Annotated in this window: 51 protein-coding genes and 1 pseudogene (1 of these 52 cut by a window edge); 20 read left to right on the top strand and 32 right to left on the bottom strand. The window is 71.8% G+C overall.

Features of this window, described 5'->3' with window-relative positions; genetic code table 11:
* The 6 genes in view from BKI49_RS11700 to BKI49_RS11725 are tightly spaced (at most 43 nt apart) and all read right to left on the bottom strand, a layout consistent with a single transcriptional unit that may run on beyond the window.
* Window positions 1-351 carry the 5' end (the start) of a DUF6879 family protein gene (locus BKI49_RS11700; protein WP_095934187.1) on the bottom strand. It extends 672 nt beyond the left edge of the window, so 351 of the gene's 1,023 nt are visible here — the first part of the coding sequence; its start codon is at window positions 349-351; its stop codon lies off the left edge, out of view.
* A gap of 43 nt (window positions 352-394) precedes the next feature.
* Window positions 395-1,363, bottom strand: a complete 969-nt coding sequence (locus BKI49_RS11705; protein ID WP_095934188.1) for an SCO2521 family protein — start codon at window positions 1,361-1,363, stop codon at window positions 395-397.
* A gap of 1 nt (window position 1,364) precedes the next feature.
* A complete protein-coding gene (locus BKI49_RS11710) occupies window positions 1,365-2,330 on the bottom strand; it encodes an SCO2522 family protein (protein WP_095934189.1) in 966 nt (321 codons plus the stop codon).
* Entirely contained in the window at window positions 2,327-3,235 is a 909-nt protein-coding gene (locus tag BKI49_RS11715) for an SCO2523 family variant P-loop protein (RefSeq protein WP_095934190.1), read from the bottom strand. Before BKI49_RS11715 ends, BKI49_RS11710 begins: the two co-directional genes overlap by 4 nt.
* Window positions 3,236-3,238: 3 nt before the next feature.
* A complete protein-coding gene (locus BKI49_RS11720) occupies window positions 3,239-5,077 on the bottom strand; it encodes an SCO2524 family protein (RefSeq protein WP_095934191.1) in 1,839 nt (612 codons plus the stop codon).
* A 24-nt stretch (window positions 5,078-5,101) separates the two neighbouring features.
* Complete coding sequence (locus BKI49_RS11725; protein ID WP_095934192.1) at window positions 5,102-5,902, bottom strand: SCO2525 family SAM-dependent methyltransferase; 801 nt, start codon at window positions 5,900-5,902, stop codon at window positions 5,102-5,104.
* Window positions 5,903-6,054: 152 nt separating this feature from the next.
* Between BKI49_RS11725 and BKI49_RS11730 the strand changes: the two genes are divergently transcribed.
* Window positions 6,055-6,546 carry a GNAT family N-acetyltransferase gene (locus BKI49_RS11730; RefSeq protein WP_107469347.1) on the top strand — a complete coding sequence of 164 codons (492 nt, stop codon included), beginning with the start codon at window positions 6,055-6,057 and terminating at the stop codon, window positions 6,544-6,546.
* A gap of 25 nt (window positions 6,547-6,571) precedes the next feature.
* Here the strand turns inward: BKI49_RS11730 and BKI49_RS11735 are convergent, their stop codons facing one another.
* Together BKI49_RS11735 and BKI49_RS11740 are read right to left on the bottom strand one after the other, a co-directional pair.
* Window positions 6,572-7,231 (bottom strand): response regulator, encoded by a 660-nt coding sequence (locus BKI49_RS11735; protein WP_095934193.1) that lies wholly within the window; start codon window positions 7,229-7,231, stop codon window positions 6,572-6,574.
* Entirely contained in the window at window positions 7,231-8,466 is a 1,236-nt protein-coding gene (locus BKI49_RS11740) for a sensor histidine kinase (protein ID WP_095934297.1), read from the bottom strand. The genes BKI49_RS11735 and BKI49_RS11740 overlap by 1 nt, the downstream gene beginning before the upstream one ends.
* Before the next feature lie 133 nt (window positions 8,467-8,599).
* Here BKI49_RS11740 and BKI49_RS11745 point away from each other — a divergent pair, with 133 nt between their 5' ends.
* Together BKI49_RS11745 and BKI49_RS11750 are read left to right on the top strand one after the other, a co-directional pair.
* The gene (locus BKI49_RS11745; protein ID WP_179332409.1) at window positions 8,600-9,514 is read left to right on the top strand and encodes an ATP-binding cassette domain-containing protein; all 915 of its coding nucleotides are present in this window, start codon (window positions 8,600-8,602) and stop codon (window positions 9,512-9,514) included.
* Window positions 9,511-10,341 (top strand): ABC transporter permease, encoded by an 831-nt coding sequence (locus BKI49_RS11750; RefSeq protein ID WP_095934194.1) that lies wholly within the window; start codon window positions 9,511-9,513, stop codon window positions 10,339-10,341. The genes BKI49_RS11745 and BKI49_RS11750 overlap by 4 nt, the downstream gene beginning before the upstream one ends.
* Here the strand turns inward: BKI49_RS11750 and BKI49_RS11755 are convergent.
* On the bottom strand, window positions 10,307-10,804 hold the full coding sequence (locus BKI49_RS11755; protein WP_257004721.1) for a protein-tyrosine phosphatase family protein: 498 nt from the start codon (window positions 10,802-10,804) through the stop codon (window positions 10,307-10,309). The genes BKI49_RS11750 and BKI49_RS11755 overlap by 35 nt on opposite strands.
* A 279-nt stretch (window positions 10,805-11,083) precedes the next feature.
* Window positions 11,084-11,824 carry a FadR/GntR family transcriptional regulator gene (locus BKI49_RS11760; RefSeq protein ID WP_179332418.1) on the bottom strand — a complete coding sequence of 247 codons (741 nt, stop codon included), beginning with the start codon at window positions 11,822-11,824 and terminating at the stop codon, window positions 11,084-11,086.
* Window positions 11,825-12,036: 212 nt separating this feature from the next.
* Between BKI49_RS11760 and BKI49_RS11765 the strand changes: the two genes are divergently transcribed.
* Genes BKI49_RS11765 through BKI49_RS11785 form a run of 5 tightly spaced genes read left to right on the top strand, consistent with a single transcriptional unit; the run spans window position 12,037 to window position 18,643 of the window.
* Window positions 12,037-13,665, top strand: a complete 1,629-nt coding sequence (locus tag BKI49_RS11765) for an ABC transporter substrate-binding protein (RefSeq protein ID WP_095934196.1) — start codon at window positions 12,037-12,039, stop codon at window positions 13,663-13,665.
* 19 nt (window positions 13,666-13,684) lie between these two features.
* The gene (locus BKI49_RS11770; RefSeq protein ID WP_095934197.1) at window positions 13,685-14,644 is read left to right on the top strand and encodes an ABC transporter permease; all 960 of its coding nucleotides are present in this window, start codon (window positions 13,685-13,687) and stop codon (window positions 14,642-14,644) included.
* Complete coding sequence (locus tag BKI49_RS11775; protein ID WP_095934198.1) at window positions 14,644-16,620, top strand: dipeptide/oligopeptide/nickel ABC transporter permease/ATP-binding protein; 1,977 nt, start codon at window positions 14,644-14,646, stop codon at window positions 16,618-16,620. The genes BKI49_RS11770 and BKI49_RS11775 overlap by 1 nt, the downstream gene beginning before the upstream one ends.
* The gene (locus BKI49_RS11780) at window positions 16,617-17,711 is read left to right on the top strand and encodes an oligopeptide/dipeptide ABC transporter ATP-binding protein (protein WP_095934199.1); all 1,095 of its coding nucleotides are present in this window, start codon (window positions 16,617-16,619) and stop codon (window positions 17,709-17,711) included. Before BKI49_RS11775 ends, BKI49_RS11780 begins: the two co-directional genes overlap by 4 nt.
* Window positions 17,708-18,643, top strand: coding sequence for a dihydrodipicolinate synthase family protein (locus BKI49_RS11785; RefSeq protein ID WP_095934200.1), 936 nt, complete (start codon window positions 17,708-17,710; stop codon window positions 18,641-18,643). The genes BKI49_RS11780 and BKI49_RS11785 overlap by 4 nt, the downstream gene beginning before the upstream one ends.
* Window positions 18,644-18,712: 69 nt before the next feature.
* Here BKI49_RS11785 and BKI49_RS11790 read toward each other — a convergent pair whose 3' ends face one another.
* The 6 genes from BKI49_RS11790 to leuA all read right to left on the bottom strand — a co-directional run bounded on the left by BKI49_RS11790 (window position 18,713) and on the right by leuA (window position 27,125).
* A complete protein-coding gene (locus tag BKI49_RS11790; protein WP_095934201.1) occupies window positions 18,713-19,921 on the bottom strand; it encodes a sialidase family protein in 1,209 nt (402 codons plus the stop codon).
* 176 nt (window positions 19,922-20,097) lie between these two features.
* Window positions 20,098-20,775 (bottom strand): response regulator transcription factor, encoded by a 678-nt coding sequence (locus tag BKI49_RS11795; protein WP_095934202.1) that lies wholly within the window; start codon window positions 20,773-20,775, stop codon window positions 20,098-20,100.
* Window positions 20,772-21,998 carry a sensor histidine kinase gene (locus tag BKI49_RS11800; RefSeq protein ID WP_257004738.1) on the bottom strand — a complete coding sequence of 409 codons (1,227 nt, stop codon included), beginning with the start codon at window positions 21,996-21,998 and terminating at the stop codon, window positions 20,772-20,774. The genes BKI49_RS11795 and BKI49_RS11800 overlap by 4 nt, the downstream gene beginning before the upstream one ends.
* A gap of 210 nt (window positions 21,999-22,208) precedes the next feature.
* Entirely contained in the window at window positions 22,209-24,314 is a 2,106-nt protein-coding gene (locus BKI49_RS11805) for an MMPL family transporter (protein ID WP_095934204.1), read from the bottom strand.
* Between the two features lie 176 nt (window positions 24,315-24,490).
* A complete protein-coding gene (locus BKI49_RS11810; protein WP_095934299.1) occupies window positions 24,491-25,186 on the bottom strand; it encodes a tellurite resistance TerB family protein in 696 nt (231 codons plus the stop codon).
* A 217-nt stretch (window positions 25,187-25,403) separates the two neighbouring features.
* Window positions 25,404-27,125 carry a 2-isopropylmalate synthase gene (gene leuA / locus BKI49_RS11815; protein WP_095934205.1) on the bottom strand — a complete coding sequence of 574 codons (1,722 nt, stop codon included), beginning with the start codon at window positions 27,123-27,125 and terminating at the stop codon, window positions 25,404-25,406.
* Window positions 27,126-27,469: 344 nt separating this feature from the next.
* Between leuA and BKI49_RS11825 the strand changes: the two genes are divergently transcribed.
* The 4 genes from BKI49_RS11825 to BKI49_RS11840 all read left to right on the top strand — a co-directional run bounded on the left by BKI49_RS11825 (window position 27,470) and on the right by BKI49_RS11840 (window position 31,584).
* On the top strand, window positions 27,470-28,540 hold the full coding sequence (locus BKI49_RS11825) for a M4 family metallopeptidase (protein ID WP_095934206.1): 1,071 nt from the start codon (window positions 27,470-27,472) through the stop codon (window positions 28,538-28,540).
* Window positions 28,541-28,572: 32 nt separating this feature from the next.
* Window positions 28,573-28,839, top strand: a complete 267-nt coding sequence (locus BKI49_RS11830; protein WP_095934207.1) for a protealysin inhibitor emfourin — start codon at window positions 28,573-28,575, stop codon at window positions 28,837-28,839.
* Between the two features lie 157 nt (window positions 28,840-28,996).
* Window positions 28,997-30,319, top strand: coding sequence for a GH1 family beta-glucosidase (locus BKI49_RS11835; RefSeq protein WP_095934208.1), 1,323 nt, complete (start codon window positions 28,997-28,999; stop codon window positions 30,317-30,319).
* Entirely contained in the window at window positions 30,316-31,584 is a 1,269-nt protein-coding gene (locus BKI49_RS11840) for an MFS transporter (protein WP_095934300.1), read from the top strand. Before BKI49_RS11835 ends, BKI49_RS11840 begins: the two co-directional genes overlap by 4 nt.
* A 110-nt stretch (window positions 31,585-31,694) precedes the next feature.
* Here the strand turns inward: BKI49_RS11840 and BKI49_RS11845 are convergent, their stop codons facing one another.
* Window positions 31,695-32,552 (bottom strand): NAD-dependent epimerase/dehydratase family protein, encoded by an 858-nt coding sequence (locus BKI49_RS11845; RefSeq protein ID WP_095934209.1) that lies wholly within the window; start codon window positions 32,550-32,552, stop codon window positions 31,695-31,697.
* Window positions 32,553-32,679: 127 nt separating this feature from the next.
* Here BKI49_RS11845 and BKI49_RS11850 point away from each other — a divergent pair, with 127 nt between their 5' ends.
* The 4 genes and pseudogenes from BKI49_RS11850 to BKI49_RS11865 form a co-directional block, all read left to right on the top strand.
* On the top strand, window positions 32,680-33,537 hold the full coding sequence (locus BKI49_RS11850) for a helix-turn-helix transcriptional regulator (RefSeq protein WP_095934210.1): 858 nt from the start codon (window positions 32,680-32,682) through the stop codon (window positions 33,535-33,537).
* 286 nt (window positions 33,538-33,823) lie between these two features.
* Window positions 33,824-34,300: a hypothetical protein gene (locus tag BKI49_RS11855; RefSeq protein ID WP_095934211.1), complete on the top strand. Its 477-nt coding sequence runs from the start codon at window positions 33,824-33,826 to the stop codon at window positions 34,298-34,300.
* Between the two features lie 234 nt (window positions 34,301-34,534).
* Window positions 34,535-35,866, top strand: a complete 1,332-nt coding sequence (locus BKI49_RS11860; protein ID WP_095934212.1) for a beta-xylosidase — start codon at window positions 34,535-34,537, stop codon at window positions 35,864-35,866.
* A 71-nt stretch (window positions 35,867-35,937) separates the two neighbouring features.
* A pseudogene (locus BKI49_RS11865) lies at window positions 35,938-36,942 on the top strand (WxL protein peptidoglycan domain-containing protein); the annotation flags it as partial.
* Here BKI49_RS11865 and BKI49_RS11870 read toward each other — a convergent pair.
* On the bottom strand, window positions 36,839-37,177 hold the full coding sequence (locus BKI49_RS11870) for a P-II family nitrogen regulator (RefSeq protein WP_028804604.1): 339 nt from the start codon (window positions 37,175-37,177) through the stop codon (window positions 36,839-36,841). The pseudogene BKI49_RS11865 and the gene BKI49_RS11870 overlap by 104 nt on opposite strands.
* Window positions 37,174-38,520 (bottom strand): ammonium transporter, encoded by a 1,347-nt coding sequence (locus BKI49_RS11875; protein WP_306453549.1) that lies wholly within the window; start codon window positions 38,518-38,520, stop codon window positions 37,174-37,176. The genes BKI49_RS11870 and BKI49_RS11875 overlap by 4 nt, the downstream gene beginning before the upstream one ends.
* A gap of 166 nt (window positions 38,521-38,686) precedes the next feature.
* Between BKI49_RS11875 and era the strand changes: the two genes are divergently transcribed.
* A complete protein-coding gene (gene era / locus BKI49_RS11880) occupies window positions 38,687-39,646 on the top strand; it encodes a GTPase Era (RefSeq protein WP_028804606.1) in 960 nt (319 codons plus the stop codon).
* A gap of 243 nt (window positions 39,647-39,889) precedes the next feature.
* On the opposite strand, the gene BKI49_RS11885 is transcribed toward era, so the two are convergent.
* The gene (locus tag BKI49_RS11885; RefSeq protein ID WP_095934213.1) at window positions 39,890-40,243 is read right to left on the bottom strand and encodes a cytidine deaminase; all 354 of its coding nucleotides are present in this window, start codon (window positions 40,241-40,243) and stop codon (window positions 39,890-39,892) included.
* Between the two features lie 46 nt (window positions 40,244-40,289).
* Entirely contained in the window at window positions 40,290-41,111 is an 822-nt protein-coding gene (locus tag BKI49_RS11890) for a helix-turn-helix transcriptional regulator (protein WP_373557540.1), read from the bottom strand.
* Window positions 41,112-41,256: 145 nt separating this feature from the next.
* On the opposite strand from BKI49_RS11890, the gene BKI49_RS11895 reads away from it, so the two are divergent.
* Window positions 41,257-42,690, top strand: coding sequence for an MFS transporter (locus tag BKI49_RS11895; RefSeq protein WP_095934215.1), 1,434 nt, complete (start codon window positions 41,257-41,259; stop codon window positions 42,688-42,690).
* A 38-nt stretch (window positions 42,691-42,728) separates the two neighbouring features.
* On the opposite strand, the gene BKI49_RS11900 is transcribed toward BKI49_RS11895, so the two are convergent.
* Together BKI49_RS11900 and BKI49_RS11905 are read right to left on the bottom strand one after the other, a co-directional pair.
* Complete coding sequence (locus BKI49_RS11900) at window positions 42,729-42,977, bottom strand: DUF397 domain-containing protein (RefSeq protein WP_306453550.1); 249 nt, start codon at window positions 42,975-42,977, stop codon at window positions 42,729-42,731.
* Window positions 42,978-43,052: 75 nt separating this feature from the next.
* A complete protein-coding gene (locus tag BKI49_RS11905; RefSeq protein ID WP_095934216.1) occupies window positions 43,053-43,973 on the bottom strand; it encodes a helix-turn-helix domain-containing protein in 921 nt (306 codons plus the stop codon).
* A gap of 430 nt (window positions 43,974-44,403) precedes the next feature.
* On the opposite strand from BKI49_RS11905, the gene BKI49_RS35745 reads away from it, so the two are divergent.
* Window positions 44,404-44,526, top strand: coding sequence for a hypothetical protein (locus tag BKI49_RS35745; RefSeq protein ID WP_257004723.1), 123 nt, complete (start codon window positions 44,404-44,406; stop codon window positions 44,524-44,526).
* 187 nt (window positions 44,527-44,713) lie between these two features.
* Here BKI49_RS35745 and BKI49_RS11910 read toward each other — a convergent pair whose 3' ends face one another.
* The 5 genes from BKI49_RS11910 to BKI49_RS11930 all read right to left on the bottom strand — a co-directional run bounded on the left by BKI49_RS11910 (window position 44,714) and on the right by BKI49_RS11930 (window position 49,261).
* Window positions 44,714-45,073: an MmcQ/YjbR family DNA-binding protein gene (locus BKI49_RS11910; RefSeq protein ID WP_095934217.1), complete on the bottom strand. Its 360-nt coding sequence runs from the start codon at window positions 45,071-45,073 to the stop codon at window positions 44,714-44,716.
* On the bottom strand, window positions 45,070-46,374 hold the full coding sequence (locus BKI49_RS11915) for a hemolysin family protein (protein WP_095934218.1): 1,305 nt from the start codon (window positions 46,372-46,374) through the stop codon (window positions 45,070-45,072). The genes BKI49_RS11910 and BKI49_RS11915 overlap by 4 nt, the downstream gene beginning before the upstream one ends.
* A complete protein-coding gene (ybeY, locus tag BKI49_RS11920; RefSeq protein WP_028804613.1) occupies window positions 46,371-46,868 on the bottom strand; it encodes an rRNA maturation RNase YbeY in 498 nt (165 codons plus the stop codon). The genes BKI49_RS11915 and ybeY overlap by 4 nt, the downstream gene beginning before the upstream one ends.
* Window positions 46,869-46,880: 12 nt before the next feature.
* Window positions 46,881-47,948, bottom strand: a complete 1,068-nt coding sequence (locus BKI49_RS11925) for a PhoH family protein (RefSeq protein WP_095934219.1) — start codon at window positions 47,946-47,948, stop codon at window positions 46,881-46,883.
* A gap of 203 nt (window positions 47,949-48,151) precedes the next feature.
* Window positions 48,152-49,261, bottom strand: a complete 1,110-nt coding sequence (locus BKI49_RS11930; RefSeq protein WP_095934220.1) for a carbohydrate kinase family protein — start codon at window positions 49,259-49,261, stop codon at window positions 48,152-48,154.
* Window positions 49,262-49,695: 434 nt separating this feature from the next.
* Between BKI49_RS11930 and BKI49_RS11935 the strand changes: the two genes are divergently transcribed.
* Window positions 49,696-50,940: an MFS transporter gene (locus BKI49_RS11935; RefSeq protein ID WP_095934221.1), complete on the top strand. Its 1,245-nt coding sequence runs from the start codon at window positions 49,696-49,698 to the stop codon at window positions 50,938-50,940.
* A 3-nt stretch (window positions 50,941-50,943) separates the two neighbouring features.
* Here BKI49_RS11935 and BKI49_RS11940 read toward each other — a convergent pair whose 3' ends face one another.
* From BKI49_RS11940 to BKI49_RS11955, 4 genes are all read right to left on the bottom strand, one after another.
* Window positions 50,944-51,939, bottom strand: coding sequence for an adenosine deaminase (locus tag BKI49_RS11940; RefSeq protein ID WP_095934222.1), 996 nt, complete (start codon window positions 51,937-51,939; stop codon window positions 50,944-50,946).
* Between the two features lie 187 nt (window positions 51,940-52,126).
* Entirely contained in the window at window positions 52,127-53,032 is a 906-nt protein-coding gene (locus tag BKI49_RS11945) for a ribonuclease Z (RefSeq protein ID WP_095934223.1), read from the bottom strand.
* 6 nt (window positions 53,033-53,038) lie between these two features.
* The gene (locus tag BKI49_RS11950) at window positions 53,039-53,392 is read right to left on the bottom strand and encodes a histidine triad nucleotide-binding protein (RefSeq protein WP_095934224.1); all 354 of its coding nucleotides are present in this window, start codon (window positions 53,390-53,392) and stop codon (window positions 53,039-53,041) included.
* Between the two features lie 124 nt (window positions 53,393-53,516).
* Entirely contained in the window at window positions 53,517-56,726 is a 3,210-nt protein-coding gene (locus BKI49_RS11955; RefSeq protein WP_095934225.1) for a S41 family peptidase, read from the bottom strand.
* Window positions 56,727-56,750 lie beyond the last annotated feature (24 nt).

Here is a 56,750-nt window from a genome sequence, read left to right on the forward strand (position 1 = left end):
CTCACTGATGTCGGCGAATTTCTGGTCGACCAGGGTCTGCATCTCGCCGTGATGGGCGGTCAGACGGTCCACGACGTCATCCGCGTGGGTGCGTTGACCGCCCACCACCTGGGTCAGCCGACGCTCGAACTCGATCATGTACTGAATGATCAGGGTCGCCCCGCCGATCACGACGGACACGGCGATCTGCCACAGCTTGTCCTGGTCCTGGTCGATCAGATTGGTGATCACATAGGCGATCGTGGCCACGATGGCGGTGACCAGTGTCTTCAGCAGGACCGGCGGTATGCGCAGGCCCTCCGCGGACGCCGAACCCGGTGCCGGTGTCGACGCCCCTGACGATCCGTCCATTCCTGTCTCTCCCCCGCCGGGATCGATACTGGGATAGCTCCGGTCAGCGCGAAGCCAGTGCCTCGCGCAGCAACGGTATTGCCTGGAGGGCCAGTTGGTCCCTGATGCGCTGGACCGAGGTCTGCCACTGGCGGCTGAATCCGGGCTCCCGTTCCAGCACCTCCCACAAGGGGCTCAGGGTCCGGTCCACTCGTGCCGTCGGCATCCACAGGTGCAGCAGGTGGTCGACGGCCGGCCGAAGCGCCAGAACCGCCGCGGCCCCGCCCACCGCTCCGAGGCGGCTGGTGTCCAGCATCCGCACGACCGTCGTCAGGAGCCAGTCGTGCAGCGCCAGATCCTCGCACAGACCCGCGACCGCCGAGGCCTCCTGCGCCGCGGGGATGCGCAGTTCGACGGTGCGCAGCTGGTCCTCGGCGAGAGTGAAGCGGGTGATCGAGGGGCCTTCACCGTCCGGGGCGCGCCGCGCCACCCAGCGAAGGCGGGTGCCCGCGGATTTGAAGGGGGCGTTCTGGTCGAGCAGCGGGTGTCTGCGGAGTTGGCCGAGCAGGCCCTCGGCTATCAGGCCGAGATCCAGATCCCCCTTCTGCGGTCCCCTCAGCACCCCCTTCGCCACGGCCTGCTCCGGCAGTTTCCCGAAGGGCTCGAGAAGGCCGGGGCGCACCAGGTAGTGGCCCCACGGCTGTCGTCGGTCGGGGCCTGAGGCCGGCGCTCCGAAGTACGCGGTGGCCTGGAGGACACGCCCTTCGGTCAGCACGGCGCGAGCGGCCACGGTGCCGACCACGCGCACCTTCGCTCCGTCGACGGCGGGCAGCCGGCAGTCCACGCCCGTCAGCGTGTCCGGCGAGAGCGCGTACAGCTGGGGGCGCTCGGAGACGCGCACCCGCTCGTCGGCGCGCAGTTGCAGGAGATGGGCCGCGGCCCGGGAGTCCAGCGGCTGGAAGGAGGGCAGCAGACCCGTGCGTACTTCGCCGCACGCCAGCACGACGTCCGCCGCGTCCGTCGGGGGCCGCATGTCACAGCCCCCGGTAGAAGACGTACGCGACGCGGTCCGCGACAGCGTCCGGGACGGACGCGCCCTCGCGCCGTGAACGCTCCGTGATCTGCCGCAGGGCCCCGCTGTCCACGTCCGTCTGATCGAGGACGACGCGTACCGCGTGCTCGACGGGCAGGAACCGGGCGGGCAGCACGGAACAGGTGCGGTAGGCGCTGAACGGCGCCGCGGCGGTGTTGAGCTGGAGCAGCGGGGGCATGTCGTCCCATTCACGGGGGAAGGTGCCGGAGTTCCACGGGCGCGGGCTGAGCACGGGCTCGCCCTCGTTGCGGAGCAGGCCGAGCCTGGCCAGTTGCCAGACCGACGCGAGGAAGGGGCAGGACCAGGTGCGGCGCCCGTCCTTGTCGTGGTCCCACAGTTCGACGTCCAGGTAGATCGAGTGGCGTCTGGCGGCCGTCTCGCGAGGCGGCCGCCATTCCGCGGCGGTCGTCATCGCCCGGGAGGCCCTGGAACTCTGGACGCGTTCGCCGTTGGCGAGCCAGCCGGTCTCTCTGACGGGCGGTCGCAGACCGTAGCTGCCGGGCGGCGGCGATTCCACGAGGCGCTGGGCGATGGACTCGGCCAGCGGAACCTTGTCCGCGACGGCGCAGCCGGACTCCCTGGCCAGATAGTCGACGACCAGTCCGGCTCGCGCGGCCTCGCCGAGCACCAGCGGGACGAGTTCGGCGGGCGACGAGAAGCGGGTGAAGTAGTCGTCGATCAGGAAGCAGGTGCTGATCCGGGGCGACCTGCCCCGGATGCCGACGGCCGCGTCCGCGCGGGCCGCGTCCACCCAGGGCTGTACCCGCTCGAAGTGCTGTCGCAGCCGTTCGGAGCCGCCTTCGATGTCCTCCATGTAGAGGTGGCCCAGCTCCAGGGAGAGGTGCGAGAGCGGCACGGACCGGGTGCTGGGCTCCGCGGTGGTCTCCCGGAAGACGTGCTCTGTCACAACTGCCCCCAGTACGTGTCGTCGGTCAGCCGTCGGGCCAGCTCCGTGAAGGCCTCCAGGGTCTCCTTGTTGGCGATCTGGGTGGAGAGGACGTCCGCGTCGGTGATGAGCTGCTCCCTCCACTGCAGGACGGGTTCCAGCGGGACCGTGCCGAGCACCCTGCTGTCGCCGATGCCCTGTTCGGCGGCCAGCCGCCGCAACGTCTCGTCGCACGCGTGCATCCAGGCGGACTGTGCGGGAGAAACGTGGGACCACAACGGCGACTCGGGATCGGGCACGGCGGCCCGGACGAAGCGGATGGCGTCGCGCAGCACGGCCTTGTCGTGCCCCCTGTCCGCCCCTGCCTCCAGGATGCCGAACTCCTTGAAGACCAGTCCGGACACGGCGATCACATGCTGTCGGGTCCAGCGGTGGAAGACCAGCCACCGGGTCTCGACACCACGCATCTCCGGACGCGCGGTCACTTCGAGAGCCATGTCCACCGCATAGCTGCGGCCGGCGCTCAGGTCCACGATGATCAGGTCGAACTCGCTGTTCAGCCGGAGCAGGAGATCCGTGCAGCGCTGGATGACGTCCTGGTCCGTCGCGAACTCGCCGCCACTGCCGTCCCCGGGGAACAGGACGAGACGGCCCGCCCCGTTGGGCTTGTCCCGCAGGACCGCGTGCTCCGTCAGCCTCCAGATGTCCAGACGGAGCGGTTCACCGATGTGCCCCTCCAGATAGGCGTGCAGACCGTCGCCCCGCGGCGCCGCGGGTACGTCGAAGACGGCGACGGCGGTGGGCGAGCCGAAGTCGAAATCCAGATAGCACACGTCGTCCCCGGCCAGGGCCCGCTGATAGGCGAGGTTCGCGCTGGTGACGGAGCGGCCGGTGCCTCCCTTGTCGGAGGCGGCGAAGACGATCACCGTTCAGGCCCCCTGAGCGTCGTGCCTGGCCTGGGCCAGGGCGTCGAGGTCGTTGAGTACCGGCAGGGTCAACGCGTATGCGGTGGCAGGCTGTTCGTCGAGGATCTGTCCCGCGCGGCGCAGCGCGACCTCGGCACGCTTCAGTGCTCTGCCCCGCTCGCCACCCGCAGCCGGCTCCGCCTGCAACTGTTCGCGGCCCAGCAGATGGGTCGCCTCACTGAGCGCCGCGCCGGCCAGCGTGGTGAGTTCGGCGCTACGGATCGGATTCCGCCGGTACAGGTGATGTGCGGCCACCATGCACTCCGTGACGCGCTCCGTGACCGCCCACGACGGATGGTCCTCCCCGTGCGGTGCCTCCGGGTAGACGGCCTGGACGTCGTCCCACAGTCCCGAGCCCTCGCCCCCCGCCGTACGGCGCTGCCACAGGTGCTCGAAGACGTGCTCCGCGAGCCGCACCAGCCGGTCGTACGCGGGCAGGTTCTGGGACAGGGTGCAGAGCTGAACCGTCCGTTTGAGCAGCTGGGCCGAGAAGTCGGTCATCGTCCATCGCATCGACGGCCCCAGGGCCTCGCTGCCGTCCAGGGGCAGTGCGACTCCGGGACGATGCAGTGCGAGGGCCGTGTCCCCACGGGTCATTCGCGTGGTGATGCGGCCGCGATCCGCGAGGCGCTCCATCACGGCGACCGTGCGGGTGAGGTCCTCGTCCGTGGCCCGACGGCGCTCCAGGTCCTGGACGAGGATGGCGGCGACGGAGAGCGAGAAGTAGGCGGACTCCCGCTGCTGGCCCGTGGTCCGCCAGGGGATGTCCTCCAGGGGCCAGCGCTCGTCGGTGAAGCGGGCGATGCCCGACCAGTACTGCTGGGTGATCTCCCAGCGCAGTCGGAGGGCTTCGGCCAGCTTCTGCTGTTCCCCGTCGAGCAGGCCGAGGGTGAGGGTGCGGTCCGAGAACAGGTCCTGGATGCCGTCCAGGGCCACGACGGTGAAGTAGAGATGCGGTACGGGGGCCGCGATGCCCTGCGGTTGCTTGCCGATGTCCGCGTGCACCTCCACCGAAGGCGCGTCCTGGACCAGGCTCCAGGCCCAGCCGCACTCGAAGAGCCGGCCCTCGTCACACAGAGCTTCCTGCACGTCGATGCCCAGGAAGAGGCTCTCCCGGAGGGTGGTGCGAAGCGCTCCGAATCGGCGCTGGAACGTCTGCGGGACCAGGCGCGGAGGCAGCTCACCCTGGCCGAGGAGTTCGCAGAGAGTGCGTCCCTGGGGCGACCCCTCGTCGAAGACCTCGACGGTGAAGGAGCGCAGCAGGCCGACCATGGCGGCGGTGAGCCGCTTGCTGCACGCGCTCTTGAGCTCTGCGATCAGGTGCAGCACGTCTCTGCGGCCGGTTTTCGTCTCGTACGCCTTGAGGAAGCCGAGGGTGGCCAGGCAGAGGGTGACGGACATCGAGTAGGAGTCCACCACCTCGACCTCCCGCTGTTCGGCGGTGAGTTCTCGGCCGAGGTCCTCAGGCGCGAAGTAGTGGCCGCCCGCGAAGGTGGGCCTCCCGTCGGCGCCGGTGTGCGCGCTCATGAAGTCCGCGACGGCCCGGATCAGGATCGCCGGGATCTCCGTCCGTCCGCCGGCTCCGCCCAGGGCCCGCTCCACGTCGTCCTGGGTGAGATCCGGGGTGTCCAGGCGGAATCCCGGGATCTCGGTGGCCGGATACATGAGGCAGAGCAATCGCTCCGCATCGGCCACGCTACTGAGACCGCCCCATGTGCCCCAGGACCATTCACCTCCGTCGAAAGAATTCCGGGCTGTCGCCCGCCAGATGTCCAACAGGTGCTGACGCGGCTTGATCCGCACCCCTATCCCCCCTCAGAGATGGCGTCATCCCGCCGGATCCTCCGCGGTGGCGTCGGGATCACGCAGGCCCCAGGCCACGATCATTCCCGAATATCCTTCGCGTACCACATTCGGTTGCCCGATATGACGTGTCTCCAGTTTCCCCGCGTATCCCTCGATGCTCTCCCGCACGTCCGATTCACTGATGTCACACGCGGGGAAGTGGTTCTCTCCCACGCTGTATCCCATGGAATGCTCCATGAACGCGGCGGCGAAGGGCGCTCCGGGAACCAGGGCACGCATGAAACTCTCCACCGCTCCCTGGAACTCCGTGTGGGAAGTGGACAGTGACTCGGCCACGAAGAACATGGTGCCCATGGACCAGTGCCCACGGCGACCGGCCAGGTCGAAGAGGTCGCCCTTTTCTACCCGTACGGCCTGTCGGAACCGCACCCGCGGGTCGTCGCCGAGCGCGGTGTACGACTCGTCTTCGCACAGGACGTCCCAGAACTGATCCCAGTTCGCGTCGTATCCTTCCACCTGGCTTTTCAGGTAGCCCACGTTCGCGGCCGAACGGTCCAGCAACGTGATCTCTTCGCACCAAGGAAGCATGGACAGGGCGGGATAGAGATTCGCCCCGGCACCCACGTCGATTCCCGCGATCCGTCGGCCCGGATTTCTACGGAAGTGATCGGAGAAATGGCGCCGGACGACGGAAACGATCTCCTGGTCCTCGGCAAGCAGGTGACGGTAGTTGTGATCAATGTACGCCGCGGGGTCGAACGTGTCCCAGGCGACGTCCGCATTCAGTTGATCAATACCGTCCCCCGGCGATCTCGAATCCATGCCACAAGGTATCAACCACGTGGAGGGACCGGACGTTCTTTAGGCGTGATCCGAATCGACACACGATGCATGGGGGGCGCACTGGGGCAGTCAGGAATGCAACTGCCGGCCACCCCTTGAAGTGCCATATCGCGCCACGCGATGCTGTCCGGATGCCCGCCCTTCCCTGGGAGCCGCTCCCTTCGCCGCCCCCCTCTCGGCGCCTGCGGATACGACCGGCCTCCGAGGCCGACCTGTCCGCCCTCCACGACCTCGACGCGGAGTTGTTCCCGGATTTCACCTACCCCTACTTCGTCCTGCGCCAGTTCTTCGACGTGTACGCCGAGGACCTTCTCCTGCTCGACGACGGCTCGTCCCTCTGCGGATACGTGCTGAGCGCGACGACACCGGACGGTCGACGGAGTTGGGTCCTGGGCTTGGGCGTCACCAAGGATCTGCGGGGGCAGGGCCAGGGCAGGCGGCTCATGCGCGAAGCACTCCACGAGCTGCGCAACCGTGACGTGCGCGAGGTGTGGCTCAGCGTCGAACCCGCCAACGACGCCGCGATCGCGTTGTACGGATCGCTGGGCTTCGTGCACCAGGGTTCACGGAAGGACTACTTCGGGCCGGACGAGCACCGGCTCCTGATGATGCTGCGTCTGTGACACGGAGGAGGAGAAGGAGGAGCGCTCACCGGTCCACGGACACCAGCCCCGCCTCGTACGCGATGATCACCAACTGGACCCGGTCCCGGGCGTCCAGCTTGGACAGCAGGCGGGTGAGGTACGTCTTCGCCGTGGCCACGCTGATGAAGAGCCGCTCGGCTATCTCGGTGTTGGACAGGCCCGTGCCGACCAGGGTGAGGACCTCGCGCTCCCGGTCGGTGATGCCCTTCAACTCGCGGCGTGCCCGGGTCTGTTCGGGGCGTACCGCGGTGAAGTCGCGGATGAGACGGCGGGTGACGCCGGGCGCGATCAGGGCGTCGCCGGCCGCCACGACGCGGACGGCACCGATGATGTCGTCCAGCGCCATGTCCTTGACGAGGAAGCCGGACGCGCCCGCGCGCAGCGCCCCGTACACGTAGTCGTCGTCGTCGAACGTGGTGAGGACCACGATCCTGGACTCCCCGCCGCCCCCGGTGATCCGGCGCGTCGCCTCGATGCCGTCCACGCCCGGCATGCGGATGTCCATGACGACGACGTCGGGGCTCAGTTCGGCCGCCAGGGTCACCGCCTCCTCGCCGTTCGCGGCCTCGCCCACCACCTCGAGGTCCTCGATGTCGGCGATGACCATGCGCAGGGCCGTGCGGATGAGCTGCTGGTCGTCGGCCAGGACCACGCGGACCGGCATCAGGGGGCCACCGCCGTCGCGGGGAGCGGAAGGCGGGCCGTCACCCGGAAGCCGCCCTCGGGCCTGGGTCCGGCGCTGAACTCGCCGTGCAGCAGGGCGACCCGCTCCCGCATGCCGAGGAGCCCGAAGCCCGTGTCGGTGGTGCTGCCCCGGCCCTGGCCGTCGTCCGTGACGTCGACGACGACCTCGTCGTCGCGGTGGTCGACGGTCACCCGGCAGGCCGCCGTGCCCGCGTGCCGTACGACGTTCGTCACCGACTCCTGGACGATGCGGAACGCGGACAGGTCGATGTCCGCGGGGAGCGGGCGCGGCTCGCCCCGCCGGCTGACCTCCACGCGCACGCCCGCGGCCGTCGTGACGGCGGCCAGCCGGTCGAGGTCGGCGAGCCCCTCCGCGGGGCGCAGCCGCGACGCCTCCTCGTCCGGGGACGGACCGGTGCCGGGGCTCCGGGACCGGTCGGCCTCGCGCAGCGCGACCAGCATGCGCCGCAGCCCCGCCAGGGTCTCGCGGCCCGCCGTCTCCACCGCCGTCATCGCCTCACGCGCAGCGTCCGGCCGGGTGTGGACGACCCGGGCCGCCGCCCCCGCCTGGAGGGCCACGATGCCGATGCTGTGCGCGACCATGTCGTGCATCTCGCGGGCGATGCGCAGACGTTCGTCGGTGACGGCCTGGGTTGCGGCACGCACGCGCAGCGTCTCCGCGTACTCGCGGGTGCGGCGCGAGGCGTCCCCGAGCAGCCAGGAGACCACGGCGGTGAGCGCCACGGTCAGCCCCGCCAGCGTGCCCACGCCCCATCCGCACGCCAGCCGCACCGCGAGCCAGGCCACCAGTACGCCGAGGGACATGCCGAGCGCGACGACACCGGTCCGGCGCGGGCGGCCGGCCGCGATGAAGTAGAGCGTGAGGTCGACGGCGAGGAACTGCGCCAACTGGATCGCCCCGACAGCCAGGTTGGTCGTCACGAAGGCCGCCGCCGTCAGCAGCAGGGCGAGGGCGGTCAGCGGCCGGCGCGACAGGTGACGGCCGGCCACCAGGGCCAGCACGCAGGCGATCGCCAGGAACGACAGGCCGTCCCAGCGGAAGAACTGGGCCGCGACCTGCTCGCTGGGGGCCTCCTCGCCGGGCAGCCGCAGGCGTGCGAGGAAGGTGAACACGGCGCTCGCGCACCAGGCCACGGCCACCCAGGCACCGGGCGGCACACGCTTGAGCAGGGGAAGGGGCGGCGTCACGTGCATGCGGTGATCGTAGGTGTGTGCCGTGCGCGCGGGCATCGTCCCGGGGACGTACGACCAGGGTCGGCATCCGTGCCCGGGCAATGTCCGCGCGGGGCCGATGCCCCCGGCCCCGCCGCGGCGGGACGGTGGTCTCGTGATCGAAGTCGATGAACTGACCAAGCGCTACAAAGACACCACGGCCGTACGGCAGTTGTCGTTCCGGGTGCGCCCGGGGCACGTCACCGGGTTCCTCGGCCCGAACGGCGCGGGCAAGACGACGACCCTGCGCATGCTTCTCGGCCTGGTCGCCCCGACCAGCGGCACCGCCACCGTCGACGGACGTGCTTTTCGGGAGCGGCCTCGCGGACTGCGGCACGTCGGCGCGCTGCTCGACGCGGGCGACGTGCACGGCGGACGCAGCGCACGCGCCCATCTGTCGGCGCTGGCACGCGGCAACCGCATCCCTTCCGCACGGGTCGACGAGGTGCTGGAGGAGGTGGGGCTGTCGGGCCCCGCGGCCGGGCGCCGCGTCGACGGATACTCCCTCGGCATGAAGCAGCGCCTCGGCATCGCGACGGCGCTGCTCGACGACCCGCCGGTGCTGCTGTTCGACGAACCGCTCAACGGCCTCGACCCGGAAGGCGTGCGGTGGGTGCGCGGACTCTTCCGGAGGCTCGCCGCCGAGGGCCGCACGGTCTTCGTCTCCAGCCACCTCATGTCCGAGATGCAGAACACCGCCGACCAACTGATCGTGATCGGCCGGGGCGAACTGATCGCCGCGGAGAGCCTCGCGGACTTCGCCGCACGCGGCAACCGGCTCACCGTGACGGTCCGCACGCCCGACACCGGACGACTGGCCGCCGTGCTGTCCGCCGAGGGAGCGGCGGTCGCGCCGTACGACGAGCGGACCCTGAAGGTGACGGCGCTGAGCGCGGCCCGCATCGGCGAACTCGCCTTCCACCACCGGATCCTGCTCGAAGAGCTGACCCCGCAGGCCGCCTCCCTGGAGGCCGCGTTCATGGAACTGACCGCCGACAGCGCCGAATTCCTCGCCGGAGACGCCCGATGACGACCCTCGCCCCGCCCGCCGCCCGGTTCACGGACCTCCTCGCCGCCGAGTGGATCAAGATGCGGTCCCTGCGCTCGACGTACTGGGCGCTCGGCGCCGGAGCGCTGGCCGTCATCGCCTTCAACGCGAACGCGGCCCGGGTCGACGCCGGCGACCACCCCCGCTTCGACCCGTCGCAACGGGACAGTGTCGTCCGACTGGCCCTGCGCGACGCGTTCACCGACGGCTCCGCGATGATCCTGCTCCTCGCCGTGGCGAGCATCGGCGCGGTCACCGTCGTCGGCGAGTACGCGACGGGGATGATCCGTACGACGTTCGCGGCGGTTCCCGACCGGCGGGCGGTGATGGCGGCGAAGGTGACGCTGGTGGCGGCCCTCATGACCGTGTACGGCGTGCTCGTCGCGGGCGTCTCCTTCGCCTCGACCCAGGCGATCCTCTCCACCCGGGGCGCCGGCGTCCCGATCGGTCACCCCGGCGCCTTCCGCGTCGTCGCCGCGTCCGCGCTGCTCGCCCCCGTCGGCGCGCTGGCCGGCATGGCCCTGGGCGCGCTGATCCGGCACAGCGCGACCACGATGGTCGCCACCACCGCCGTGCTCCTGCTGATCCCCGCGTTCATCACCGACCGCTACCGGTGGACGGCCGCCGTCCGGCACGCCCAGCCCGTCAACGCGTGGTCACGGCTGGTCGACATCGACTACGGGCACAGCCCCTACACGCTGGTCCCGCGGTACCAGGCGACCGTCGCGGGCGGCTGGACCACCTACGCGGCGTGGGCCGCGGTGGCCGCGGTCGTCACCGTGCTGTCGGTGGACCGCCGCGACGTGTGAGCCGGGCGCGGGCGGGCCGCGGCGGGGCGGGGTCGGCGAAGCGGTGTACGTAGCGGCGCTGCCACGGTGTCTCGACGGCGTGCCGGTCGTAGTGACGGCGCACGTAGTCCACGGCCTCGTGGGGCGGTACGCCGTCGAGGACCGCAAGGCAGGCGAGGGCCGTGCCCGTGCGGCCGCGGCCGCCGCCGCAGGCGATCTCGACGCGGCCGGTCTCCGCGCGGCGCCAGGCCTCGGTGAGGACGGTGCGGGTCTCCGCGTGGTCGGTGGGGAGGCGGAAGTCCGGCCAGCGCAGCCAGTGGGCGTCCCAGGGGGGCTCGGGGGGCCGCTTGCCGAGCAGGTACACGCCGTACGTCGGCTGCGCTCCGTCCGGTGCCGGTCCGTGGCGCAGCGCCCTACCCCGTACCAGTCGGCCGGAGGGCAGCCGCAGCACGCCGGCGCCGTCCGGATCCCAGGTCCCCTCCATGCGGCCCAGCCTAGGCGTGCGGCCCGTCGTCGGCGGGGTTCTCGCCCCCTCCGCCCCTGCCCGTCCCGAACCCGGGGCCCCGCCCCGGACCCCGCTCCTCGAACGCCGGAGGGGCTGATTTCAGCCCGTCCGGCGCTTGAGGACGAGGCCGTCCAGGCCGATCGGGGGTCCGGGGGCGGAGCCCCCAGAGGTACGGGACGGGCAGGGGCGGAGGGGGCGAAAAAACGCTGTTGTTGGTGGGCGCACACGGAGCGGGACGGGGAGGGGCGGAGCCCGGGGTCAGCTCACGCCCCGGGTGGCCTGCGCGGCGCGCGACTCGATGCCGCGGAAGTGGTCGGCCATCGCCCGCTGCGCGCCCTCGACGTCCCGGGCACGCAGCGCGGTGACGATGTCACGGTGGCGGCGGACGGTCACCTCGGGCGCCGGGTCGTCGGTCCAGCCGCGTACCCCCGCGACCCGCCGGAAGACGGTCCAGAAGGCGCCGAGCAGCTGCGGCACCAGCGCGTTCCCCAGCGACGCGTACAGCAGCTCGTGGAACTCGCGGTCCAGTTCGGGGAAGGGCACGCCCTCGCGCCCGGCCTCCTCCATCCGGGCCACGACCTCTTCGAGCCGGTCGAGTTCCTCCTCCGAGAGCGTCGCGGCGACCCGGCGGATCAGTCCCTCCTCCAGGACCTCACGGACCTGGAGGATCTCCGCGAGCGCACCCGTCTCGTCGTCCAGCTTGGCGAGCGTGCGGAAGGTGAGGCCGTCGACGAGGGGCGTCAGGGAGGCCTGGCCGACGTAGGTGCCGTAGCCGTGCCTGATCTCGACTATGTCGAGCGCCTGGAGGGCCTTGAGCGCCTCACGGACGGAGTTCCGGCTCACGCCGAGATCGGTCATCAGCTCGGTCTCGGTGGGCAGCGCCGCCCCGGCCGGAAGCTTGCGGTCGAGGATCAGCTGCATGACCTCGCGCTGGATCTGACTGCTCACCCGACGCTCGGGCCGGCGCCGGTACCCGCTCTCCTCTGACATGGGCCGCATCGTACGCTCGCTGGACATCGGACGTCCCACCTCCGGGCTGATTAAACGCCAACTAGCCTGATTCAAACCGTCATTGGTCGCACCTGTGGAAGATACGCCATTCGTGTGCGATCCCTTGACCGTCTTCACGGGCCCTCTTATGGTCACGCTGCCCCCTATGACGTAGGACGTCGTATCTCCCATCCGCTGGACCACTCCTTGCTGGAGGAACCGTGCGCGACGTGACCCACACTCCGGCGCTGCACCGCCGGTCGTTCCTGAAGTACACCGGCGCACTCGGCGCGGCCGCCGCCCTCTCCTCGTCGCTGGCGGCCTGCTCGTCCGGGCCGGAGTCCACGAACGACACCGGCGGCGGGGGCGGCGGCAAGGACGCCACCCTGACGGCCGTCATCGGCTACGGCAACGACGGCAGCTGGGACCCCACCCAGACCGCGTCCGCCTTCTGCATGGCCGCCAACAACCACATCTACGAGGGCCTGCTCGACACCGACCCCATCTCGCGGGAGCCGTACGCCGCGCTCGCCACCGAGGTGCCCTCCGACCTCGGCGGAACCTCCTGGAAGTTCACGCTGCGGGCGGGCGCCACGTTCCACGACGGCAAGCCGGTCACCGCCGACGACGTGGTCTTCGTCTTCGACCGCATCCTCGACCCGAAGACGCAGTCCCTCGCCAAGGGCTTCTTCGCGAGCTGGCTGAAGGAGGTCCGCAAGATCGACGCGCAGAACGTCGAGCTGGTCCTCAAGTTCCCCTTCCCCGAGGGGATTTCCCGGCTCACCCTCGCGAAGATCATGCCGAAGCACGTGTTCTCGCAGCCGGGCGCCTGGGACGACGCGATCAAGGGCAAGGCGATCGGCTCGGGGCCGTACCGGCAGACCGCGCACCACCCGAAGTCGAACACCACCTTCGAGGCGTTCGCCGCCTACAACGGCCCGCGCAAGCCCGCGTTCAAGAAGATGAACTGGCTGACCATAGTGGATGCCGCACCTCGCGTCGCCAAGATCTCCGGGGCGAGCGCCGGCGCGCAGATCGCCGACAACATCCCGTACGCCAACATCGAGCAGCTCAAGAAGGGCGGGATGGACGTCCAGGGCGGCGCGGGCATGAACAACCTCTTCCTCATGTTCAACACGAAGCACAAGCCCTTCGACGACGTGCGGGTGCGGCAGGCGCTGCACTACGCCATCGACACCGACAAGATGGTGGAGGTCGCCCTCAAGGGGCACGGCAAGCCGTCGTCGTCGTTCCTCAACGAGGCCAACCCCTCCTACCGGCCCGCGAAGACCGTCTACGGGTACGACCCCGAGAAGGCCAAGAAGCTGCTGAAGGAGGCTGGGGTCAAGGGCCTGAAGATCGAGATCCTGGCCGTCAACGTCAGCTGGATCGTGGACTGCCTGCCGACCATCAAGGCGTCCTGGGACGCCATCGGCGTGGAGACCACGCTGGCCCCGCAGGAGACCACGGCCGTCTTCACCAAGATGGACCAGAAGCAGGACTACCAGGTCGTCGCCGCCGCCTCGAACCCCAACCAGTTCGGCCTCGACGCCGACCTGATCATGCATTACAACTACGGCCCCGAGAACCTCTGGATGGGCTACGCCCGCTGGGCCGGCGACCCCGTCGCCAAGAAGCTCTTCAAGGACATGGACCAGGCGACGCAGGAACCGGACGCCGACAAGAAGAAGACGATGATCCAGGACTACATCGACATCGTCGCCGAACAGGCCGTGCTCTACCCGGTCGTGCACAACGAGCTGATGACGGCGTGGAACGCGAAGCGGCTCACCGGGATAAGGGCACAGCCGTACCCCGGCATCAACCTGCTCCAGGCCAAGTGGGTCTAGGCGACGGAGGAGTCCGTACGTGGTCGCCATCACCAGGATCCTGCTGCGCCGCGTCGCGCTGCTCGTGCCGCTGATGCTCGGGATCGTCCTGTTCGTGTTCCTTGTGATGCGGTTCTCCGACGTCGACCCGGCGTCGGCGTTCTTCCAGGGAGCCAACCCCACCCCGCAGCAACTGCACGACTTCCGGGAGCAGAACGGTCTGCTCGACCCGCTCCCGGTCCGCTACGCCCATTTCGTCGGGGACCTGCTCCACGGCGACATGGGCACCAGCGCGCTGACCCGCGCCCCGGTCCTCGAACAGGTCACCACCGCGCTGCCGCTCACCCTCCAGCTCACCTTCCTCGGGCTCGGCATCGCGGTGGTGCTCTCGCTGCTCGGTGGGGTGACCGCCGCGATCTACCGGGACCGGCTGCCCGACCAGGTCATCCGCGTGGTCTCCCTGACCGGTGTCGCGGCGCCGGGCTTCTGGCTGGCCCTGCTGATGATCCAGTACCTGGCCGTCGACCAGGGCTGGTTCCCGACCGGCGGCTACGTCAACCCGGCCGACTCGCTCAGCGGCTGGCTCAAGACCATGACCCTGCCCGCTCTCGCCCTGTCGCTGCCCGTCGCGGCGCAGCTCACCCGCATCGTGCGGACCTCGGTGGTCGAGGAACTCGACAAGGACTACGTGCGCACCGCCGTCGGCAGCGGTCTGCCGCCCCGCGTGGTCGTCGGCCGCAACGTGCTGCGCAACGCCCTGATCAACCCGCTGACCGTGCTGGGCCTGCGCGTGGGATATCTGCTCGGCGGTGCCGTCGTCATCGAGACGATCTTCTCGCTGCCCGGCATGGGGAAGCTGATGATCGACGCCGTCAAGAACGGCGACCCGGCGGTCGTGCAGGGCGTCGTCCTGACCACCGCCACCGGCTTCGTGGTCGTGAACCTCGTCATCGACATCCTGTACCTGCTGGTCAACCCACGGCTGAGGGGCGCGACCTGATGCTCACCCGCAAGAACCTCACCGACGCCCTCGCCCGGCCCGGCATCCGGCTGCGCGGCCCGCGCCGGCTGCCGCTGCTGTCGAAGGCCGCCGTCTGCTTCCTCGCGGTCGTCGTCCTGACGGCCCTGTTCGCGCCGCTGCTGGCACCGGACGACCCGCTGGACCAGCAGCCGCTCGTCGACGGCACCGGGCACCCCTCCGGCACGCACTGGATGGGGCAGGACAGTCTCGGCCGCGACATCCTCAGCCGGCTGATGTACGGGGCGCGCTGGTCCCTCGCGATCGGACTGGGGGCGACCGCGCTCGCCCTCGTCGTGGGAGCGCTCCTCGGCGCCGTGGCCGCGACCTCGCGCAAGGCCGTCGACGAGACGCTGATGCGCTGCCTGGACGTCGTGATGGCGTTCCCCGGCATCGCGCTCGCCGCCGTCCTCGTCGCCGTCTTCGGCGGCGGCATCACCGTACTGATCTGCGCGATCGCGTTCCTGTTCACCCCGCCGGTGGCCCGTGTCGTCCGGGCCAACGTGCTCGACCAGTACGGCGAGGACTACGTGACCGCCGAGCACGTCATCGGCGCCCGCACCCCGCACATCGTCGTCCGGCACGTCGCCGTCAACTGCGCGGCGCCCGTGCTGGTGTTCTGCACCGTGCAGGTCGCCGAGGCCATCGTCTTCGAGGCGTCGCTGTCGTTCATCGGCGCGGGCGTGCGGCCCCCGGACCCGTCGTGGGGCAGTGTCATCGCGGACGGCAAGAACATGGTCCTGACCGGCGGCTGGTGGGCCACCGTCTTCCCGGGCCTGCTGATGCTGATCACCGTGCTGTCGCTGAACATCCTCTCCGAGGGGGTCTCCGACGCGTGGGCGGCCCCGGCGGCCAGGGACGTGGAGGTCCCCGGGGCGGGCGACCGGCTGGAGGCGCCCGAGCCCGGCAGCGGCGAGGTCCTCGCCCTTCCCGGCCTCGCGGAGGCCGCCGCGCGGCTGCGCGCACGGGCCCGCCCGCTGCCGGCCGGCGGGCAGCCGGTGCTCGCCGTGGAGAACCTGGCCATCGGCTTCGACGCCCGCCACGGCGGTGTCGACGTCGTCGACGGCATCAGCTTCGAGGTGCAGCCCGGCGAGGTGCTCGGCCTGGTCGGCGAATCCGGCTGCGGCAAGTCGCTGACGGCGCTGACGATCATGGGTCTGGAGCCCCGGGGCGCCCGTGTGCGGGGCCATGTCCGGTTCAGTCAGCGGCAGTTGATCGGCGAACCGATGCGGGTGCGGCGCCGGCTGCTGGGCCACGAGATGGCCATGGTCTACCAGGACGCGCTGTCGTCCCTGAACCCGGCCATGACGATCAGGGCACAGCTGAAACAGGTGGTGCGGCGCGGCGGCAGGCGCTCGCCCGCCGAGCTGCTGGAACTGGTCGGCCTGGACCCCGAACGCACCCTGCGCAGCTACCCCCACGAGCTGTCCGGCGGCCAGCGCCAGCGCGTGCTGATCGCGATGGCCCTGTCCCGCAGCCCCAAGCTGATCGTGGCCGACGAACCGACGACGGCGCTGGACGTGACCGTGCAGGCGCAGGTCATCGAACTGCTGCTGCGACTGCGTGAGGAACTGGGGTTCGCGCTGATCCTCGTCTCGCACGACCTGGCGCTCGTCTCCGCGGTCACCGACCGGGTGATCGTGATGTACGGCGGGCAGATCGTCGAGACCGGGGTGACCGCCGACCTCGTGGAGGCCCCCGCGCACCACTACACGCGCGGACTGCTGGGCAGTGTCCTGTCCCTGGAGTCGGCGGCCGAGCGGATGACGCAGATCAAGGGGGTCGTGCCCTCCCCGGCCGACTTCCCGGCCGGCTGCCGCTTCGCCGACCGCTGCCCGCTGGCGAGCGAGGTGTGCCGGACGACGGCCCCGGACCTGCTGGGCACGCCCGCGCACACGGCCGCCTGCCATCATCCGGCCGTCGACCTGGTCACCACGGAGAGCGAGGCGGTCAAGTGAGCACGACGCCGGCAGAGCGTTCCGTCCGCCCGATCGTCGAGCTGGCCGACGCGCACGTCGTCCACAAGGCCCGCAGCGGCGGGCTGTTCACCCGGGACAGGGTGTACGCGCTCACCGGCGCCGACCTCACCGTCGCGCCCGGCGAGACGGTCGGCGTCGTCGGCGAGTCCGGCTGCGGCAAGTCGACGCTCGCGAAGGTCCTGGTCGGTGTGCAGCGGCCGACGTCCGGCAGCGTCACCTTCGGGGGCCGGGACCTGTGGGCCATGGGCCCGGCCGAGCGGCGCACCGCGGTCGGCAGCAGCACCGGCATGATCTTCCAGGACCCCTCGACCGCGCTGAACCGGCGGCTGACCGTACGGCAGACGCTGCGCGACCCCCTGGACGTGCACCGGCGCGGCACCACCGCCGCGCGCAACGACCGGGTACGGGAGCTGATGGCACTCGTCGGGCTGCCGCGCGCTCTCGCGGACGCCCTGCCGGGCCAGCTGTCCGGCGGCCAGCGCCAGCGCGTCGCCATCGCGCGGGCACTCGCCCTGGACCCGGACCTCGTCGTGGCCGACGAGCCGACGAGCGCGCTGGACGTGTCGGTGCGCGCGCAGATCCTCAACCTCCTCCTCGATCTGAAGGAACGCCTCGGTCTCGCCATGGTGTTCGTCTCGCACGACATCCAGACGGTCCGGCGGATGAGCGACCGGGTGATCACGATGTACCTCGGCCGGATCGTGGAGGAATCGCCCGCCGACGAGGTCACCGACCGCTCCCGGCACCCGTACACGCGGGCGCTGTTCTCCGCGACCCCCGGGCTCCTCGACCCCATCGACCCCATCCCGCTGGCCGGTCCCGTCCCTTCCGCGACCCGGCCGCCCAGCGGCTGCCCGTTCCGCACCCGCTGCTGGCGGGCGGACGACGTGTGCGCGGACACGATGCCCGGGCCGACGGCCGCGTCGGCCCCGGGACACCGCTTCCGGTGTCACCATCCTGTGGAGGAGGGCCGGTCGACGCGCGCCCTGGTCGCGCAGGCCGAGTCCGCCGCCCCGGCCACCGCCAAGGCCGACGTCCCGTCCCAGCAGCACATCAGGGAGCCTTCATGACCGTCCCCGCCCCGCTGACCGGTGTCGTTCCGCCCGTCTGCACCCCCCTGACACCGGAACGCGAGGTGGACGTCCCCTCGCTCCTCAGGCTCGTCGACCATCTGGTGGACGGGGGTGTGCACGGTCTGTTCGTCCTCGGCTCCACCTCGGAGGCGGCCTATCTGACGGACCCGCAGCGCCGTCTCGTGGTCGAGACCGTGGCCGGGCACGTCGCCGGACAGCTGCCCGTCCTCGCGGGCACGATCGACATGACCACGCCGCGGGTCCTGGCCCATGCCGCCGCCGTCACCGCCGCCGGGGCCGACGCGATCGTCGCGACCGCCCCCTTCTACACCCGCACCCATCCCGCGGAGATCGCCCGCCACTACCGCGTGCTCGCCGAGCGGACGGACGTGCCCGTCTTCGCCTACGACCTGCCCGTGTCCGTCCACACCAAGCTGAGCGCCGAGCTGCTCCTGGAACTCGCCGCCGACGGGGTCCTCGCCGGGGTCAAGGACTCCAGCGGGGACCTCGGCGCTTTCCGCTCCGTCGTCACCGGTGCGCGCGCCCACCCCGACATCCGCGGATTCGCCCTCCTCACCGGGTCCGAGCTCGTCGTCGATTCGGCGCTCGCCCTCGGGGCCGACGGCGCGGTGCCCGGTCTCGCGAACGTCGATCCCGAGGGGTACGTGCGGCTGTTCCTGAGGTGCGGAGAAGGGGACTGGGCGGGGGCGCGGGTCGAACAGGAGCGGCTGTGCGCGCTGTTCGGGCTGGTCGGGGCCGGGGATCCGGCCCGAATGGGCGGGAGTTCCTCGGCGCTCGGTGCCTTCAAGGCGGCACTGCACCTGAGGGGCGTCATCGCGTGCCCCGCCACGGCCGAGCCGCAGATCCCCCTCTCCGAGGGCGAGACCGAGCGCGTCGGCAAGTACCTGGCCGCAGCAGGCCTGTTGTAGTGACGTTCTCCCGCCCCGGAGCCGCTGCCCGTCCGGCGTCCGAGGAGCGTGCCCCGGGGCGGAGAACGCCTACTCCAGCAGGTCGTCCACCGGCACCCGGCGGAACTCGATCGTGTCGTACGTGCCCGTCGTCCCGGTCTCGTACAGGAGCCCCACCCGGCGCGGGCCGAGCTGGACGAGATCGGAGTACGCGGCCCGCAGGGTGGAGAGGGTGAGCGCCTTGGTGAAGGTCGCGCCCGCGTCCGTGCTGCGCCACACCGCCATCGTCTGCCGGGCGGTCGGTACGGAGGGGCCGCTGAAGAGGAGGGGTGCGCCCCGCCCGCGGAGCTGGAGGACCGCTCCCTGGACGACGGGGACGTCGTTCAGGTCGGGCTGGACGGCGTAGGGCCGGTCGAGGGTCTCGGCGCCGTCGCCGGAGTAGGAGTCGAGCCGGTTCCCGGCACTCGTACCGTTCTGGTCGCGCGAGGTGAAGTAGATCCGCCCGTCGGGCAGTTCGGCGGCCATGCTCTCGTTGGAGTTGACCGCCCCGTCGTAGGAGTCGTCGACGAAGCCCAGCTTCCAGGTGGCGCCGCCGTCGTCGCTGTAGAGGGCGTGGGCGCCGTAGTACTTGGCCTCCTGTCCGGTGTCGGCGGAGCCGGCGGGCGGGGCGGCGGAGTGGTTGGCGGGGACGACGAGGCGCCCGGCGTGGGGACCGTGCCGGAGGACGATGGCGTGCCCGGGGCCGGTGGCGTACCACCGCCAGCCGGGCAGTTTCGTGTCCGCCGTGATGTCCCGCGGGGCGCTGAAGTGCCGGCCGTCGTCGCGGCTGGTCTGTACGAAGACGCGCCGGCTCTGCTCCGCGGTGGCCTCGCCCCGCATGATCTGGGCCTCGGTCACGGCACCGCTGTTGTAGGACGTGAGGAGGACGATCCGGCCGGTTCTGGGGTCGACGACCGGCGCGGGGTTGCCGCGGGTGTCGCCGTCCCCGGAGGCCACCACCTGAAGCGGGCCCCAGGTGCAGCCGCCGTCGGCGGAGCGCCTGAGGACGACGTCGATGTTCCCGGTGTCACCCGCGCCGTTGTGTCTTCCCTCGGCGAAGGCCAGCACGGTGCCCGCGGCGGTCGTGACGGTCGCCGGGATGCGGTAGGTGTCGTAGCCGTCCAGGCCCGCGGTGTACGGCACGGAGGACGTGCAGCCGCGGGGGGCGAGCGGAGCGGCGGTGGCGGTACCCGTGACCACGAGGGCGGCGAGGAGTCCGGCGGCTGCCGCCGACGCGGCCGTGCGGCGGGTGAAGGTCATGACACTCCCTGGGGCTGGATCGGACCACAATGGACATGGGACGTGTGACATGGGATGTCCACAGAACGTAGTGCGCCCGGAGCGTCGCGACAACATCCGTGTGTGCACGGCGTGTTGAAGAGGCGTCAGTCGACGAGGAGGCACCGGCGGCGCCGCGGGATCGGGGCGGAGCGACGTCAGGCCAGGTCCGGGGCGCCGGGGGTGACGAGACCCGACTCGTACGCGACGATCACCAGCTGGGCACGGTCGCGGGCGGCCAGCTTGCCCATGATGCGGCTGACGTGGGTCTTCGCGGTGAGCGGGCTCAGCCCCAACGTGCCCGCGATCTCGGCGTTGTTGAGGCCGCGCGCGACCAGTGTCAGCACCTCGCGCTCGCGGTCGGAGAGGCCGTCGGGGCCGCCCACCGGGGGCGGCGACAGCGCCGGGCCGCGCAGGAATCGCGCGATCAGCCGGGCGGTCGGGCCGGGCGAGAGCAGTGCCTCGCCCGCGGCCACCGTGCGGATGGCGTCGAGGAGTTCGGCGGGCCTGGTGTCCTTGACCAGGAAGCCGGAGGCGCCCGCGCGCAACGCCTCCGCGATGTGCTCGTCGGTGTCGTACGTGGTGAGGACGAGGACCCTGACGTCCGCGAGGTCCTTGTCGGCGGCGATGAGACGGGTCGCCTCGATGCCGTCCAGGTCGGGCATGCGGATGTCCATGATGATCAGGTCGGCCCGGGCGCTGCGGGCCAGCGCCACGGCCTCCCGTCCGGTGGCCGCCTGGCCGACGACCTCCATGTCGCGCGCCGATTCGACGAGCAGGGCGAACGCGGCCCGTACGAGGGTCTGGTCGTCGGCGAGGAGCACGCGGATGGTCATCGGCCCTCTCCTTCCGCGGGCCGGGACGTCCGCACGGGGGCCGGTCCGGGCGCCGGACGCGCGGCGGCACCGCTCCCCAGCGGCAGCACCGCCGACACCGCGAACCCGCCGCCCTCGCGCGGCCCGGCGTCCAGGGTTCCGCCCACGCTGCGCACCCGCTCCCGCATCCCGACGAGCCCGAAGCCGGGCGGGGCGCCCGGGGCGCCCACACCGTCGTCCGTGACCGTGACGCGCAGCGCCCAGTCCTCCGCGTGCAGGCGGACGCGGACGTGCGCGCCGGGGCCCGCGTGCCGGACGGCGTTGGTGAGGGCCTCCTGCACGACGCGGTAGGCGGCGGCGCCCACGGCGGACGGGACGCCGGCCGCCGGGGCGGCGACGTCCGCCGTCACCCGGGCGCCCGCGGTGCGTGCCGCCGCGACCAGGTCGGGCACGCCGTCCAGGCCGGGCAGCGGGCCCCGGCCGTCGCCGCCGAGCTCGGAGGCACGCAGCACCTCCAGCGTGGTGCGCAGTTCACCGCGGGCGGTGCGGCAGGTCTCGGCGATGTCGTCCAGGGCCCCGGCGACCGCCGTGCGGTCGAGGCGGTCGGGGTCGGCGGTCAGGACGTGCGCGGCGACGGCAGTCTGCACGCCGATCAGCGTGATGCTGTGGGCGAGCAGGTCGTGCAGGTCCCGGGCGATGCGCAGGCGTTCCTCGGCGACCCGGCGGCGCGCCTCCTCCTCGCGGGTGCGTTCGGCGCGTTCGGCGCGTTCGACGACCGAGGAGACGTACTGGCGGTGCACGCGTACGTAGCCGCCGCAGAGCAGCACCGCGACGATCCAGCCGGCGATCCGCAGGCTCTCGGCGACGCCCGCCATGCCGTCGGAGGTCTTCAGCACGACCATGGTGCCGATGACCGACACCCCGGTGAGCACCGCGCGCAGCGGCCGGCCGGTCGCCGCCACCGTGTAGAGCGCGACGAGTGTGGCGCCCAGCGGTGCGGTGTGGTTGTAGTCGTGCGCGTGGTACGTCGCGATGACGGGGACCATGACGCACAGCACCAGCAGCGGCGCCCGGCGGCGCCACACCAGCGGGACGTGAGCGAGGAGCAGCAGGGTCCAGCCGAGCGCGTCGGGCCGCCGGTGGCCGTCCGGGAGGGCCAGGCCCAGGGCGACGGCGAGGACGGCGAGCGCGGCGGCGCGGTAGGCGTCGTTGCGGACCGCGTGCGGGGAGGGGCCGCCGGACATGCGGGCGACGACGGCCCGCAGCCGCTCGCCGGCGCGCGGCCGCCGGCCCGCCGTCCCGGTGGGCTCCGCCCCCGCCGCCGTGCCGGCGGGCCGTGCCGGTGTCGTGACCGTTCCCGTGTGTGCCTGCACGTTGTCCATCTTCCGTCAGTCGGGCGCCCGTTCGACAGGGAGGGGCGGGTGCCCCTCCGCGGCGGAGGGGCACCCGGCGGTTCAGCCGACGGCGACGGTCGGGGCGGGCCGGGTCTCCGGGGGTTCCGGCGGCTGCGGCTCCCGCGCCAGTCGGCCCGGCCACCACACCTTGCGCCGCAGCGCCACGCTCGCGCTGGTCACCAGGTAGGTCCGGACGAGGAAGGTGTCGAGCAGCACGCCGACCGCGATCACGAAGCCGAGTTCGACGAGCTGGACCAGACCCATGTTCGTGAGGACCGCGAAGGTGGCCGCCAGCACCAGGCCCGCGGAGGCGATCACACCTCCGGTGGTGCGCAGCGCGGTGAGCGCGGCGGCGGCCGGTTCGGAGCCGTTCAGGGACTCCTCGCGCATGCGGTGCATGAGGAAGATGCCGTAGTCGACGCCGAGGGCGACCAGGAAGACGAAGGACAGCAGGCCGAGTCCCGGGTCCGTCCCCTCGAATCCGAACAGCGGCCCGAAGACCAGCCCGCCGATGCCGAGGGCCGCACCCCACACCGCGACCACGGCGACGACGAGGAGCAGCGGGGCGACCAGGCTGCGCAGCAGGGCGATCAGGATCAGCAGCACGGACACGAGCACGATCGGTACGACGACGAGCCGGTCGCGGGCGTTGGTGTCCTGGAGGTCGATCTGCTGGGCGCTCGGACCGCCGACGTACGAGCCCTTGGTCGCCCCCCGGTCCAGGTCCTCGCGCAGGGACTCGATGGTGGCGGTCTCGGCGGCGGACTGGGGCGCGCCCTTCGCGGTGACGGAGATCTCCGTCCAGCCCTTTCCGCTGCGGCCCGGATCGGCGCTCGCCACGCCCCGGTGATGGCGGATCTCGGCGAGGGCCGCCCCGGCTCGGTCCGTGGGGGCCATCACGGTGATCGGCTGGGTGCCCTGGCCCGGGTAGGCGCGGGCGAGGGTCTCCATCGCGGCGACGGAGTCGGGGGTGTCGACGAACGAGTCCTCCTGCTTGAGCGAGCCGGGCAGGTTCAGCGCGCCGACGGCGAGCGCGCCGAGGAGGACGGCGCCGCCCGCGAGGACGGTGAGCGGCCGGCGGCCCGCGGAGGACCCCATCGCGGCGAACAGGCTGCGCCGCTGCCTGGGTTCGCTCCCGAACGCGGGGACGAGCGGCCAGAACACGCGGCGGCCGAGCACGACGAGGACGGCGGGCAGCAGGGTCAGCATGGCGACGAGCGCGCACAGCACGCCGACGGTGCCCATCGGTCCCATGCCCCGGCTGCTGTTGAGGTCGGCGGCGAGCAGGCACAGCAGGCCGGCCGCGACGGTGCCGGAGGAGGCGAGCACGGCGGGGGCGCAGCCGCGCAGGGCCTGACGCATGGCGTCGTAGGGTCGTTCCACCCGCCGCAGTTCCTCCCGGTAGCGGGAGATGAGCAGCAGGGCGTAGTCGGTCCCGGCGCCGAACACGAGGATCGTCATCACTCCGGAGCTCTGTCCGGAGATGGTGGTGCCGAAGGCCTGGTGGAGTCCGTAGGCGACGCCCATGGAGAGGTAGTCGGCGACGCCGGCGACGGCGAGCGGCACGAGCCACAGCAGCGGGCTGCGGTAGATGAGGATCAGCAGGACGGCGACCACGGCGACGGTGGTGTAGAGCAGCGGTCCGCCGAGGGAGCCGTACACCTCGGAGGCGTCGGTGGCGAGCGCGCCCGGCCCGCCCACCTCGACGTCCATCCCGTTCTCGGAGCGGGCGACGTCGCGTACGTCGTCGACGAACGCGTCACGCTTCTTCTCGTCGGTGCCGGGCGCGGAGCTGGCGACCGGGTACATCAGCGTGGTGCCGTCCCGGGACGGCACGCCCTTCGGGGGCGCCGTCAGCGGTTCGCGGCCGGCGATGTCGGCGACCTGGCGGGCGGCCGTCGCCCGGTCGGCGGCGCTCAGTCCGCCGTCGCGGTGGTAGACGAGGACGAGTTCGGTGCTCTCCCCGCCCGGCAGTCGGTCCTCGATCTTCGCCACCTGGGTGGAGTCCGCGCTCGCGGGCAGGTAGTCCACGGCGCGGTCGTGCTGTACGTCCGCGAGCTTCGACGCGAACGGTCCGACGACGGCCAGGACGGCCACCCACAGACCGAGCAGCACCCAGGGAACGGCCCTTCGCCGTGTACGCGTGGTTGTCTCTCCGGGCCCCATGACGGGGTCCTCCCCTCCTGGCCGGATGTCTGGACAGGCACCAGACTCCCGGCGCGCGGGCGCGGATTCGTCGCGCCGGAGGGCGAGTTCACGGGTACTGCGCGGGGCGGCCGGACGGCCGGACTACTCCCGCGGGAGTACGGCGCGCGCACGCGTCGGCGTACGCGCGGGCCGGCCTACGAGGGGGTGCGGGCCGCCGCCAGCAGCCGGGTCACGTCGTCCGCGCAGATCGTGAGCGCGGCGCCCACGGTCGCCAGTGCGTCGCGCTCGGCGGGGGTGTAGGGCCCGTCGGCGAGGGCGATGCGGGCGCCCTGGAGGAGGATCGCCTCGCGCCCGGTGGGGGCGAGGTGCGGGGCCAGCGGGTCCAGCGCTTCGTGGAGCTCTATGGCCAGGCTCGCTCCGCACGGTCCTCCGAGGACCCGGCCGGTGTCGGCGGCGAGCGCCTCGACGAGGGCTCCGAGCTGGTCCTCGGTGCAGTCGTCGAAGCCGGCGGAGCGCACGGTGCTCGCGGCGGTCTCCAGGGACGTACGGGCGCAGGTGCCCCCGGCGGCGAGAACGGCGAGGGCGACGGTGTGGACGGCGTCGCGGAGCATCGCCGAGAAGCGGGTGGTGGTGGGGTGGTCGAGGACGTCGGCGCCGTAGTGGTGGCGGCAGGCGGCGCATTCGACGACGGGCCCGGTCTCGCCGCGCGGGACGACGGGGACGCCGAGGAGGGTGAAGCGGCGGCGGCCGGTCAGGCGCTGGTAGTTGCGGTCGCCTCCGCAGCCGGGGCAGAAGAATTCGCCGTCGCCGACGGTGGTCCAGGCGGTGCGGGTGCCCAGGATGCGGGGAACCTGAACTGCACGACCGTTTCGTCCCCATCCTGGCAGCACGTCGCACACCTCCGTTGCTCCCCCACCGCCTTTTGGGCGTGAGAGGTGACCCCGCGGCAACATCGCCGCGCTGGCGTGATGTTAGCCACATTGTTGATGTGGAGTCAGTACCCAGGACGAGACCTTCCCGTGACCTCCACAGGGATTGGCCGGTAAACGACGGGGCCCCGCCCGCCTCGAAAGGCGGACGGGGCCGGGAAGAACCAGGTGAACGAGGTCAGCGGGTCGCGCGGTTGACGGCGGAGACGACGGCCTTCAGCGAGGCACGTGTCGTATTCGCGTCGATCCCGATCCCCCACAGGACCTTGCCGTCGATCGCGCATTCGATGTACGAGGCGGCCTGCGCGGAGGCGCCCTCGCTCATCGTGTGCTCCTGGTAGTCCAGCAGGCGTACGTCGATGCCGATGGACTGCAGCGCGTCGAAGAAGGCCGAGATCGGGCCGTTGCCGGAGCCGCTCAGGACGGTGTCGGCGCCGTCGACCGACGCCTCGACGGTGAGCGTGTCCACTCCGTCCTTGTCCGTGGTGGACTGGCCGTTCTTGACCTGGATGCGGCCCCACGGGTTCTCGGGGTTGGGCAGGTACTCGTCCTGGAAGGTCGCCCAGATGTCCTTCGGCGTGATCTCGCCGCCCTCGGCGTCCGTCTTCGCCTGGATGAGCTTCGAGAACTCGATCTGCATACGGCGCGGCAGGTCCAGCTTGTGGTCGTTCTTCAGGACGTAGGCGATGCCGCCCTTGCCGGACTGCGAGTTGACGCGGATGACGGCCTCGTAGGAGCGGCCGACGTCCTTCGGGTCGATCGGCAGGTACGGGACGGCCCACTCGATGTCGTCGACGGTGACACCCTTGGCCGCGGCGTCGGCCTCCATGGCGTCGAAGCCCTTCTTGATGGCGTCCTGGTGGGAGCCGGAGAAGGACGTGTAGACCAGGTCGCCCACGTACGGGTGGCGCGGGTGGACCTCCATCTGGTTGCAGTACTCCCACGTACGACGGATCTCGTCGATGTCGGAGAAGTCGATCTGCGGGTCGACGCCCTGCGAGAACAGGTTCATGCCCAGGGTGACCAGGTCGACGTTGCCGGTGCGCTCGCCCTGGCCGAACAGGCAGCCCTCGACGCGGTCGGCGCCGGCCATCACGGCCAGTTCGGCGGCGGCGACGGCGGTGCCGCGGTCGTTGTGCGGGTGGACCGACAGCACGACGTGCTCGCGGCGGGACAGGTTGCGGTGCATCCACTCGAAGCGGTCCGCGTGGGTGGAGGGGGTGGAGCGCTCGACGGTGGCGGGCAGGTTCAGGATGATCTCGCGGCCCGGGCCGGGCTGGTAGACGTCCATGACCGCCTCGCAGACCTCCAGGGCGAAGTCCAGCTCGGTGTCGGTGAAGATCTCGGGGCTGTACTGGTAGCCGAACTCGGTCTCGGGGTCCAGCAGCTTCTCCGCGTACTCCATGACCAGGCGGGTGCCGTCGACGGCGATCTGCTTGATGTCGTCCTTGGAGCCGCGGAAGACGACGCGGCGGAAGACCGGCGCGGTGGCGTTGTACAGGTGCACGGTGGCGCGCTTGGCGCCCTTCAGCGACTCGACGGTCCGCTCGATCAGGTCCTCACGGGCCTGGGTCAGTACGGAGATCGTCACGTCGTCCGGGATCGCGCCCTCTTCCTCGATGATCGAGCGCACGAAGTCGAAGTCGGTCTGGCCGGAGGCGGGGAAACCGACCTCGATCTCCTTGTAGCCCATCTTGACCAGCTGGTCGAACATCCGGCGCTTGCGCTCGGGCGACATCGGGTCGATCAGGGCCTGGTTGCCGTCGCGCAGGTCGGTGGAGAGCCAGCGGGGGGCGGCGGTGATCCGCTTGTCGGGCCAGGTGCGGTCGGGGATGTCGACCTGCTCGTACCGGCCGTACTTCTTGATCGGCATGGAACTGGGCTGCTGGCGGTTCGCCATGATTGCGTGGGCTCCTCGATGTGTCCGCGGTATCCGCTGTCCGCGAGTCCGGAAGGACGGCCGACGGCGCAGCGCCAAACTCCGCGGGGAGGGGGTCGGCCTCGACTACAGGCCCTCGCCGCGGCAGCTAAGGAGAAGCAGCCCGAAACGCATGATGCTCCGCAGCCTAGCCGAGCCGTGCCCCGTGCGGGGTGGTGTTCCAGTATGCGGGATCGCATGCGCAAAACGGACAAAAAGTGCGCCATACCACTCGACGACGGCTTCCGACGCTCCTTATCACCGCATTTCACCAATCATGGTTGCAGGTAGTGACAGTGAGATAACTCAGTGCAAGGGTGCCGGGCATGACGACCAACGGGGGCTTCGAGCCCGTCTTCTGCACCATCGTGCCGCCCCACGTCCTCGACAAGCTCGCCCAGCACGAGGACCCCGCACTCGCCGGTCCCGCCCGCCAGACCCTGGAGCGCGACGCCTACGAGCGCACCCACCGCCGGCTGACCACGGTCATCGGCGCCCCGACCGTCGCCCCGCCCGCGGAGGCGGAGGAGGACAAGCCGCACCGCACGATCTACGACGCCCGCCACCACCAGGACCTGCCCGGCAGGAAGGTGCGCGGCGAGAACGACAAGCCCGGCAAGGACGCCACGGTCAACCGCGCCTACGCCGGCCTGGGCGCGACCTTCGAGCTCTACCTGAAGGCGTACGAGCGCAACTCGATCGACGGCTCGGGCCTGCCGCTGGACGCGACGGTGCACTTCGACCGGGACTACAACAACGCCTTCTGGAACGGCGAGCAGATGGTGTTCGGCGACGGCGACGGCGAGATCTTCCTCGACTTCACCATCCCGGTCGACGTCATCGGGCACGAGCTGACCCACGGCGTCACCCAGTACACGGCGAACCTCACCTACTTCGGCCAGCCGGGCGCCCTGAACGAGTCCATGTCGGACGTCTTCGGCTCGCTGATCAAGCAGTACACGCTCGGCCAGACCACCGCCGAGGCCGACTGGCTGATCGGTGCGGGCCTGCTCGCCCCGCGCGTCACCGGTACGGCCCTGCGCTCCATGAAGGAGCCGGGCAGCGCGTACGACGACGACGTGCTCGGCAAGGACCCGCAGCCCGGCACCATGGACGGCTACGTCCGCACCGGCCGCGACAACGGGGGCGTCCACATCAACTCGGGCATCCCCAACCACGCCTTCTACCTGGTCGCCCAGGCACTCGGCGGCCACGCCTGGGAGCGGGCCGGGCAGATCTGGTACGACGTCCTCACCGGCGGGCAGCTCCAGTCCCAGGCGAGCTTCACCGACTTCGCCGCGCTCACCGTCGCCCAGGCACGCGAACGGTACGGGGAGGGCGAGGAGCTCCAGTCGGTGCTGAAGGCCTGGGAGCAGGTCGGGGTACCGGCCGCGTAGCCCCGGCGCACGACTCGTACTAGACAGGACCCATGCGTATTCAGGTGAGGCGCACGGGCGGATTCGCGGGCATCGAGCGTCATGCCGAGGTGGACACCTCGGGACGGTCCGACGCCCACGAGTGGCAGGCCCTGGCCGAACAGGCGGTCGCCGCCGGCCGGGGCACGCCCCCCGTCGGCGTTCCGGACGGCTTCAGCTACCAGATCACCGTGGACGGGAAGACGGTGTACGCGGCCGATCCCCGGCTCACTCAGGAACAGCGGACGCTGATCTCCAGAGTGCTGAAGGAGGGCGCGTAGCCGACGGCCGCCCAGGGGGAGATCCGTCCGGGACGCGGGCCGCCGGCCCGTCCCGACGGCCGCCGGTCACGCCGTGACCGCGGCCTCTTCCCCTGGGCGCCCGACGGGCAACAACCTTTTCCCACCGCCCCGTTGACTTCCGTTACCGCCGGTACGGATGATCGCGCGCATGGCGACGAACCCCCTCCCGCAGTTCCCGCCCGGCTTCCTCTGGGGCGTGTCCACCTCGGCCCACCAGATCGAGGGGGCCGCCGACGAGCGCGACCCCTCGGTGTGGGACGCCTTCACGGCCGAACCAGGGCGGATCAAGGACGGCTCGACCGCGGAGGTGGCCTGCGACCACTACCACCGCTACCCCGAGGACGTCGCGCTGCTCGCCGGTCTCGGCGTGGACGCGTACCGCTTCTCCGTCTCCTGGCCCCGGGTGAACTCCCCCGGCGGCCTCGACTTCTACGACCGCCTCGTCGACGAGCTGTGCGCGGCGGGCGTACGCCCCGTCCCCACCCTCTTCCACTGGGACCTGCCGCTGGAGCTGGACTGGCTGTCCCGCGACACGGCGGCCCGTTTCGCCGACCATGCCGCCGTCGTCGCAGAGCGCCTCGGTGACCGGGTGAAGAAATGGATCACCCTCAACGAACCGGCCGAGCACACGCTGCTGGGTCACGCGCTCGGCGCGCACGCCCCCGGCAGGCGACTGCTGTTCGACGCGCTGCCGGTGGCCCACCACCAACTCCTGGCCCACGGCCTCGCCGTACGGGCGCTGCGCGCCGCCGGAGCCGACGACATCGGGATCGCCAACTCGCACGGACCCACCTGGGCGGCGTCCCGGCGCACCGAGGACGTGGAGGCCGCCGACTTCTACGACGTCCTCCTCAACCGGCTGTTCTCCGACCCGCTGCTCCTCGGCCGGTACCCGGAGGGCATCGGCGAGCTGCTGCCCGGCGACGTCGAGTCCGACCTGAAGGTGATCGCCGAACCCCTGGACTGGTACGGCGTGAACTACTACCAGCCGACGAAGGTGGGTGCCCCCGAGGGCGCGGAGATCGAGTTCAGCGGACTGACCCTGCCCGCCGACCTCCCCTTCTCCGTACGCGAACTGGAGGGCTACCCGGTCACCGACTTCGGCTGGCCGGTCGTCCCGGAGGCCCTCACCGAACTGCTGGTCGGCCTCCGCGAGCGCTACGGCGACCGGCTCCCGCCCGTCGTCATCACCGAGAACGGCTGCTCGTACGAGGGCATCGACGACCAGGAGCGCATCGCCTTCCTGGACGGTCATGTCCGTGCCCTGCACCGCGCGCTGGAACAGGGCGTCGACGTGCGCGGCTACTTCGTCTGGTCGCTGATGGACAACTTCGAGTGGGCCGAGGGCTACGCCCGGCGCTTCGGACTCGTCCACGTCGACTACGACACGCTGGAGCGGACCCCCAAGGCGTCGTACACGTGGCTGCGGGCCGCCCTGCGGGCGCAGGCGCGCAGATGACGGCCACCGATCCCGTCGTGCCCGCGGGGGGCGGCGCACTCGCCGAGCCCGTCGAGCGGGTGGGGCGCGGCTGGACCGCGGCGCTCTCGCTCGCCAACGGCGCGATCTGGGTGGGCTGGTTCGGGCCGCTGCAGATCCTCCTCGCCTCCCAGGCGGAGCACTTCGCGCCCGGCACCGGTATGTCGAAGGAGACGGTGCTCGCCTGGGTCACGGGGGCGGGCGCGGTGGTCTCACTGGCCGCGAACCCGTTCTTCGGCGCGCTCTCGGACCGTACGACCGCCCGCTGGGGCCGCCGTACGCCGTGGATCGTGGCCGGGTCCGCGGGCGGCGCGCTGTCCCTGCTGCTTCTGGCGGGCGCCGGCGGGGTGTGGACGATGGCGGCCGGCTGGTGCCTGGTCCAGCTGACGCTGAACGCCGCCTTCGCCGCGATCACGGCGGCGGTCCCGGACCGGGTGCCGCGGCTCCAGCGGGGTTCCGTGGGCGGCTGGCTCGGCGCCGCGCAGATCCTGGGCGTGGTCGGCGGGACAGGGCTCGCGGCGGCCGCGGGCGGCACGGGCGCGGGGTACGCGGCGTGCGCGGTGTTCACGCTGGCGGGCGTCCTGCCGTACGTCCTGCGGCACCCGGATCTGCGGCTGCCCGCGTCGGCCCGCGCGCCCTGGGCCTGGCGGTCCTTCCTCGCCTCCTTCCGGCTGAGCCCGCGCCGTCACCCGGATCTGGCGTGGGCCTGGCTGACCCGTTTCCTGATCAACCTGAGCAACGCGCTCGTCCTGCTCTACCTGCTGTACTACCTGCGCGACCGGTTGCACCACCACGACCCGGAGGAGGGCGTCCTCGTCCTCACGGCGGTCAACGCCGTCACCCTGCTCGCCACGGTCGTCGTGGGCGGGGTCTGGTCGGACCGGGTGGGACGCCGCAAGCCGTTCGTCATCTGGTCGGGCGTCCTGATGGCGGTGGCCACGGCCGCCCTGGCCGGCTGGCAGACCTGGCCGGGGGCGATCGTCGCGTCGGCGGTGCTCGGCATCGGCTTCGGCGTCTTCACCTCCGTCGACTTCGCCCTGATGACCGACGTGCTGCCCGAGGCACTCGACCGCGGCAAGGACCTCGGCGTCATCAACATCGCCAACGCCCTCCCCCAGGTCGCGGCGCCCGCGCTGGCCGCGCCGATCGTGACCCATCTCGGCGGGTACCGGGTGCTGTACCTGGTGTCGGCGGCGATCGGGCTCGCCGGGGCGGTGCTGGTGCGCAGGATCCGCGGGGTGGAGTGACAACTCTCTGATCCGTGCGAGGTCCGGGCGTCGCGCGGTCCGGGCCTCGCGTGATCGGGCCTCGCGTGATCGGGCCTCGCGCGGTCCGGGGCTCGCGTGGCCCGCGGGGCCTAGAGCGCGCCCGCGTCCTGCGCGGTCCACACCGACGGGTACAGCGGACGGAAGCCCAGCTCCCGGCGGACGCGGGCGGTGGACACGATGCCCAGCCAGGGGTCGGGGTCCGTGCGCTCGTACAGGGCGGCCGGGATGTCGACGCCGTTGAGCCGGTGCAGGTCGACGGCGGTGACAGGGCTGTCGTCGGCGATGTTGTGGATCCCGCCGCCCGCGCCCGGGGCGTACAGGAGGCGGCGCAGCCCCTGGGCGACGTCCGCGTGGTGGACCATGTGGAGGCGCTGGGTGGCGGCCCAGTGACCGGCCCACCTCATCGACCGGGCCAGATGGGGGTCGCCCTCGCCGTAGACGAAGGCCAGCCGGGCCACCCGGACGTCCAGGCCGCCGTCCAGGGCGAGCAGGCCCCGCTCGGCCGCCGCCTTGGACTCCGGGTACGCGCCCCACATCGCCCCGCCCGGCACCACCGGGTCGTCCTCGGTGAGCGGACGGCCACGGCCCGTGCCGTAGACCAGATTCGTGCTGACCTGCACGAAGCGGCGCACCCCCGAGGCGACGGAGGCCCTGCCCAGCTCCAGCGCGGCGTCGCGGTTGACCGCCCACGCCTCCTCGTCGGGCACGTCCCGGAAGGCCGCCGCGATGTTCACCACCGCGTCGACGCCCGCGAGGGCCTTGCCGAGCGCCTCGGTGTCCCGCAGATCGCCGACCACGACCTGGGCGCCGAGGCCGGCGACGGCCGCCGCCCCCGACTCGTCGCGGACCAGGACCCGCACCCGGTCGCCGGGCGAGGCCTGCCGCAGCAGCCGCGGTACGAAGCGGCGTCCCACCGAGCCCGTGCTTCCGGTCACCAGTGTCAGCATGATGTGCTCCTCGTCGTCGTTCTCCGGTGCCGAGCCTGCTGCCGGGGCGGGGAAGGCGGGAGAGACCTCCCTATCCGGGGACCGGCAGTGCCTGGATAAGCCGGGCGGGTTCGGACACGCTGGAGGGGTGGACCGAGCCGAACTAGCCGACTTCCTGCGCCGCAGCCGCGCCCGCCTCGAACCCTCCGACGTGGGACTCGCCGCCGGCGCCCGGCGCCGCACACCGGGCCTGCGCCGCGAGGAGGTGGCGGCGCTCGCGGGCATGTCCGTGGACTACTACACCCGGCTCGAACAGTCCCGCGGCCCCCGCCCGTCACGGCAGATGCTGGGCGCGCTGGCGCGGGCGCTGCGGCTCACCGGTGACGAGCGGGACCATCTCTTCCACCTGGTGGGCGAGGAACCGCCGCGCGCCGACAGCGCCTCGGGGCATGTCCGGCCCGGTCTGCTGCTAGTCCTCGACCGGCTGCACGACGCGCCCGCGCAGGTCATGACCGACTACGGCGACGTCCTCGCGCAGAACACGATGGCGGTGGCGCTCGTCGGCGAGGCGGGCCCGGAGCGCAATGTCGTACGGCGCTTCTTCACCGATCCGCGGGCCCGCGCCCTCTTCCCACCGGAGGACCACGCCGAGCTCGCCCGCAGCCATGTGTCCCATCTGCGCGCGGTCACCGCGGCCCGGCCCGGCGACCCGGCCCCCGCCCGCCTCGTGGCCGAACTGCGGGCCACGAGCCCGGAGTTCGCCCGGCTGTGGGAGGAGCACGAGGTCGCGGTGCGGCGCGTCTCCACGAAACGGTTCGTGCACCCCACGGTGGGGCTGCTCGACCTGGACTGCGAGATCCTGCTCAGCTCGGAGGACCATCAGATCCTGATCGTCCACACGGCCCGCCCCGGCACCGAGTCCCACGAGCGGCTCCAACTGCTGCGGGTGGTGGGTCTTCAGGACATGACGCCCGCTCGCCGTCCCCACCCTCCGCTCTCGCGCTGAGCGGTGCCCGGGGGCCGACTTCGGCCACTTTTGACGACCCTTGAAGGAAAGGGTCGGCGTCCCTTGCAATCGTGAGTCACCCGCGCATCAATGGAACCGCACGTTCCGACGGACCGTCAGATGCCGCCGCGCGGCGTCCCGTACCCCGCTCGCGGGCGGTCCGTCCGCGCACACCACCTCCCCGCACCCTCACCTGCACGGCGGTGAGGGGACCGTGTGCCCGGACGGGGACGGTTCCGTCCGACCATCCCCACATGGCAATTCCCGTACAAGGGAAGGGAACACGATGAGAGGCAAGCGACTCGGAATCACCGCGGCGTTGGCCGGGGGCACCCTCGCCGCGACCGCACTGGCCTTCGCGCCGGCCGCCGCGGCCGTCACCCCGCAGACGGCCACCATCAACGCCACCTGCAGCATCGGCGGCAGCGGTTCGGCCACCCTCACGGCCACCCAGAGCGGCACCGCCGCGACCATCACCCTGAGCTCCACCGACATCACGGCTCCGATCAGCGTCGCGCAGGACTCGATCAGCTCCACATTGACCATGGTGAAGGCGAGCGGCGGCACCACCGTCTTCAGCGGCACGAAGAACCCCGCCATCGCCGCGGGCGGCGGGGTCGCGGTGGGCCCGCTGGACGGCACCGTCGCCTCCGGCGACAGCCTGGAGGCCTTCGGCGGCTCCCTGCAGATGGTGGTCTTCGGCATCACCATCACCTGCACCGCGGACGCGGCACAGTCCCCCGGCCCGTTCGTGTTCGAGTAGGCGCCCACGCGTGAGGACCGGCGCCGCCCGCGCGCAGCGGCGCCGGTTCCGCAGCCACCGCGAGCTCTCAACACACCTTTCAGCCAGGCGAGTTGATGACATCGACAGAAACTGATGGGTCATCAGTTCGCGTGCCTGGACTCCATTGACTTCTCACACAACCCGCACATCAATGGCCCCCTGTCGGCGCAGACGAGCCGCTGCGCCCGCATCCCTCAGGAGGGGGCAACCACCATGAGAACCACGGGTCCGACAACCCGAAGACGCCGCTGGGCGGCGCTGCTCGGGGCGACCGCCCTCGCGGTCACCGCGGGAGGCGCGCTGGCCGCCCCGGCCGGAGCCGCGCCCACGGACGTGGACTTCCCCACGCACTGCATCCCGCCGGCGATCGCGGGCATCCCGCCGATCGACGGCACCACCACCGCGAAGATCACGGTCGACAACGCCGCCCCCAAGGTCGGCGACACCGTCACCGTGACGTACACGGTGGTCAAACCCGCCGCGAGCAACCCCGTCGACCTGGCCCTGCCGGCCGACATCATGACGCCCACCGGCAAGGTCACGCTCGGCGGGGCGCGGACCGGCGCCGTCACGGTCGCCGGGCCCAAGAAGAACGACCCCGTGCCGGGCAAGGGCGCCTTCCCCTCGTTCAGCATGACCGGCACGTTCACGGTCACCGCGCCGGGCGCCATCACGCTCTCGCCGGGCGACTACAACATCCACACCAGCTACATCATGGAGCTGGACACCCCGTGCACGGTGACCGACCCGCCCGCCCCGGTGTCCGAGACCGTCACCGCGACGAACGGCGGCGGACAGACCAACAACCGTGCCATCCAGCTCGGTTCGGCCTCCGGGAACCCCGGTGACGGCGTGACCGTCACCGGCAGCGACTTCACCCCGGGCGCCACCGTCACCCTCGCCGGACGCTCCGGCGACACCCAGACCGCCGACACCGCGACCGTGACCGCGGACGGCCAGGGCGCCTTCAGCGGCACGCTCGTCGTCAACGACCGGACGACGACCGGCGTGGTGGCGTACGAGGGCGCGAGCTGGAACGCCGACAAGGGCGCGGGGCCCGCCACGTACGTCGTCGTCGACGACACCCCCGTCCCCGACAACGCCCAGAGACTGACCACCACGGTGAAGGCGGGGACGCTGTCCATGACGCAGGCCGGGGACGCCGTCGAACTGTCGGCGGTCGACTTCGGCAAGGGCGGGGCCTCGAAGGGCGCGCTGAAGACGGTGACCGTCAAGGACTTCCGCGGCGGCCCCGCGGGCTGGTCCCTGACCGGCAAGGTCACCGACTTCACCGGCCCCGGCGCGAAGATCGACGCCGGTGCGCTGAGCTGGACCCCGGCCTGTGTCACCAAGGCGGGCAGTCCGAGCACCTGCCGGGCAGGCTCGTCCGGCACGGTGGGCTCCTCGGGCGCGACACTGGCCTCCACCCCCGACGGCACGCTCACCGGCGGTGAGTTCACGGTCGACGCCGGGCTGTCGCTCGACGTGCCGGCGTTCACCCCGCCCGGTTCGTACTCCGGCGTGCTCACGCTGACGCTCAGCTGACCGGTCCGTCCGCACCTTCGGTGGCCGGGCGCGCACCCGCCCGTCCGCCTCGTCCGTGGGGGTCCGCACCCATGCGCAAGCTGTACGTCCTCCTCCTGACCGCCCTGCTCGGCTGCGTGACGGTGCCTTCGTACGCCGCCGACAACGGCAGCTGGTCCGTCTACCCCGTCTCCACGCGTCTCGCGACACGCCCGTACTTCTACCTCTCGGCCGACCCCGGGCAGACCCTCCGGGACAAGGTCACCGTCGCCAACAAGACCGGCGGGCCGCTGACCTTCCGGCTGTACGCGGCCGACGCCTACAACACCGTCCGCGACGGCGGCTTCGCCGTGCGCACCCTGCGCGAGAAGCAGCGCGGGGTGGGCGCGTGGGCCGAGCCCGCACGCTCCCGGGTGACGGTGCCCGCGCACGGCTCGGTGACCGTGCCGTTCACGCTCCGGGTGCCCGAACGGGCCGAACCCGGCGACCACCCCGGCGCGCTGGTCGCGCTGGACGAACGCGTCGAGGCGGGCGACGGCTCGCTCGCCGTCGGGGTGCAGCGGGCGGTGGCCGCGCGCGTCTATCTGCGCGTCGGCGGCCCCACCGTGCCCGCCCTCGCCGTCGAGAAGGTCCGCGTCAGCCACCACCAGCCCCTGGTCCCGGGCCTCGGGGCCGCCACGGCGACCGTCTCCTACACCCTCCACAACACCGGCAACGTGACCCTGAACCCGAAGGTGCGCCTCAGAGCGGAAGGACTCTTCGGCCGCACCCTGCTCGCCCGCGGCCTCACCAAGGTCCCCTCCGAGCTGCTCCCCGGTCAGCGGGTCCGGCTGAGCGAGCCGTGGTCCGGCGCCCCGCAGCTCGACTGGGGCGACGTCACGCTGACGGCCGACGCGGCCGGGACCCGCGACTCGGCGAGCGCGTCCTTCTTCGCCCTGCCGTGGCTCGTCGCGGCGGCGGTGGCGGCCGGGATCGCCACGGCCGTGGTGGTGATCAGAGCGCGTCGGGACCGCGCTCGCCCGTCCGTACCCGTACGACCGTCTCCACCGGTACGGACCACACCTTTCCGTCGCCGATCTTCCCCGTCTGCGCGGCCTTCACGATCTCGTCGATGACGGCCTCCGCGTCGGCGTCCTCGACGACGACCTCGATCCGGACCTTGGGGACGAGGTCGATCCGGTACTCGGCCCCGCGGTACACCTCGGTGTGGCCGCGCTGCCGCCCGTATCCGCTGGCCTCGGTCACGGTCAGCCCGTGCACGCCGATTTCCTGGAGGGCGGTCTTGACCTCGTCGAGTCGGTACGGCTTGACGATCGCGGTGATGAGCTTCATGCCTGGGTCTTGGCCTTCTGGGCGGTGGGGAGGGATGCGGAGACCGGGGCGCCGTGCCCCAGGACCCCGTGATCGTAGGCCGTCTCGGCGTGCACCGTAAGGTCCAGGCCGGTCCGCTCGTGCTCCTCGTCCGCCCGCAGGCCCATCAGCCGGTCGATCAGCTTGCCGATGCCGTACGTGACCGCGAAGGCGTACGCCCCGACGGCCAGCACGGCGACCAGCTGCCTGCCGAGCTGGCCGAGCCCGCCGCCGTACAGCAGCCCCTCGGCCCCGCCCGTCATCTCCTTGACGGCGAAGACGCCGATGAGCAGGGTGCCGACGATGCCGCCGACCAGGTGCACACCGACGACGTCCAGCGAGTCGTCGTAGTTCAGCTTGAACTTCCAGCCCACGGCGTACGAGCAGACGACGCCGGCGGCGAGTCCGACGACCAGCGCGCCGAGCAGCGACACGGTGCCGCACGACGGGGTGATCGCGACGAGGCCCGCGACCGCACCGGACGCGGCGCCCAGGGTGGTCGGGTGGCCGTCGCGGCGCTGCTCCACGAAGAGCCAGCCGAGCAGACCCGTGCAGCCGGCGGCCAGGGTGTTGAGGAAGGCCGCGGCGGCCAGCCCGTTCGCGCCCATCGCGGATCCCGCGTTGAAGCCGAACCAGCCGAACCACAGCAGTCCGGCGCCCAGCATCACCATCGGCAGGTTGTGCGGGCGCATCGCGTCCTTCTTGAAACCGAGGCGCGGGCCGAGGACCAGGCACAGGGCGAGACCGGAGGCGCCCGAGGTGATCTCGACGGGCAGTCCGCCCGCGAAGTCCAGCGCACCCAGCGCGTCCACGATCCAGCCGCCCGGACCCCACACCCAGTGCGCGACGGGAACGTATACGAGCAGCGCCCAGACCGGCACGAACACCAGCCACGCGGAGAACTTCGCCCGGTCCGCGACCGCGCCGCTGATCAGCGCGGCCGTGATGATCGCGAAGGTGAGCTGGAACGTGGCGAACAGCAGGGTCGGCACGGTGCCGTGGACACCGTCCGGGCCGATCCCGGCCATGCCCGCGTGCCGCAGCCCTCCGACGAGCCCGCCGAAGGCGTCGTCCCCGAAGGCCAGGGAGTACCCGGCCACCAGCCACACCACCGTGACCAGGGCGATCGACACGAAGCTCATCATCAGCATGTTGAGGACGCTCTTCGTGCGCACCATGCCGCCGTAGAACAGGGCGAGGCCGGGCGTCATCAGCAGGACCAGCGCGGTGGCGGCGAGCAGCCAGGCCGTGTCACCGGTGTCGACGGGTGGTTTCCCACCGGGAGCGGAGGCGAGGACCAGGGGCAGGGCGGTGGCCGGCGTCACGGTGTCTCCAACGGGGTGGGGGCTGCGTCAGAGAGTCGTCGGCGCTCGTTTCCGTACGTGCACGCCCAGGTTTCCGTCGTGTTTCGTGTTGCGCCGGGGTTTCCGGAACCTCACCGAGCACCGCTCGGGCGCACGGCGTGCGGCGGTCGCCCGAGGATCAGGGACAATGGGCGCCATGAGCGTTCGTACCCCGTCATCCGAGCCGTCCGAGGCCACCCATCGCGCCGGCTTCGCCTGCTTCGTGGGCCGCCCCAACGCGGGCAAGTCCACCCTCACGAATGCTCTCGTCGGCAAGAAGGTGGCGATCACCGCCGACCAGCCGCAGACCACGCGGCACACGGTGCGCGGCATCGTGCACCGTCCCGACGCCCAGCTGATCCTGGTGGACACCCCCGGGCTGCACAAGCCGCGCACCCTGCTCGGCGAGCGGCTCAACGACGTGGTCCGCACGACCTGGGCCGAGGTCGACGTGATCGGCTTCTGCCTCCCGGCGAACGAGAAGCTCGGTCCCGGCGACCGCTTCATCGCCAAGGAACTGGCGTCGATCAAGAAGACGCCGAAGATCGCCATCGTCACCAAGACCGACCTCGTGGACAGCAAGGCGCTCGCCGAGCAGCTCATCGCGATCGACCAACTCGGCAAGGAGCTCGGCTTCGAGTGGGCGGAGATCGTGCCGGTGTCGGCGGTCCGCGACAAGCAGGTCGACCTGCTCGCCGACCTGCTCGTCCCGCTGCTGCCCGAGGGCCCGGCCCTCTACCCCGACGGTGAGCTCACGGACGAGCCCGAGCAGGTCATGGTGGCCGAGCTGATCCGCGAGGCCGCGCTGGAGGGCGTCCGCGACGAGCTGCCGCACTCCATCGCCGTCGTCGTCGAGGAGATGCTCCCGCGCGAGGACCGGCCCGCCGACAGGCCGCTCCTCGACATCCACGCCTTCGTCTACATCGAGCGCCCCAGCCAGAAGGGCATCATCATCGGCCCCAAGGGCAAGCGCCTGAAGGAGGTCGGGATCAAGTCCCGCAAGCAGATCGAGGCACTGCTGGGCACCCCGGTCTTCCTCGACCTCCACGTGAAGGTGGCCAAGGACTGGCAACGCGACCCCCGCCAGCTCCGCAAACTGGGCTTCTGACCCACGCTCCCGGCCCGCCCGGCACCCCTTGAGAACCGGGGACGCCCCTCAGCCCGAACCGGGGGCGCGCTTCAGCCCGTCCGGCGCTTGAGGACAAGGCCGTCCAGGCCGATGCATTTCAGCCCGTCCGGCGCTTGAGGACAAGGCCGTCCAGGCCGATCCGGGGGTCCGGGGGCGGAGCCCCCGGGAACAAGGGACGGGCAGGGGCGGAGGGGGCGAACCCCTTCCGCCCACCGGACGGAGTCAGCCCGCGGCGACGACACCCCGCACGGCCCCGTCGGGCCCCGCGACGAGCACAGGCGTCCCGGGCCCCCCGAGGTCCAGAACCGCCGCACGGTCCTCCTCGGACACCCCCTCCGCGTCGGAGACGACCGCCGCCGCCTCCAGGGACTTCGCCCCCGACGCCACGGCCATGGCCACCGCGGTCCGCAGAGCACTCAGCCGCAGAGACGGCAGCTCCACGGTCCCGGCGACATACGTACGGCCCGTCTCGTCGCGCACGGCCGCCCCCTCGGGCACACCGTTGCGCGCCCGCGCGGAACGGGCCAGGGTCACGATCTTGCGGTCCTCGGGGTCAAGCGTGCTGCTGTCGGTCATGCCCTGAGCATACGAAGTGCCGGCGCGGCACCCCGCCCAAGGGGGGTCAGCCCGCCACCGGGTACATCGAGCCGCGCCGCCCCTCCGGCGAGGCCAGCCACTCCAGCTTGGCCGCGGTGTTCGCCTCCGGCAGCGGCGTGTGCAGCACGATCGTCAGGTCGGGCCGCGCCGGCACCTTCATGGCCGTCGACTCGACGGACAGCAGCCCCACCAGCGGATGGTCGAGTTCCTTGCGGATCTGCCCCGCGTCCTCGATGTCCCGCTCCTCCCACAGCCCGGCGAACTCGGTGCTGGCCTCCTTGAGCCGCGCCAGCAGTTCCTGGAAGCCCTCGTCGTCGGGCGCGGCCGCGCACGAGGCGCGGAACTGGGCGACGACGGTGCGCGCGTTGGTCTCCCAGGACCGGGACTGCCCGCGGTAGAGGGGGTCGGTGAAGAAGTCGACGATGCAGTTCTGCGTGTTCTCGGGGCGCATGCCGAGGACCATCGCGGCGGCGTCGTTGTACATCACGCAGTTGTAGTACGCGTCCATGATGTGCGCGGGGTACGGCATCCACGTGTCGATCAGCCGCCGCAGCCCGTCGCACATGTCCCGGTTCTCGGGAGCCGTCTCGGGCGCGGGCGGGTTGAGCCCGGCCAGCACGTACAGATGGCGCCGCTCGGCACCGCTGAGCAGCAGTACGCGGGCGACCGAGTCGAGGACCTGCGGGGACACCGAGATGTCCCGCCCCTGTTCCAGCCACTGGTACCAGGAGGCGCCGACGCCCGCGAGCACGGCGACCTCCTCACGGCGCAGCCCCGGGGTGCGCCGCCGCGCGCCGCCGTCCGGGAGACCGGCCTGCGCCGGGGACACCTTGGCCCGACGGCTCATCAGGAAGTCGCGCAGCTCCCGCCGTCGATGACTCCTGAGCGCGTCCTCCGTCACGTTCGAATCCCCCTCTTGGTGACTGGTGGTGCGACCACCAGCATAAGTTGCCGCTCCCCACGCTTGTTCCGACCGCACGAAGCTCTTGGCCATGGCGATCGACACCACCGACCTCGAGTCCACTCCCGTACGCACCCCGCCGGCACCGGCGGCCGACACCCCGCCCGGCGCGCGGCTCTCGGTCCGCGACAAGCTCGTCCTCTTCGTGCTGTGCGCGGCGCAGTTCATGGTCGCGCTCGACTTCTCCGTCCTGAACGTGGCGCTGCCCGTGCTGGGCTCGGACCTGGGCATGAGCCGGTCCGCCCTGCAGTGGGCGGTCACCGCCTTCGCGCTGCCGTCCGGGGGCTTCCTGCTGCTGTTCGGCCGCATCGGCGACCTGTACGGGCGCCGCAGGCTCTTCCTGACCGGCCTCGCGCTCTTCGGCGCGGCCTCGGTGCTCGCGACGTGTGCCTGGGACCCGACGTCCTTCCTGACGGCCCGCGCGCTGCAGGGTCTGGGCGCGGCGGCCATCGTGCCGACGGGCATGTCGCTGCTGACGACGACGTTCCCCGAGGGGCCGGCGCGTGACCGCGCCCTGGGCATCTCCGGCACGCTGCTGTCCCTCGGCTTCACGGTCGGCATGGTGGCGGGCGGCGTCCTGACCGACGCGCTGGGCTGGCGCTCCACGATGGGGCTGCTGTCGGTGTTCGCGCTGATCGTGCTGCCGCTGGCGCCGGGTCTGCTGCCCGAGTCCCGCACCCCGGACCGTCCGCGCCTGGACGTCCCCGGCGCGGTCACCGTCACCGGTGGCCTGCTGGCCCTGATCTACGCCCTCTCGACGGCCGCGGAGCGCGGCTTCGGCGGCGCCGACGTGCTCGTGTCGCTCGTCGCGGGCGTGCTGCTGCTCAGCGCCTTCGGGTACGCCGAGTCGCGCAGCGCGGCGCCGCTCGTCTCCCTGCCGATGCTGCGCCGCCGCACCGTGGCGTGGGGCAACCTGGCCGGCCTGGTCACCTTCTCGATGATGTCGACGGTGATCTTCGTCCTGACCCTCTACCTGCAGGAGACGCTCGGCCTGTCCGCCTTCGAGACGGGTCTCGTCTTCGGTGTGCAGGGTGTGCTGTCGGCGGTGGCGGGGGCGTACGCCCCGAAGGTCATCGGCCGCGTCGGCGCCCGTCGCACGCTGGTGGGTTCACTGGCCGGGCAGGGGCTGTTCGTGGCGACGCTGGTGCTGCTGAACGCCCACACCTGGTCGGTCTGGCTCGCCACGGCCGCGGTCTCCCTGGCCAGCATGTGCCACCTGGGCGCGATCATCGCGTACGGCCTGACCGCCACGTCGGGCGTCCCGGACGAGGAGCAGGGCCTGGCCACCGGTCTGGTGACGTCCACTCAGCAGGTGGGGCTCACGGTCGGCGTCCCGCTCCTCGGCGTCCTGGCCACCACGTCGGGTGACCTGATGACGGGGGTCCACACGGTCCTCGCCCTGGACGCGGTGATCGTGCTGGCGGCGGCGGTACTGGTGAGCCTGGGGCTCGGCCGGCGCGCCTGATGCCTGGCCCGCTCCGCCGGACGGCCCGCCTCCTGATGTCAGGGGCGGGCCGTCGGCCTGCCGGGAGCCGGGCCGGGGGCCACAGAGCTCAGAAAGGCCCGCCAGGCAGCGGGGTCGAAGACGAGAACCGAGCCCCGCGGGGTCCGGGAGTCGCGGACGAGGACGGCTTCACCGGTCCAGGCGACCTCCACACAGTCGTTGTTGCCGCCTCCGCTCGCACTGCTCTTGCGCCACGACCATGAGCCACCCACGCCGTCCCCTCCAACCTGGGTGTGGACACGCAGCACCTCTTCCAGAATAACGGCGCCTCATACGAATATGAACGAGGCGTTTCCCGCCAAGCTCCCTGCGGACAGGGGCAGTCAGGCGTCCGCGGGGGCCGTCCCGGAGCGGAGCAGCGAGACCAGGTCGTCGCTTCCCTCCCCGGTGCGCTCGGCCATCCGGCGCAGCAGGACGTCGACGTCGTCCTTGATGCTCAGGTCCTCCAGCTCCCAGAACCGCTCCACATAGCGGCCCGTCTCCTCGGAGTCGCTGCTGGCGTACGAGTCGCCGCGCGGGTTCTCCAGATAGAACGAGTCCGGCATCTCGTCCGCCTCGAACTCGAAGAGCGTGAAGGGGCCTTGCATACCGGCGTGGGCACCGGCGCTGAACGGCAGGACCATGATGTGCACGCGAGGGCGGGCGGCCAGCTCGGCCAGCCGCTCCAGCTGGGCGCGCATCACCCCGCGGCCACCGACCTGCCTGCGGATCACCGACTCGTCGAGGATGAAGAAGAACTCCGGGCCCTCGTCGCCCTGGAGCAGTTCCTGCCGCGCCAACCGCGCCTCGATGTAGCGGTCCAGCGTGTCCTGGGCCAGCCCGCTGCTGTACGCGCGCATGATGGCGCGCCCGTACTCCTCGGTCTGCAACAGCCCGGGAATCTGAAGGGAGTTGAAGTGCCGGATGAGCGAAGCCGACGTCTCCATCGCCAGGAACTGGAGGAACTCCTTGGAGTAGATGTCCCGGAACTCCGAGAACGGCATCTTCCGGCTGCCCCGGGCCAGGTCCAGCAGTTCGTCGACCTTGCGCTGGCTGCTGATCTCGTAGACCGCGAGCAGTGGGCGCAGGTCGTTGACCGTGATGCCGACCTCGCCCGCCTCGATGCGGATCAGCTTGGAGGGACTCCACTCCATCTTCTCGGCCACCTGGCGCTGCGTCAGCCCGGTCTTCGTGCGGGCCTTGCGCAGTTCGGTGCGGAGCCGGATCCGCTGGATCGCCGGGCTCGGCGGTTTCGCCTCACTCATGATCCCCCACCCCCATGAGGACCGAGCAAGTTGCGACATGGCGATTTCGATGGTTACACATCGGTACCTCTCCGAGAGAACGCACGCTCAGGACGCGACACAGATCACCACTGGTGGCGGGGGTCGCGCTGGAGCGCCAACTCTCGGGATGCTATGTCGCACATCGGAGCCAACGTATCGGACACACCGACCTGGAGTCAGCATCTAGGACTGTTCACCCGTCTGCGCGGAGGCTACATTGTCAGAGGGAACGTTGTCGCACGGACGGCAACCGCCTCAACTCCGGTTCCACGAAAGGAGGTTCGACCAAGCGGTAGCGAGGTTGACGCCAACCTCCTTGGGAGCCACCCGACTTCCTCCGACTCACCACCTGTGGATCACCGCGGTATCCACAAGGTATGTGGAGCCGCCGGGAAGGAGGAAAAGCCCCATGGCCACAGAGCCGGAGGGGCGCCGCAACACGTGGACCGACAGGGTGTCCCACATCGTCCCCTGGATGAGTCTCATCTTCCTGATCTACAAGATCATCGAAGAGGTGCTCCACCACGTGTGAGAGAAAACGGCCCCGGCCAAGAAGACCGGGGCCATGGAAGCGGACGCCAGCAGGAGCAGGTTCCACTCCGAGTGTGCTTGCTCGGCCTACACGGAGTGGGCCTGTCGAGAGCCCGCCGAACTCATCATTCTGCCGCGATTTTCCCGTCCTGGCGAGCCATCGGAACCCGGTCGGCCGAGGGACGGGTTCACGCCCGGTCGAGCCGGAGCCGCTCGGCGCGCGGCAGTCCCGCGACCACCAGGTCGTACGAGTCCTCGATCAGCTCCCGCACCAGCTTGTCCGGGAGCGGCCCGTCCGCGGTCACCGTGTTCCAGTGCCGCTTGTTCATGTGATAGCCGGGGACGACGAGCCCCGGGTGCTCACCGCGCAGCCGTACGGCGTCCTCCGGGTCGCACTTCAGATTGACCGTCAGCGGAGCCGCGTCCAGGTTCGTCAGCGCGAAGAGCTTGCCCAGCACCTTGAAGACCGACGTCTGCGGGTTGAAGGGGAAGTCCTCGACGGTCGCGTTGAAGGACAGACAGAACGCGCGCAGCTCCTGCGGGGTCACTCCGGCTTCTCCTCCTCGATGGGCTCCACCGGGCCGACCGGCTCGACGAGCACCGTGACGATCTTGTTGCGGCGCCCCGCCGCGGCCTCGGCGGTCAGTCGCAGCTCCCGCCCGTCGGGCAGTTCGACCATCGACGACGCCCCGGCGATCGGGACCCGCCCGAGCGCCTTGGCGAGCAGTCCGCCGACGGTCTCCACGTCCTCGTCGTCGTACGCCTCGTAGCCGTACAGCTCGCCGAGGTCGCCGATGTCGAGGCGGGCGGTCACCCGGTAGCGGTCGTCGCCGAGCTCCTGCACGGGCGGCAGCTCGCGGTCGTACTCGTCGGTGATCTCGCCGACGATCTCCTCGAGGATGTCCTCGATGGTCACGATGCCGGCCGTGCCGCCGTACTCGTCGATCACGACGGCGACGTGGTTGCGCTCCTGCTGCATCTCGCGCAGCAGGTCGCCCGCGTTCTTCGTGTCGGGCACGAAGGTGGCGGGCCGCATCGCCGTGGACACCAGCTCCGACTCCGCGTCCCGGCTGATGTGCGTCTTGCGGGCCAGGTCCTTCAGATACACGATGCCGACGATGTCGTCCTCGCTCTCCCCCGTGACCGGGATGCGCGAGAAACCGGAGCGCAGGGCGAGCGTGAGGGCCTGACGGATCGTCTTGTAGCGCTCGATGGCCACCAGGTCGGTCCGCGGGACCATCACCTCGCGCACCAGTGTGTCGCCCAGTTCGAAGACGGAGTGCACCATGCGGCGCTCCTCGTCCTCGATGAGCGACTCCTTCTCCGCGAGGTCGACCATGGCGCGCAGCTCCGCCTCGGAGGCGAACGGGCCGCGCCGGAATCCCTTGCCCGGCGTGAGCGCGTTGCCGATGAGGATGAGCAGCGGCGGGATCGGCCCCATGACCCGTGCCAGCGGGAGCAGGACGTACGAGGCGGCCGTCGCGGTGTTCAGCGGGTGCTGGCGGCCGATGGTGCGCGGGGACACGCCCACCGCGACGTACGACACGAGGACCATGACGCCGATGGCGACCGCGAGGGCCTGCCAGGTCTCGTCGAACTCCTTCAGGCACGCGTACGTGACGAGCGCGGCGGCGGCCATCTCGCAGGCGACACGGACCAGCAGTGCCACGTTCAGGTAGCGGGTGGGGTCGGCGGCGACCTGGGCGAGCTTGGCGCTGCCGCGCCGGCCCGACCGGACGGCCTCCTCGGCACGGAAGCTGGAGATGCGCGCGAGGCCCGCCTCCGCGCAGGCGGCGAGCCAGGCGACGACGACCAGCGCGATGGCGCCGATGACGAGTTGTGGACTCATGACACGGTCGGGGCCGGGGACGGGCCTGTCAGGCCCTTCTCCGCACGCCACCCGTCCACGATGGCCGCCTGGAGGCCGAACATCTCGGCCTTCTCGTCCGCTTCCTCGTGGTCGTACCCCAGCAGGTGCAGCACTCCGTGGACGGTCAGGAGCTGGAGCTCCTCGTCCATGGAGTGCTGCGTCGGAGCCTCCCGGCCCTGCCGCTCGGCGACCTCGGGGCACAGCACGATGTCGCCGAGCAGGCCCTGCGGAGGCTCGTCGTCGTCCTTGGACGGCGGGCGCAGCTCGTCCATGGGGAAGGACATGACATCCGTGGGGCCGGGCAGGTCCATCCACTGGATGTGCAGCTGCTCCATGGCGTCGGTGTCCACGACGATCACCGAGAGCTCGGAGAGCGGGTGGATGCGCATCCGTGTGAGCGCGTAGCGGGCGATGTCGAGGATCGCCTGCTCGTCGACCTCGGTTCCGGACTCGTTGTTGACGTCGATCGACATGGTCGTGCTGGTCTACTTCCCCTTGTGGCCGGCTTTGCCGCGGCCCTTGTGGGAGCCGTTCTCGGTGCCGTTCTCGATGTCGTACTTCTCGTACGCGTCGACGATACGGCCGACCAGCTTGTGCCGTACGACATCGTGGGACGTGAGGCGGGAGAAGTGGACGTCCTCGACGCCCTCCAGGATGTCCTGGACCTGGCGCAGACCGGACTTCGTGCCGGTCGGGAGGTCCACCTGTGTCACGTCACCCGTGACCACGACCTTCGAGTCGAAGCCGAGGCGGGTGAGGAACATCTTCATCTGCTCGGCGCTCGTGTTCTGGGCCTCGTCCAGGATGATGAAGGCGTCGTTGAGCGTGCGGCCGCGCATGTAGGCCAGGGGCGCGACCTCGATCGTGCCCGCCGCCATGAGGCGGGGGATCGAGTCGGGGTCGAGCATGTCGTGCAGCGCGTCGTACAGCGGGCGCAGGTAGGGGTCGATCTTCTCGTAGAGCGTGCCGGGCAGGAAGCCGAGGCGCTCGCCCGCCTCCACCGCCGGGCGGGTCAGGATGATGCGGTTGACCTGCTTGGACTGCAGGGCCTGCACCGCCTTGGCCATGGCCAGGTACGTCTTGCCGGTACCGGCGGGGCCGATGCCGAAGACGATCGTGTGCTTGTCGATCGCGTCGACGTACCGCTTCTGGTTGAGCGTCTTGGGGCGGATGGTGCGGCCCCGCGAGGACAGGATGTTCTGCGTGAGCACCTCGGCCGGGGTCTCCTGGCCGTCGCCCTCCCCGTTCTCGCTCGCCCTGAGCATGGCGATCGAGCGTTCCACTGCGTCCTCCGTCATCGGCTGCCCCGTGCGGAGCACCAGCATCATCTCGTCGAACAGGCGCTGGACGAGGGCGACTTCACCGGCGTCGCCGACCGCACTGATCTCATTGCCCCGGACGTGGATGTCGGCCGCCGGGAAGGCCTTCTCGATCACGCGCAGGAGCGCGTCTCCGGAACCCAGCACGGTCACCATGGGGTGCTTGGCAGGGACGGTGAAGTGCGCTCGCGCCTGCTCCTGAGCGGAGCTGTGAGCTGTGGGTGTCTGAGTCATGGGCCGGCTCTGTAGGCCTGCGAATCCTCCTCGGTCGGCACGCTTGCCACACGGGCAGCCTTGCGGTTCCAAGGGTACGTCGCTGCACCGACAGAGCCGTAGGGCTTTTCGTCACCCCTCGCCGAGCGCCCGCGCCCCGCGCACGACGGCGCACGCCGGGGGCAGGACGGTTCGGCGCGCCCCGCCGGATCCCGGCGCGGAGGTCATGCCGAGCGCCCGAAACCGATCGTCGGCACCGCCCGGCGCAGCGGCCACGGGCGCGTCACCTCCGGGAGCAGGCCCTCCAGGAACGCGTACCGGCTCAGCGCCGTGGGGTCCTGGGCGTCCACGGACTGGACCTTGCGCCACCAGGCCGCGATCTCGGACCAGCCCGGCGCCGACAGGGACCCGCCGAACTCCTGCACGGACAGGGCCGCGGTCAGCCCGGCGAAGGCGAGCCGGTCCGCCAGCGGCCAGGCGGCCAGCGTCCCCGTGACGAAGCCGGCCACGAAGACGTCGCCGGCGCCCGTGGGATCCAGGGCCTCCACCGCGATCGCCGGGACCTCGGCGGTCTCCCCGGTGCCGCCGTCCACGGCGTACGCGCCGTCCGAGCCCAGGGTGACCACGGCCAGCGGCACATGGTCCGTCAGCGCGCGCGCCGCCGCACGCGGACAGTCCGCGCCGGTGTAGCGCATGGCCTCCTCGGCGTTCGGCAGGAACGCCTCGCAGTGCTCCAGGTCGGCGAGGCCGGCCAGGTCCCAGCGGCCGGTGTCGTCCCAGCCGACGTCCGCGAAGATCCGGGTCCCGCTCTTCGCCGCCTCCTCGATCCAGGGCGCGCGCGTGCCGGGTGTCAGCGAGGCGACCGCCGCACGCGCGCGGGGCGGGCAGTCCGGCGCCGGTTCCTCGGGCGTCGGCTCGTGCCCGTGGCTGACCATCGTGCGCTCGCCCTCGTACGCCATCGACACGGTGACCGGGGAGTGCCAGCCGGGCACGGTGCGCGACAGGGAGAGGTCGATGCCCTCGCCCTGCTCCAGGGCGTCCCAGCAGTACTCCCCGTAGTGGTCGTCGCCGAACGCGGCGGCGAGGGAGGTCCGCAGTCCCAGCCGGGCCAGCGCTGTCGCCATGTTCGCGACCCCGCCCGGGCTCGATCCCATGCCCCGCGCCCACGACTCCGTACCGCGCACGGGAGCCGAGTCGAGGCCGGTGAAGATGATGTCCAGGAAGACCGTGCCCGTGAGGTAGACGTCCCAGGGCGGATCCTGGGGGGTGCGCAGGCCGGCGAGCGGGTCGACATGGGCCTGGCAGAGCGGTCGCTCTCCGTCGGGCGTGATCACGGTGCGCTCCCTGAGATGGTGCGGATCAGGCCAGTGTGCACCAAGTCGGCCACGACACACCGTGGTCGTGCGGGGACGGATCCCGCCCCCGCCCGCCCCGCACGGAGGACGACGGCCCCGCCCGCAGGCCGGAGGGGGCCTCGCCGCACGGCCGAACGGCGCCCCGTGTCGGGCGGAGTGGCGGCCCGAGCCTCGCGGAGCGGCACCGCCCCCGCGACGCCCCGCGAGGGGCGCCTGCGACACCCTCTCCGGCAGCGCAAAAGGTCGCGTCTACCCCGCCTCTTCGGGGGCAAACGGAAAGTGCCGTAGATCACACCGTCCGACCTTCTTCGCGCGCCCGGCCCCTTGATACAAATTGCCCGCGCGTTCCTGTCCGTCGACAGCCGCTCAACCCCCCTTCCGAGCCGCTTCTTTCGCATGCCCTGGGAACGCCCGTGTTCGCCCGCACCACCATGCCCTGGCCCCTCGTCGCCCTTTTCACGGCCGGGTACCTCTCCGCGTACCTGCTGCCGACCACCGTCGGCAGGCTGGACGCGGGCCTCCCGCTCTCGGCCACCCAGGCCGGCGCCATCGGCAGCGCCCTGCTGCTGAGTTCGGCGACCGCCGGGTTCCTCCTCGCGTCCCGCGTGGACCGCTTCGGCCCCCGCGGACTCGCCCGCACCGGTCTGCTCCTCGCAGCCGCCGGCTACGGCACCGCCGCCCTGACGACCACCGTGCCCCTGGTCGTCACCGGCGCGGTCGTCGGCGGCTTCGGCTCCGGCGCGGCCACCACGGTCGCCGCGACCGGCATCGCCGCCCAGCGCGACCCCCACCGCACCACCACGATGGGCCTGTTCGGGGTCTCCGCACTGGCCGGCGCGCTGTATCTGACGATCCCCCACCTGGGCCCGGCCCACGGTCCGCCCCTCGCCGCGATCGCCTGCACGGCGCTGCTCGTGCTGCCCGTGACCGGACGGCTGCCGGACCGCACCCCCGCCGCGCGGACCCCGCGCACCACGACGCCGCTCCCCCACCCGCGTTCCGGCCTGCTCCTCGCCGGCACGTTGCTCTTCTGGTCCCTCGCCCAGAACTCCCTGTGGGGCGTCAGCGGCCGCATCGGGCTGACCCAGGCGGGGCTCACCGAGGTCACGGTCGGCGCGGTGTTCGCGACGGCGCTGGGCGCGGGTCTGCTGGGGGTGATCGGCGCGGGCGCGCTGGGCCCCCGGCTCGGCCTGGCCCTGCCCATCGGCATCGGCACGGCGCTGATCGCCGGGTGCATCGCGCTCAGCGCGGCGGCCACCGACCTCACGTCGTTCGCGGCGGGCGAGATCGCCTGGAACACGCTCTACCCGGTCGTCCTGTCGTACGTGATCGGCCTCGCCGCCTCCCTCGACCCGCGTGGCCGGTGGGCGGTCCTGGTCGGCTCCGCGTCCTCGCTCGGCACGGCGTGCGGCCCGCTCACCGGCAGCCTGCTCTCGGCTCGGGCCGGATACCCGGCCATGGGCACGGTCCTGGCGGTCGGGCTGCTGGTGATCGCCGTGCCGATGACCCTGGTGGCCGTCCGGCCGCGGCGCGGCGTCCCGGTCACTTCGGTCGTCGAGATCCCGCTGGAGACGGCTCCCGCCGAGCGGGCGGCGTACGGCACGGCCGGGCCCCGGCCGGCCGCGGCAGCCACCGCACCGGGGCCCGGAACCGGCTGAGGGCTACCGCCCGAACTGATACGCGTCGACCTCGGCGAGATAGCGGGCCCGCCGCTCCTCGTCGTGTTCGAGGAAGGACGCCAGGAACGAGTTCCGCGCCAGCTCCCGCATCTGCTCCAGTTCGAGACCGAGGGCGTCGCGGACCGCGTGGTAGTTGTCGGCCACGTAGCCGCCGAAGTAGGCGGGGTCGTCGGAGTTCACCGTGCACAGCAGGCCGGCGTCGAGCATGGCGCGCAGCGGGTGGTCCTCCAGGACGCGTACGGCCCGCAGTCGCACGTTCGACAGCGGGCACAGCGTCAGCGGCACCCGCTCCCGTACGAGCCGCTCCACGAGCTGCGGGTCCTCCATGCAGCGCAGCCCGTGGTCGACGCGCTCGACGCCGAGGACGTCGAGGGCCTCGGTGATGTACTCGGGCGGCCCCTCCTCGCCCGCGTGCGCGACGCGCCGCAGACCGAGCGCGGCGGCGGCCTCGTACACCTCGCGGAACTTGACCGGCGGGTGCCCGACCTCGGCGGAGTCGAGCCCGACGCCGGTGATCCGGTCGAGGTGGGGCTTCGCGGCCTCCAGGGTCCGCAGGGCCGACTCGGCGGACTCGTCCCGCAGGAAGCACAAGATCAGCTGGGTGGAGACGCCGTGCTTCTCCTCGCTGTGCTCCAGCGCCCGCCACAGTCCGTCGACGACCGTCCCCATCTCCACACCGCGGGCGATGTGGGCCTGCGGGTCGAAGAAGATCTCCGCGTGCCGCACGCCCTGCGCGGCGGCGCGCTCCAGGTAGGCGTCCGCCAGGTCGGCGAAGTCCTGTTCGGTCCGCAGGACGGCCATGAGCTCGTAGTACAGGTTCAGGAACGACTGGAGATCGTCGAAGAGATACGCCTTGCGCAGCTCCTCGGTGTCCTCGTAGGGCAGCGTGACGCCGTTCCGCGCGGCGAGCGCGAAGGCGAGCTCGGGTTCGAGAGTGCCTTCGATGTGGAGGTGCAGTTCAGCTTTGGGGAGGGGCATCGAAGCATCGTACGGGCGACGGCCCGACATAACGGAACCGAACGCCGCCCCGCCGTCGTCCGCGTCGCCCGTCGCCGCCGGGCCCGGCGGCGCACCGCCCGGCGCCCGGGCACCGGTGCTCCGAGCCGGTCACCGCCACCGCCGCCTCGCGTCCGGCGCAGGTCACCCGCCCGGGCACGGGCCGCCGCTACCGGCGCTTCGGCACCGGGACCCGCAGCAGGTCGTACGCCACCGTCAGATCGCCGTCGAAGCCGGCCGCGCGGGCCTGCCGCTCGAACTCGCCCGGATCGGAGTAGCGCTGGCTGAAGTGGGTCAGCACGAGATGCCGTACCCCGGCGTCCCTGGCCACCCGCGCCGCCTGGCCCGCCGTCAGATGACCGTGGTCCTCGGCGAGCCGCTCGTCCTCGTCCAGGAAGGTCGACTCGATGACGAGCAGGTCGCACCCTTCGGCGAGGGCGCCGACGCCCTCGCACAGCCGGGTGTCCATGACGAACGCGAAGCGCTGCCCGCGCCGCACCTCGCTGACGTCGTCGAGGGTGACGCCGCGCAGCGCGCCGTCCCGCTGGATGCGCCCGACGTCCGGCCCCCTGATCCCGTGCTCCGCGAGCCGCTCGGGCAGTATCCGCCGCCCGTCCGGCTCGACCAGCCGGTAGCCGAAGGACTCCACGGGGTGCGAGAGCCGGCGCGCCTCCAGGGTGTACGACGGCGTGGCCGCGAGGACCCCGTCGTCGTCGACCGGCACCTCGGTCAGCGCCACCGTCTCGCGATAGGCCGTGGCGTGGCGCAGCCGGTCGAAGAACCGCTGCCCGGACGCCGGATAGTGCGCGGTCACCTCGTGCGGCACGCGGTCGAGGTTGATGCGCTGGATCACCCCGGCGAGCCCGAGCGAGTGGTCCCCGTGGAAGTGGGTGACGCAGATCCGGTGCAGGTCGTGCGCGGCGACCCCGGCACGCAGCATCTGCCGCTGCGTGCCCTCGCCGGGGTCGAAGAGCAGCCCCTCGCCGTCCCACCGCAGCAGGTAGCCGTTGTGGTTGCGGTGTCGCGTCGGGACCTGGCTGGCGGTGCCGAGGACCACCAATTCACGTACGGACAAGGCCGGTTACCCCGGAGGCCACTGCATGCCGCGACCGCCCAGCACATGGGCGTGCGCGTGGAAGACGGTCTGTCCGGCGCCGCTGCCGGTGTTGAACACGACGCGGTAGCTCTCCAGCTTCTCCTCGCCCGCGACCTCGCCGGCCTCGCGCAGCAGGTCGGCGACGACGGTGGGCTCGGCGACCGCCAGCTCCGCGGCGTCCCGGTAGTGCACCTTGGGGATGACGAGGATGTGGGTGGGCGCCTGAGGGTTGATGTCACGGAACGCGACGGTGGTGTCGGTCTCCCGGACCAGGGTCGCCGGGATCTGCCCCGCGACGATCTTGCAGAACAGGCAGTCGTCCTGCGGCTCTCCCGCCATGCGTGTGTCTCCTTCACGCCGTTGATCGCTACGACGGCATCGTATCCACCGGAGCAATTCTTCAGCGCGACAACGGGGTCCGGGGCGACCGTCCGTGAGGACGGCCGCCCCGGACCCGGGTGCCTCAGTCCTCCGGAAGCGCCGGGGCGGTCTTCGCCGGGTTCTCCTCCAGGGCGGCGAGGGCGATCCGGATCGCCTCGTCGAGCTGGGTGTCACGTCCGGCGGCGTGGTCCTGCGGCGTCTGGACGACCTCGACGTCGGGGTCGACGCCGTAGTTCTCCACGCCCCACTCGTAACCCTCCATCCAGAAGGCGTACTTGGGCTGGGTGACGAGCGTGCCGTCGACGAGCCGGTAGCGGCTGTCGATGCCGATCACACCGCCCCAGGTGCGGGTGCCGACCACCGGCCCGATACCGAGGGCCTTGATCGCCGCGTTGACGATGTCGCCGTCGGAGCCGGAGAACTCGTTGGCGACGGCGACGACCGGACCGCGGGGCGCGTCCTCCGGATAGCTGTACGGGCGCAGTCCGCGCGGCAGGTCCCAGCCGACGATCCGCCGCGCGAGCTTCTCCACGACCAGCTGGGAGGTGTGGCCGCCGCGGTTCTCGCGGACGTCCACGACCAGCCCGTCCCTGGCCACCTCGACCCGCAGGTCGCGGTGGAGCTGCGCCCAGCCCGAGCCCACCATGTCCGGCACGTGCAGATAGCCGAGGCGGCCCCCGGAGCGCTCGTGGACGTAGGCGCGCCGGTCGGCGACCCACGCGTGGTAGCGCAGCGGCTCCTCGTCGGCGAGCGGGATCACGACCGCGTGACGTGGATCGCCGCCGCCCGCGGGCGACACGGTCAGCTCCACCGGCTTGCCGGCCGTGCCGACGAGCAGCGGTCCGGGACCCGCCACCGGGTCCACCGGCTGCCCGCCGATCGCGACGATCGCGTCGCCGGCCCGCACCGCGACGCCGGGCGCGGCGAGCGGCGCCCGGGCCTCGGGGTCGGACGTCTCGGAGGGCAGGATCCGGTCGATGCGCCAACTGCCGTCCTCGTGACGGGAGATGTCCGCGCCGAGCAGTCCCTGCGCCCGGTCGCCGCCTCCTCCGCCGCCGGGGAGGACGTAGGCGTGCGAGGTGCCGAGCTCGCCCTGCACCTCCCACAGCAGGTCCACGAGGTCGTCGTGCGTGGCGACGCGCTCCAGCACCGGCCGGTACCGGTCGAGGACGCCCTGCCAGTCGACACCGGCCAGGTCGGGCCGCCAGAAGTTGTCCCGCATGAGGCGGCCCGTCTCGTCGTACATCTGCCGCCACTCGGCGGCCGGGTCGACGGTCTGCCGCACCCTCGACAGATCGACGGTGATGTTCGAGTCGCTCTCGTCGTCGTTCGAGGCGCGCCGGTCGCTGGGGACGACCTTGAGTCGTCCGTCGGTCCACAGCAGGACCCGCTTGCCGTCGCCGCTGACGGCGAAGTGGTCGGCGTCGGCGGCGAGGTGCTCGATGCGCTGCTGGGCGAGGTCGTACCGCTCCAGTTCGCTCTTCGGGTCCGGGGCGTCCGGAGTGGCACGGGAGGCACCGAGCACACCGCGCACCGGGTGGCGCAGCCACAGCACCCCGTCCTTGGCGGCGCGCAGCGTCGAGTAGCGGGCGGCCTCGACGGGGAACGCCACGATCCGGTCGGCGAGCCCGTCGAGGTCGATACGGGTCGTCGGCGCGCCCTCGCTGTCGGGGGTCTCGTCCTTGTCGGGCGCTTCGAAGGGTCGGCCGTGGCGCTGCGGCCCGAAGGGCGACGGCGTCGTCGCGGCCAGGGTGATCAGGTAGGGCCGTGATCCGCCGACGAACGCGAGGTCGAAGACGTGCTCGTCGTAGACGGGATCGAAGGAGCGGGCCGACAGGAAGGCGAGGTGCTTGCCGTCGAGGGTGAACGCCGGCGCGTAGTCCCGGAAGCGGAGCGGGGTCGCCTCGGTCACCGCCAGGTCGGCGGTGTTGGCGAGCTTCAGCTGCCGCAGCGGGCGCGGCCCGGGGTGCGACCACGCGAGCCACGCCGAGTCGGGCGAGAAGACCAGCCCGGTGGCCTCGCCGTCCTCGCTGCGGTCGAGCTCGCGAACCTCGCCGCTGTCGCGCTCGACGAGCAGGACCCGCCCGTCGTGCGAGGCGACGGCGGCGCGGCTGCCGTCGGGAGCCATCGCGAGTCCGAGGACGCGCCCGAGCTGTCCGGCGGCGAGCCGCCGCGGGGTCGCTCCGGGGGCGACGCCGGTCGCGGGGGCGAACTCCAGCGCGTCGTCGCCCTCCGCGTCGGTGACCCACACGACGTGTCCCTCACCGTCGGCGCGGAAGGAGCGGGGCAGCCGGGCGCGTACGCCCTGTCCGGCGGCGAGCGTGCGGGCCGGGCCCGAGCGGTGCGTGACCCAGTGCACGGCGCCGCGCACGGAGATCGCGCTGCCGCGTCCGGTGTGGTCGGGTGTGGCGGACGAGAACCAGCGGGAGGCCCTGACGGGGTGCGGCTGGAGGTCGGCGCGCTGGCCGCCGAGCATGATGTCCAGCCGGCGCGGTTCGGCGCCGTCGAGGTCGTCGAGGAGCCAGAGCTCACCGGCGGACGCGTACACGACCCGGGTGCCGTCGCTCGCCGCCTGCCGGGCGTAGAAGCCGTCCACAGGCGTGTGCCGGCGCAGGTCCGAGCCGTCGGCGAGGGAGGAGTACAGCGCCCCCACGCCCTCGTGGTCGGACAGGAAGGCGATGCGCTCCCCCACCCAGAGGGGATATTCGAGATTCCCGTCGAGGTCCTCGTGCAGGCGGACGAACTCGCCCTCGCCCGCCCGGTCGATCCACAGCTTGCCCGCCGTGCCGCCGCGGTACCGCTTCCACCAGGCGGCCTCGCGGCCCATCGGCGCGGACAGCAGCACGGTGCCGGGGCCGCCCTGGGCGACCTCGCCGACCGGGCCGTACGGAAGGACCGCCGCCGGACCGCCGTCGAGCGGGACCGACCGCGCCCAGCTGCGGCGCAGGCTCTCCCGGCCCTGCGTGCTCAGCGCGAGCACCTGCCCGTCGGAGGTCCAGCCGCGCACCTGGGTCTTGGGGCTGCCCCAGTAGGTGAGCCGTTTGGACGGACCGCCGGCCAGGGGCGCGGCGTGCACCTCGGGCGCCCCGTCGCGGGTCGACGTCCAGGCGACGGTGGTGCCGTCCGGGGAGATGCGTGGATGATTCACCGGCACGTTGTCGGCGCTGACCCGCCAGGCCCGGCCCCCGCCGTCGAGCGGGGCGGCCCAGACGTCGTCCTCGGCCGTGAAGACGACCAAGTCGCCGTGCAGATGCGGGAAACGGAGATACGCGGAGGCTGCGGGCTCTGTCACCCGATCACCCTATGCAGCCGGGGC

The organism is Streptomyces sp. Tue6028 (assembly GCF_002300165.1).
GTDB classification, from domain to species: Bacteria; Actinomycetota; Actinomycetes; order Streptomycetales; family Streptomycetaceae; genus Streptomyces; species Streptomyces siamensis.

Bases quoted from the DNA above. Each gene is read 5' to 3' on its own strand.
- BKI49_RS11840 (WP_095934300.1), top strand. From the start codon at position 30,316: ATGACGGCCACCGATCCCGTCGTGCCCGCGGGGGGCGGCGCACTCGCC.
- BKI49_RS11775 (WP_095934198.1), top strand. From the start codon at position 14,644: ATGCTCACCCGCAAGAACCTCACCGACGCCCTCGCCCGGCCCGGCATC.
- BKI49_RS11760 (WP_179332418.1), bottom strand. From the start codon at position 11,824: ATGCGGCCCATGTCAGAGGAGAGCGGGTACCGGCGCCGGCCCGAGCGT.
- BKI49_RS11925 (WP_095934219.1), bottom strand. From the start codon at position 47,948: ATGACTCAGACACCCACAGCTCACAGCTCCGCTCAGGAGCAGGCGCGA.
- BKI49_RS11905 (WP_095934216.1), bottom strand. From the start codon at position 43,973: ATGAGTGAGGCGAAACCGCCGAGCCCGGCGATCCAGCGGATCCGGCTC.
- BKI49_RS11915 (WP_095934218.1), bottom strand. From the start codon at position 46,374: ATGAGTCCACAACTCGTCATCGGCGCCATCGCGCTGGTCGTCGTCGCC.
- BKI49_RS11795 (WP_095934202.1), bottom strand. From the start codon at position 20,775: ATGACCATCCGCGTGCTCCTCGCCGACGACCAGACCCTCGTACGGGCC.
- BKI49_RS11705 (WP_095934188.1), bottom strand. From the start codon at position 1,363: ATGCGGCCCCCGACGGACGCGGCGGACGTCGTGCTGGCGTGCGGCGAA.
- BKI49_RS11725 (WP_095934192.1), bottom strand. From the start codon at position 5,902: ATGGATTCGAGATCGCCGGGGGACGGTATTGATCAACTGAATGCGGAC.
- BKI49_RS11895 (WP_095934215.1), top strand. From the start codon at position 41,257: ATGGCGATCGACACCACCGACCTCGAGTCCACTCCCGTACGCACCCCG.
- leuA (WP_095934205.1), bottom strand. From the start codon at position 27,125: ATGGCGAACCGCCAGCAGCCCAGTTCCATGCCGATCAAGAAGTACGGC.
- BKI49_RS11785 (WP_095934200.1), top strand. From the start codon at position 17,708: ATGACCGTCCCCGCCCCGCTGACCGGTGTCGTTCCGCCCGTCTGCACC.
- era (WP_028804606.1), top strand. From the start codon at position 38,687: ATGGGCGCCATGAGCGTTCGTACCCCGTCATCCGAGCCGTCCGAGGCC.
- BKI49_RS11890 (WP_373557540.1), bottom strand. From the start codon at position 41,111: ATGAGCCGTCGGGCCAAGGTGTCCCCGGCGCAGGCCGGTCTCCCGGAC.
- BKI49_RS11870 (WP_028804604.1), bottom strand. From the start codon at position 37,177: ATGAAGCTCATCACCGCGATCGTCAAGCCGTACCGACTCGACGAGGTC.
- BKI49_RS11740 (WP_095934297.1), bottom strand. From the start codon at position 8,466: ATGCACGTGACGCCGCCCCTTCCCCTGCTCAAGCGTGTGCCGCCCGGT.
- BKI49_RS11805 (WP_095934204.1), bottom strand. From the start codon at position 24,314: ATGGGGCCCGGAGAGACAACCACGCGTACACGGCGAAGGGCCGTTCCC.
- BKI49_RS11940 (WP_095934222.1), bottom strand. From the start codon at position 51,939: ATGCCCCTCCCCAAAGCTGAACTGCACCTCCACATCGAAGGCACTCTC.
- BKI49_RS11845 (WP_095934209.1), bottom strand. From the start codon at position 32,552: ATGCTGACACTGGTGACCGGAAGCACGGGCTCGGTGGGACGCCGCTTC.
- BKI49_RS11800 (WP_257004738.1), bottom strand. From the start codon at position 21,998: ATGTCCGGCGGCCCCTCCCCGCACGCGGTCCGCAACGACGCCTACCGC.
- BKI49_RS11830 (WP_095934207.1), top strand. From the start codon at position 28,573: ATGCGTATTCAGGTGAGGCGCACGGGCGGATTCGCGGGCATCGAGCGT.
- BKI49_RS11790 (WP_095934201.1), bottom strand. From the start codon at position 19,921: ATGACCTTCACCCGCCGCACGGCCGCGTCGGCGGCAGCCGCCGGACTC.
- BKI49_RS11885 (WP_095934213.1), bottom strand. From the start codon at position 40,243: ATGACCGACAGCAGCACGCTTGACCCCGAGGACCGCAAGATCGTGACC.
- BKI49_RS11755 (WP_257004721.1), bottom strand. From the start codon at position 10,804: ATGGAGGGGACCTGGGATCCGGACGGCGCCGGCGTGCTGCGGCTGCCC.
- BKI49_RS11735 (WP_095934193.1), bottom strand. From the start codon at position 7,231: ATGCCGGTCCGCGTGGTCCTGGCCGACGACCAGCAGCTCATCCGCACG.
- ybeY (WP_028804613.1), bottom strand. From the start codon at position 46,868: ATGTCGATCGACGTCAACAACGAGTCCGGAACCGAGGTCGACGAGCAG.
- BKI49_RS11835 (WP_095934208.1), top strand. From the start codon at position 28,997: ATGATCGCGCGCATGGCGACGAACCCCCTCCCGCAGTTCCCGCCCGGC.
- BKI49_RS11855 (WP_095934211.1), top strand. From the start codon at position 33,824: ATGAGAGGCAAGCGACTCGGAATCACCGCGGCGTTGGCCGGGGGCACC.
- BKI49_RS11730 (WP_107469347.1), top strand. From the start codon at position 6,055: ATGCCCGCCCTTCCCTGGGAGCCGCTCCCTTCGCCGCCCCCCTCTCGG.
- BKI49_RS35745 (WP_257004723.1), top strand. From the start codon at position 44,404: ATGGCCACAGAGCCGGAGGGGCGCCGCAACACGTGGACCGACAGGGTG.
- BKI49_RS11950 (WP_095934224.1), bottom strand. From the start codon at position 53,392: ATGGCGGGAGAGCCGCAGGACGACTGCCTGTTCTGCAAGATCGTCGCG.
- BKI49_RS11825 (WP_095934206.1), top strand. From the start codon at position 27,470: ATGACGACCAACGGGGGCTTCGAGCCCGTCTTCTGCACCATCGTGCCG.
- BKI49_RS11750 (WP_095934194.1), top strand. From the start codon at position 9,511: ATGACGACCCTCGCCCCGCCCGCCGCCCGGTTCACGGACCTCCTCGCC.
- BKI49_RS11860 (WP_095934212.1), top strand. From the start codon at position 34,535: ATGAGAACCACGGGTCCGACAACCCGAAGACGCCGCTGGGCGGCGCTG.